This window comes from Candidatus Glassbacteria bacterium, assembly GCA_019456185.1.
Taxonomy (GTDB): domain Bacteria; phylum Gemmatimonadota; class Glassbacteria; order GWA2-58-10; family GWA2-58-10; genus JAJRTS01.
Genome location: VRUH01000012.1, coordinates 31,047 through 88,717, shown reverse-complemented (window position 1 = coordinate 88,717; position 57,671 = coordinate 31,047). Strand labels below are relative to the sequence as shown.

The window sequence follows — 57,671 nt, the reverse complement described above, 5'->3', positions numbered from 1 at the left end:
GCCGACAGTACCCACCAGCGGGATCATCACCTCGGGAAGGCTGTCGACACCCTCTTTTTTCAGCTTGCAGGCCGCCTCGAAAATCGCCCGGGCCTGCATGACGCTGATCTCGGGGTAGGTCATGCCCAGGCGGCAGCCGCGGTGGCCCAGCATCGGGTTGAACTCGTGGAGACTGGCGACCTTGGCCTTGATCACCTCGGCGGAAATACCAAGCTCGTCGGCCATCTCCTGCTGGTTCTGCTCCTCGTGGGGCAGGAACTCGTGCAGGGGCGGGTCGAGCAGGCGGATCGTGACCGGCTTGCCGGCCATCACCTTGAAGATGCCGTAGAAATCATCGCGCTGGTAGGGGATCAGCTTGGCCAGCGCCTTCTCGCGGCCGGCCAGGTCGTCGGCCAGAATCATCTCGCGCACGGCCTTGATCCGGTCGCCCTCGAAAAACATGTGCTCGGTGCGGCAGAGTCCGATACCCTCGGCGCCGAAATCGAGAGCGACCCGGCTGTCCTTGGGAGTGTCGGCGTTGGTGCGCACGCCGATCGTGCGGATCTCGTCGGCCCAGGACATCACCGTGTCGAAATCACCGCTCAGCTCGGGGGTAACCGTGGCCACCTGGCCGCTCATCACCTCGCCCGAGCTGCCGTCGAGCGAAATCCAGTCGCCCTCGGCCACGGTTGCGCCGCCGACCGTGAATTTCTTTTCCTTGTAGTTGACACTGATTGCGCCGCAGCCGGCCACGCAGCATTTGCCCATCCCGCGGGCGACCACCGCTGCGTGGCTGGTCATCCCGCCCTGCTGGGTCAGGATACCCTGGGCCACGTCCATGCCGCCGATATCCTCGGGACTGGTCTCGATCCGGACGAGGATCACCTGCTCGCCGCGCCCGGCCCATTCCTCGGCGTCTTCGCTGTGGAACACCACCCGGCCCGTGGCCGCGCCGGGGGAGGCGGGCAGGCCCTTGGCGATCACTTTTTTCTCGGCCCTGGGATCGAACGTGGGGTGCAGGAGCTGGTCGAGCTGGTCTGGCTCGATCCGGCTGACCGCGGTCTTCTTGTCGATCGAGCCCTCGTCCACCATGTCCACTGCGATTTTGATCGCGGCCGCCGCGGTGCGTTTGCCAGTGCGGGTCTGCAGCATCCAGAGCTTACCCTTCTGGATTGTGAACTCGATATCCTGCATGTCGCGGTAGTGGGCTTCGAGCTTCCGGTAGATACCCTCGAGAGTCTTGTAGGGCTCGGGCATCACTTCCTCGAGCGTCACCTGGTCATCACCGGTCTTGCCGGCTTCGTTGACAGGCTGCGGGGTGCGGATACCGGCCACCACGTCCTCGCCCTGGGCGTTGATCAGGTATTCGCCGTAGAACCGGTTCTCACCGGTGGCGGGGTCGCGTGTGAATGCAACGCCGGTGCCGGAGTCGTCGCCCATGTTGCCGTAGACCATCGCCTGCACGTTAATCGCGGTGCCCCAGTCGACGGGGATAGCGTTCAGCTTGCGGTAACGGATCGCCCGCGCGCCCATCCAGGAGCCGAACACGGCGTCGATAGCGCCCATCAGCTGTTCCCACGGGTCCTCGGGGAATTCGATTCCCTTGCCGTCCTTGATCAGCTTCTTGAATTCGGCCACCAGTTCCTTGAGGTCATCGGCGCTGAGCTCGGTGTCCAGCTCGACACCCCTGGCTTTCTTCTTGGCGTGCAGGACTACCTCGAACGGGTCCTCATCTTCCTTGGTCTCGGGCTTGAGTCCCAGGACCACGTCGCCGTACATCTGCACGAACCGGCGATAGCTGTCCCAGCCGAACCGCTCGTTGCCGCTCTGCTTGATCAGGCCCAGGACAGTGGTGTCGTTGAGGCCCAGGTTCAGCACGGTGTCCATCATCCCGGGCATCGAGACCCGCGCGCCGGAGCGCACGGAGACGAGCAGGGGGTTGTCCCGGTCGCCGTAGCTGGTGCCCATGCTCTGTTCCACACTGGCCATGGCGTCCTGAATCTGGGTCTTGAGCTCAGGCGGGTAATTACGCTCCATCTTGTAATAGACCGTACACATCTCGGTCGTAATCGTGAAACCGGCCGGAACAGGCACGCCGATATTGCTCATTTCGGCCAGGTTGGCGCCCTTGCCGCCCAGCAGGTTTTTCATGTCCGACTTACCCTCGGCTTTTCCATCGCCGAAAGTGTACACGTACTTGGCGCTCATCAGTTTCCTCCGAACATTCAGCTAGTTGTTAAAATTCTCACCAGGATAAGACAGGTATAACTGGATAACTACCATTGCGGCGAGCGGCCCGATCCCATCAGATCTACTCATCGCCCAGCAGCGAAGGCTGGTAGTCCTCGTGCATGTTTTTCTGGAAGTTTTTTTCAAACGAGACGGCGTATTTGCCGTTGAAACACGCCTTGCAGAATTTGTCCGCGTCCAGCGTACCGAGAGCATCGAGACCCTGCTCGCTGAGATAACCCAGGCTGTCGATTCCCAGGTAGGTGCGGATTTCGTCCACCGTGTGGCTGCTGCCGATCAGTTCGCTGCGGGTAGGCATGTCGATCCCGTAGAAACAGGGGAACTTGATCGGCGGGCTTGAAATCCGCATGTGGACCTCGCGCGCTCCGGCCTGACGGATCATTTTCATCAGCCGGCGGCTGGTGGTGCCCCGCACGATAGAGTCGTCAACCACCACCACACTGCGGTCCCTGAGCACTCCACGCACCGTGTTGTACTTGATCCGCGTGTTGATATCGCGGATCGACTGGCTGGGGTGGATGAACGTCCGGCCCACGTAGTGGTTGCGGATCAGGCCCAGTTCCAGCGGCACCCCGCTTTCCTCGCTGAAACCGAGGGCGGCGGAGTTGCTGCTGTCGGGCACGGAGATCACGATATCCGCGCTCGGCACGGGGTGCTCGCGGGCGAGCGCGCGGCCGAACAGACGGCGAATCCGGTCGACACTGTAGCCGAACACCTGCGAGTCTGGCCGTGAAAAATAGATCAACTCGAACACGCACTGCTGGGCCTGTTTGCCGGGGAACAGCTTGAAACTCTGCACTCCGTTCTCGTCGATTTTCACGATTTCGCCCGGCTCGACATCGCGGACAAATTCCGCGCCGATCAGGTCGAAAGCGCAGGTCTCGCTGGCCACCACCCAGCCATCGCCCATGCGGCCGATAGAGAGGGGACGGTAGCCGCGGGGGTCGCGGGCCGCGAAAACCGTATCGTTGATCAGGATCACCAGGCAGTAGGCGCCTTTGACCTGTCCCAGCGCATCGGCGATCTTGTCCACCGGCTCGTTGTAAGTACTGCGGGCGATCAGGTGCAGGATCACTTCCGAGTCGGTGGTGGACTGGAATACCGCGCCCTGTTCCTCGAGATCGCGACGCAGCCTGATCGTATTGACCAGGTTGCCGTTGTGGCCGATCGCAATCGAGCCGTCCTTGAACGCGCTGGTCAACGGCTGGACATTGTGGCGCGAATTGCTGCCGGTGGTGCTGTAGCGGTTGTGCCCGATCGCCACCCGGCCCGGCAGGGACTCGATTGTTTTGGGATCGCGGAAGACATCCACCACCAGACCGGTGTCGCGGTGCACGAAAAACTGGTTGCCGTCGGTGGATACGATCCCGGCGCTTTCCTGCCCGCGATGCTGGAGGGCATACAGTCCGTAGTAGGTCAGCTCGGCTGCGTTGGGGAGATTGTATGCCCCGAAAATGCCGCAATACTCCCTGGGCCTGTCCTGCTGAACGAGAGGACAGCCGGAGCATCCGCCGTTGGCTGGTGTGGAGTCATCCATCGCTTGATCAACCCATCAGGGCCGGAGGGATCTATCGTCTTGCCGCGCACGGTGCGCGGCAGTCTGTCAGCCGAGAATAACAAAAATAGAAAGATACAAGAAATGTCAATTATGGGCAAGGGGTTTGTTCCCTGCCGGGGGCGATAGCGGAACAGCCGGCTCAGCTTTAGCCGGAGTTTTTTTCGGGCAGCCTGCTGACAGCTCCCAGGGCGATTGTGCGGACGAAGCCCCAGAATGCGTAGAGGAAGGAGAACGGGAACAGCAGGGTCTTCCAGAAATAGATCATACAGAAGACGAACAGCGCGCCGGCCACCAGGCCGACCTTCCCGCCGAACGAGGAAAGGTTGATCCTCGGGGTGACCGGATACTCGACAGTGCTGACCATCAATCCGGCCAGGATCAGGATCACCGATACCAGGAAGCGGTTATAATTTACATCGGAGAACAGCATCCTGAACAATTCGCTGTTGCTGAACGGGACAAAGCCGATCAGGCACGCCGCGGCCATCGGGATCGGCAGGCCTTTGAATTTTTTCTTGCCGGCTCCCGCGGTCTCCACGTTGAACCGCGCCAGACGCAGCGCGCCGCAAAGCACGAACAGGAAGCTGACCAGCCACGACCAGTCGCCGCGGTCGGAGAGGAAGAAGTGGTACATGATTATCCCGGGGGCGATCCCGAAAGAAGAAAGATCGGCCAGCGAGTCCAGCTCGGTCCCGAAATTGCTCTCCGTGTTGCTGAACAGCGCCACCTTGCCGTCGATAAAATCCAGCAGCCCGGCCAGGACCACCATCCAGCAGGCGAACTCCAGGTCACCGCGGATAGCGGAGATCATCGCGAAAAAGCCGCAGAAGATGTTTCCGGCGGTGAACGCGCTGGGCAGGAACGTGCCTTTGTTCGACAGTTTCATCGGAACTCCGCCAAGACCGTTTCACCGGCGATTACCCGGTCGCCCTGTTTTACTTTCCACTCAACTCCGGGGCTGATAAACACCTCCACCCGGCTGCCGAACCGGATCAGGCCGAAGCGCTCGCCCCGCTCCAGGCTGTCCCCGGTTTCAACCCGGCAGACAATCCGGCGCGCGATCAGCCCGGCGATCTGCCTGACCAGCACTTTCCCGTGCCGGGCCGATTCGATTCCCAGGGACATGGCCTCGTTGTCAACGCTGGCCTTGTCCAGGCTGGCGTTGAGAAACTTGCCCGGCCGGTAATTTTTGTAGCCGACAGTCCCGGCCAGCGGAGCGCGGTTGACATGAACGTCGAACACGTTCATGAAGATACTCAGCTTCTCCGCCGGACCGCCGATAAACTCGGGCTCATCCACCTGCTCGATCCCCAGTACTTTCCCGTCGGCGGGGCAGACCACGAGATTATTCCCCGACGGGGTCGGGCGCTCGGGATCGCGAAAGAAATAAAGGCTGAACAGGCTCAACACGGCGAACAGCACTGCCAGCGCAATACAGGCGGATTTCAGCCACGGCTGGGGCAGTCCGGCAGGCGGCGCCAGCAGGGCCGAGGCCAGGAACAGGACGTGCCCCGCCATAAAAGAGAGAATTATCGGAATGCCTTCGCGGGCCGGTGCCATTCGCTGCGCCCCTAGTTGACTTCGCCCCCGGTGATCATCCGGAACGCCTTGCGGTAAAGCTCGCTCATGTAGCCGACCACGTCGTCGGGAAGCTCCGGGGCAGGGGGAGTCTTGTCCCACTTGCCTTCATCGGTCAGCTTCTGCAGCCAGTCACGCAGGGGCTGCTTGTCGAACCCTTTCTGGTCCACTCCCGGCCGGTACTCGTCGGCCATCCAGAACCGGCTGCTGTCCGGGGTGAATATCTCGTCGATCAGGATCAGGTGACCGTCCAGCAGGCCGAACTCGAACTTGGTATCGGCGATCAGCATGCCGCGCGTGGCGGCGTACTCCGTTGCCGCGTTGAACAGGGCGAACGAGGTTTCGATCATGCGCTCGGAGAGTCCGCGGCCGATCATGGCTTTCATCCGGCCGATAGAAATGTTCTCGTCGTGACCGCTCTCGGCCTTGATCGCGGGCGTGAACATCGGCGAGTCGAACTTCTGGCTCCTGACCATGCCTGACGGCAGCTCCACCTCGGCGACAGTGCCTTTTTCAGCATATTCGCTCCAGGCGCTGCCGGCCAGGTAGGCGCGCACCACGCACTCCACGGCGATCGGTTCCGTTTTCACAGCGAGCAGGCTGCGTCCCTCGAGCCCGTCCTCGTTACCGGCCAGCTCGGGAATGAGTTTGACTATCTCGGCGACATCGGTTGTGACCACGTGGTTGCGGACGATATCCTTGAGCTTGTCGAACCAGAACGCGCTGATCTGGCTGAGCACTCTGCCCTTGTCCGGAATACCGTCGGGCATCACCACGTCGAACGCGCTGATCCGGTCGGTGACTACCAGCAGGAGGTACTCATCGAACTCGTAACAGTCGCGCACCTTGCCACGGCGAAGGTTGCCGGCGCCGAGGCTGGTCTCTCTGATCACATCCATTGCGTTCCCTTTTATCAATCGTATATATAGATAGCATCAGAAATAACTTTAAGGGTTGATCTCCAGAAGTTCAGACTGTTCGAGCAGTGTAAAATCAGTCCAGCAGACCAACCCGCCGGAAAATATAATCGACATTACGGGTGTGGGTTTCCATGCTGAACAGTTCGGCGAGCTCGTCCCCGGACAATCTGGCGGTTACCTCGTTGTCGGCCATCAGCGTTTCCAGGAAGTCCGCGTCCTCTTTCCAGACCTTCATCGCGTTGCGCTGCACTATCCGGTAGCCGTCCTCGCGGCTCATGCCTTTCTCGGCCAGGGCAATCAGCACGCGCTGGGAGTAAATCAGTCCGTGGAGCCTGTTCAGGTTCTTCTCCATGTTCTCCGGATAGACCAGCAGGTTCTCGATCAGTTGCCCGAACTTGCGCAGCATGTAGTAGACCGTCATCGTCGAGTCGGGCAGAATCACGCGCTCCACGCTGCTGTGGCTGATATCCCGCTCGTGCCACAGCGCCTGGTTCTCCATCGCGGCCAGGCAGTTTCCCCGCACCAGACGGGCCATCCCGCTGAGACGCTCGCAGATAATCGGGTTGCGCTTGTGGGGCATGGCGCTGGAGCCTTTCTGCCCCTTGGAGAAAAACTCCTCGGCTTCCAGGACCTCGGTGCGCTGAAGGTGCCTGATCTCGACCGCGAACTTCTCGATAGAACCGGCAAGCACGGCCAGGGCGGTCATGTATTCGGCATGGACATCGCGCTGGATAATCTGGTTGCTGGTCCGGGCGGCCTGAATGCCCAGTTTTTCGCAGACGTTGATTTCCACCTGCGGGTCCAGGTGGGCGAACGTACCCACCGCGCCGCTGATTTTGCCGGTGGCGGCCACTTTCACCGCCTGGGCGAACTGCTCGCGGCGGCGGGTGAGCTCATCGTACCACAAAGCCAGCTTCAGGCCGAATGTCACCGGCTCGGCGTGGATCCCGTGGCTGCGGCCAATCATCACCGTGTCCTTGTGCTCCAGCGCCCGTTTTTTGACCGCGGGCAGCACCTTGTCATCCAGCTCGGCCAGGATCAGCTCGCCGGCCCGTTTCATCTGCAGGGCCAGGGTGGTGTCCAGCAGGTCGCTGGAGGTCATCCCGAGGTGGATATAGCGCGAGTCGGGGCCGACATACTCGGCCACGTTGGTCAGGAACGCGATCACATCGTGCTTGACCTCTTCCTCGATCTCCAGGATCCGGACCGTGTCGAACGAGGCTTTCTCGCGGATAGTTTTGACCGCCTCGGCGGGTATCCGGCCCAGTTGCGCCAGGGCCTCGCAGGCCAGGATTTCGATCTCCAGCCAATGGCCGAACCGGGCCTCGTCGCTCCAGACAGCTTCCATTTCGGGCAGCGAATAACGGGGTATCATCTGTCTGTGTTTTCTTCCTGTCGGGGTTCTGTGCGCAAATTATCAGAATGGAACGGAAATAATAATAAACACACAATACTATCGCAATTCAAATCGAAATTTTTTGCTCAGGAAGTATTACGGATAAAATGGGCAACAGCGCATGGTAAACGTCTAAACATCGGCCCTATGAGATTGCTTCTAACGGGTGATATACCTCCTGATACTGCGTCCGTCGCGTTCCAGGAACAGCACGGTCCCGCGCCTGCTCCTCAGCCGCTTCAGCAGTTCGACAGCCTGGGCCGCTGAATTGATCGGGATATCGTTGATCCGGTAGAGGATGTCGTATCGCAGCAGGCGGCCCTGGCGCTCCAGATCGCTATCGCTGATCTCGGCCACGACAGCGCCACGTTCGGAGCGGGCGTCGAGCTGACTGCGGACCTCGCGGGTCAGGTCGATCAGGGAGAAGCCCATGCCGGTATCCTCGTGTTTCAGGGTCTCGCTGGGCAGTTCCTCCGGAGTGATAGTCAGCATGAATTCGCTCTCCGGGCGGCGGAAACCCAGCTTGACCACCGAGCCGACCCTGATGTCCAGTTGCTTGCCAGTCCAGTCGTCGACCGAGCGCACGGTCTCCCCGTCGACCGACACGATCAAATCTCCCGGCTGCAGCCGTCCGGAGCGCTCGGCGGGGGAGTGTTCCTGGATGCTCGAAACCACCACTCCGCTGATACGAGACTGCGCGCCGAATCCCAGGCCGTCCAGCAGGTCGGGTGTCAGCTTCTGGACCCTGATGCCAAGCCACGGGTGACGGACCTTGCCGCCGCGGATCAGGTCCTCGGCAATCCGCGCCGCGCGGTTGATCGGGATGGCGAAGCCCACGCCCACGCTGCCGCCGCTGGGAGAGAAAATGAACGTGTTGATCCCGATCACCTCGCCCAGGGCGTTGGCCAGCGGTCCGCCGCTGTTGCCGGGGTTGATCGACGCATCGGTCTGGATCATGTTGGCGTAGACCTGGGAGGAGGAGTTCTGGTCGCGGACGATATCCCTGCCGATCGCCGAGATCACTCCGGCGGTGACTGTCGGCTGAGGGTCGTCCAGCAGCAGGCCGAACGGGGAACCGATCGCAATTACCCATTCGCCCAACAGGAGATCATCGCTGTCGCCCAACTGGGCGGCGGTCAGTCTGTCCGCGCCCGGATCGATCTTGAGCAGGGCGATATCCGAGTTGTCGTCCAGCCCCACGATTTCGGCGTCGTACTCGATTCCCTCGCTGGTGCTGACCGTTATCTTGGTGGCGTCGTGGACCACGTGGTCGTTGGTCAGGATGTAGCCGCGGGAGTTGATGATAAGCCCGCTGCCGATATTCTGCACGGTCCGCTGGCGGGGTATGTAGAAATAGCCGAACCAGTTGCGGTAGGGGGTGCGCACCACCTCGGTCTGCATCACGTTGACACTCACCACCGAGGGCGCAACGCGGGCGCTGGCGGTCACAATCGCGGTGCGCCGGCCGCCGGCCAGGTCCTGCTCCAGGCTCTTCAGCCGGTTGACTGAGCGGGATTGACTCGCCGGTGCGGTCTGAGCCAGCAGGTAGCCGGGCTGTGAATCGGCCAACTCGTGTTCGGCGCTGTCCGGCAATACTGCTGAGATCGTTGTCTCCCGGTTCTCAACATCCCGGCCGCGCGGGGCGATAAGCCGTCCCAGCAGAATCATCAGCCCGGTTATCAGCAGCACTGACACCAGCAGTTTCATTACCGGTTTGTTCATCGCTCCACTTCCTCACTTGGTTCCAGACTGTGGATCAGCTTCACTCTCATCTCTGTAGTTTACACATACAAGTGTCAGGCCGCAAGCCGGTGCGGGCACGGCCCGTTTCCAACGGCCCGGTTCGTTCAGCGCTGCTGAGAACTCTCCGATATCCGCGCGTCCATCGGCAACCGCCAGCATGCCGCCCACCAGCATCCGCACCATCCCGCGCAGGAACCGGTCGCCCCGGAGCTGAAAATACAACGTTCCCTCGCCGGAACTCCAGCGCGCCTCGAATATCTCGCAGTCGTGGTTTTCGCGGTGACCTTCCTGCTTGCTGAACGTGAAAAACCCGTGCCGTCCCTGGACCAACTCGCAGCAGCGGCCCAGCAGGGAGATATCCACAGCGTTATTGCGCAGCCAGTGGGTGCGCGCCAGCAGGGGAGCGTCCGGAAGGTCCGGTTCGGCCAGACTGTAGCGGTAGATTTTCCAGCGGGCGCTGTAGCGGGCGTGGAAATCCCCGGGGACTTGCTCCACTTCCCGCACCCTGATCTGCTCCGGGAGGATAGAGTTGAGCGCACGGTCGATCTCCACGGCAGCCAGCCTGCCGGTGAGATCGAAATGGGCAACCTGGCCGGTTGCGTGCACACCCGCATCGGTACGACTGGCTCCGGTGAGACGGATATCCTCGCCGAGGATTCTGCTCAGGGCTGTTTCCAGCTCGCCCTGGACAGTCATCTCGTCGGGCTGCAACTGCCAGCCGCAATACCCGGTGCCGTCGTAGGAAACAGTCATCCTGATCCTGCGCTTCGGGCGTGATTCCTGCTCCGTCTGATCTGCCGAAGGCGTTTCTCCGGTCTCGCTAGCGGTCATCGTAAGGTCCGTTGAACAATTCTGCTGATTACTCTCAGAGGTAAACCCCGGAGAGGATAATCACGGCCGATGAGGCCAGGCAGAACAGCCAGTCGCCGGGGCTCATCCAGTGCCTGCCTCCCGGTGACGGCGGAGTGAACGGGTTGTAGCCCCTGGCCAGCAGGCTGAGGCTCAGCTGCTCGGCTTCATACAGCGTGTAGTGCATGTAGCAGACCATCGTATCGACAACGGCGCGGAGAGTGCTTGCCAGGCTCGCAGGGAACCTGTCGCTCCGGCCGGCCAGCCTGTACTGGCGGCGGAAGTTGCCGAACAAACCCCTGATCCGCGTCAGCGCCGACGGGAACGAGCGGATAACCAGCCCGACAGTGAAGCTAAGTTCGCCCACGGGGACATGCAGTTTTTCCAGCGGACGCAGCATTCGGGACAGTGAATCCACCACCCTCATCGGCGGAGTGGAATGGTACAGCCACAGCGCGGTAGCCACCAGCGCTGCCAGCTTGCCGCACAGCATAAGGCTGTTGAAAAATACTCCGGGCAGGCCCTCCAGGCCGAATCCACCCCGGATTGAATAGACGGCCCACAGGTAATAGAGCACTACGAACAGGAGCACTATCCACAACCGTCGCAGGCCGGCCAGCACTTTCTTTCCACCCGCGCCCGAGGCGGCCAGCCAGGAACCACACAGCAACAGGATCATGCCCAGCCCGGCGCCTGTCTCCACACTCCAGACCGCCACGCTCATAACCATGAGTACGATCACTTTGGCGCGGGCATCCAGCCGGTGCGCCCAGCCGCCTGTTTCACTGCGAAGCGCGTAATGCGCATATCGCGACATAACAACTCTCCCTGGATTAAGCCTGCTCCATAAAATAAGGGATAACACCCCTCGACGGCAACAACCGAGACTTTTTTTGGCTGCACCCGGATTGACCGCCGTCACTGCTGCTGCTATATTATTTCTATCATAAAGAAATGCAGTAATCGCGAATGAATCGTGATGTCATCCAGTTACCAAGCGAGTTCAATCGATGAAGCCGGTTCAACGGGTTAACAAATTATCGCACACCGAAACAACGGCGGAAAAAGAGGAATTGGACCGCCTGGCGCTGCGCGCCAAGGAGGCGCTCAGGCGGGGAGAGGGGTTGGATGCGGTATTGAGCCGGGAGCAGGTAGATATCCTCCGCCGGCGCTACAGCGGTTTCGACGACGAGCGTGACGGAGACGGGTTTCTGAGCGGCGGCAGTCATACGGTGCACAAGGTTGCCACGCCGAGGCCGTTCATCCACCTGATCAACAGTAATCACGACCGGCTGGACCGGCTACCGGGTCGAGAAAATCTGGCGCGGCTGCCGGGTGCGGATGAACGTCCTGAACCCCGGAGCTGTCTGCGCGGGAGTGTCGTCTGTCACTCTTGACGGTGAAAGCCTGCCGGTGGTTGACAGTAAAGGCAGAGTGGATGCGATACTGCTGCCACCCTGCGGAGAGGTGAATCTCGAGGTCCGCCTGGGAGGCTGAGAACTAATCTTTTCAGAAAACCCGCGGGGAGCGTTATATTAGAGGTAAGGATGTGTGTGGGCGGCTGATCGTCCGCATTACCCGGAGAAAAAAACCGGCGCAGGCCGGAGGGGATAGATCGTGAAACACTCGGAACCGCTGACGCCGCGCAGAAAGACCAGAACAGTCGGTGTCGGCAGCCTGAAACTCGGTTCCGGGCACCCGGTGGTTGTGCAGTCGATGACCAACACGGATACCCGGGACCCGTTGGCGACACTGCACCAGATAGAGCAGCTGGCCTCGGCCGGCTGCGAGCTGGTCCGGCTGGCTGTCCCGGACAAAGACGCCGCGGCATCGCTGGGGGAGATCGTGCGAAACTCCCCGGTTCCGCTGGTGGCCGACATCCATTTCAACTACCGTCTGGCGCTCGACGCCCTGGAGGCGGGAATCGCCAAGTTGCGGATCAACCCGGGCAATATCGGCGGAGCGGACAAGCTGAAAACCCTGGCCCGCGAGGCGGGAGCCCGCGGAGTGCCGATCAGGATAGGAGTCAACTCAGGCTCGCTGGAAAAGGAACTGCTCCGGCGCCACGGCGGCCCCACGGCCGAGGCGCTGGCACTCAGCGCGGCGGGGCATTGCAAACTGCTGGAGGATGAGGGATTCGAGGATATCGTAGTCTCGATCAAGGCCAGCAACGTACCCACCACGGTACGGGCCAACCGCGAGTTCGCCGCCCGCCGCGACTACCCGATCCACCTGGGGGTTACCGAGGCGGGCACGATGATCCGCGGGACTGTCATCAGCGCGGCGGGAATGGGGATCATGCTGGCCGAGGGGATCGGTGACACGCTGAGGGTCAGCCTCACCGCCGATCCGGTGGAGGAGATCGGCGTGGCCTGGAAGATACTGGCTGCGCTTGGTATCCGCCGCCGTGGAGTGGAGATTATCTCCTGCCCTTCCTGCGGCCGCGCGGAGGTGGACCTGATCGGCCTGGCCGAACGGGTGGAGCGCCTGCTGCGCCCGGTTCAACTGCCGCTGACCGTGGCCGTGATGGGCTGCGTGGTCAACGGACCCGGCGAGGCGCGCGAGGCTGATTTCGGCATTGCCGCGGGCAAGGGTGACGGCGTGGTGTTCCGCAGCGGCGAGCAGGTTAAGCGCGTGAAAGAAAGCGGGCTGGTGGAGGAACTGCTGGACCTGATCGAAAAAGAAACCGGTGTGGCAATCGAGCGCGATGAATGAAAGAGCTCCCGCGGGCGATGCAAATCACTTGCCGGAAAGCCCGGTATTAGTTATTAATATCTCCCACTGCCACGCAAAAGAAAAGCCCCTGTAGCTCAGTGGATAGAGCATCGGATTCCGGTTCCGGGTGCGCTGGTTCGATTCCAGTCAGGGGTACCATACGCAAAGCGCCGCGAGTCCTTGATATCAAAGGGTTCGCGGCGTTTATGTTTTGTCTGAAAATTTTAGCCAAGTCGGATAAAATCGGATGGAATCGGGTAAAAAATGATATGAGTAGTCGGACATACCTAGGACGCGAGGTGAAAGGGTGCCGCCGTTATTCCACGAAATGGCACCCTAATGGCACCTTGGGGTGGCGTTATTCCACTCGCCTGGAAAACGCCATAAATATTGACATATCCACTGATAAAATTATAGGTTAAATGGTAGTTATTATTCCATTTGAGTATCTGGTTATCACGGGGAAGCCCGATGGGAAAACCAACCCAGATCAGCACAGGCACGGGATGTTTTGTCATTGCAGTAGTAGTAGCTTTGATTGCCCTTTTTATGGTCGTGAATCGCGATAACCCGCCCGCCCCGGTTGAGCAAGCTCAAACCCAAACAGCCCCTGCCGCTTCCGTTGATACAATTACAATAGTAACTGTGGATAACAGGGCAAGGCTTTGCCCTCAACCCAACTGCGGCCAAGGGCAGGAGCTTCTTCGCATTCCAACCGGCACAAAGCTTGAGGTCCAGTCTAAGACGACAATCCGTTTGCCAGCGTGGAACGTGATTTGGTATAAAGTTACCTACAATGGCAAAACGGGGTGGCTTAGCGAGTTTGATACCGATAAAGCTCCTGCCGAACCGCGATATCATTAGGTTCTTTACCTCGGTCGCCGTAAGGTGGTAAAAATGGTGAATGTCGGTTCATATCTTCGGGGGAGGAATGCATGGATGATATTAAGTACCCTATAAGGCTTATGGGCATAGATGCTGATGAAAACGTGATTTCTGGTGCTGAAGATGGAGATGTGCTTTCTGATGCTATAATAGAAATACGCGAAGATGGAAAATTATATTTTGCAGGAAAGGAAGTGTTAACAAGGCATAGAATTACCTTAAGTGCATGGGTTAGTGCAGCTGTGATTATTGGAGGAGGTTCCACTTTTTTTCTTGCTCTTGTGGCGCTATTAAATTATTTGAGATGTTAATGCCTGCCGGGGCCAAAATCCCCTGATTTTCTGTGCCTGAGGGAGGAAGGCATGAGTTATGAGCTCCTACTTGAATATTTAAAACTGTTCCTGTCTCCGCAAATGGTGATCGGTGCAATAGTCTTATTATTTATATTTATTTTTAGGAATGAACTCAAGTGCTTGTTGGTACGAATAAAAAAAGCAAAGGCCGTAGGCAGCGAGTTGGAATTCGAGACGCAAAGAGAATTGCTGGAGGCTGAGAAAAATAGACCGGAAGATAAGCCAGAGCCTCCCCAGGCTGATTCTGGGAAAATGACCCTGAAGCCTGATGAGCAAGAAAGACTTGTGGGGGTAATTGAACAATTACGAACACATGCGATTTATTGGGAATTTAGATATTTAAATCTTTTTCTGGTTCATACAACACAATTGGTTCTTACTTGGCTGGTAGTTTATACTGAGCCCGTTTCTATGAAACAATACCATGCAGGGTGGGGGCCTACAATACAGAATTTAGACGAAAGAAAGGCTGTGCTGAATGCCCTGGAAAGATCAGGACTTATTTCAATAAAAGGGGATATGATGGAGGTAACTGAAAGGGGTCGCCAATATATAAACTGGCCCGGACGACCGAATCCGTTTGTATAATTTTACCAAATCCCCGGCTTTTTATTGCTCGGTGGAAAATCTTGCAGGGGTCGTGCTGGCTTTTAGCTTGAATTATTATGGTTCGATTCCAGTCAGGGGTACCATAAACGAGCGCCGTATTTCTCGATGCTGGGAAGTGCGGCGTTTTTGTTTTGCCGCCTGATTCCTGCCTTGAATTGCGATCTGTTCGGTGCTACCATATTATAACTCCCGCGAATAGATGAAAGTATCTCTTACCAGCCAGGAGGAAACCTGATGAAAAATCTTCTCGTTACAGTATCTGTGTCGCTGCTGCTGTCAGCGTTTACAGGCCCTGTCATCCTGTTTGCCCAGGAGCGCGAGACCAACTACGATGAAGCCAAAGTGCCGGAGTACACTCTGCCCGATCCGCTGGTATCTCTTGACGGAACTAAAGTTACCGATGAGGCCGGCTGGACGGAACAGCGCCGTCCGGAGATCTTGAAGCTGTTCCGGGAGCAGGTTTACGGGATCGCTCCGGCCCGCACCGGTGAGGCCGGCTGCCGGACAGTGGAAAGCGGCGAGGCATACCAGGGAACTGCCGAACGGAGACAGGTGGAAATCACCCTGCGCCGGGACGGAAAAGAGCTGGTGATCGGAGTCCTGCTCTATATCCCGAAAAACAGGCGCGGGCCTGTGCCGGCGTTCCTCGGCCTGAATTTCCGGGGCAACCATACTGTCGGCACCGACCCGGAGATTATCCTTAACGCCAACTGGATGAGGCCGCGCGGCAACGGCGATGCGGACAACCGCGCGACAGAAGATTCCCGGGGGACGTCGTCCTCCCGCTGGGAGATCGAGACGGTCCTCAAACGGGGCTACGCACTCGCCACCGCCTACTACGGCGATATCGACCCGGACTACGACGACGGGTTCAACAACGGCGTTCACGCCCTGTTCTCAGAACAGGAGCGTCCGGCGGACGCATGGGGCAGTATCGGCGCATGGGCCTGGGGATTGAGCCGGATTCTGGACTTTCTCGAAACAGATGGAGCGGTCGACGGGGAGAGGGTGGTGGTGCTGGGACATTCCCGGCTGGGCAAGACCTCGCTGTGGGCGGGCGCGCGGGACGAACGGTTCGCGATGGTGATCTCCAACAACTCGGGATGCGGCGGCGCGGCGTTGTCACGACGGGCGTTCGGTGAAACTGTCGAGGTGATCAACACCTCGTTCCCGCATTGGTTCTGCGACAATTTCAAGCAATACAACGGCAGGGAGGCCCAACTGCCGGTGGACCAGCACATGCTGCTGGCGCTGATCGCACCGCGGCCGGTCTATGTCGCCAGCGCAGAGGAAGACCGCTGGGCGGACCCGCGCGGGGAGTTCCTGGCGTTGAAACACGCAGCACCGGTTTACCGGCTGCTTACCGGCGAGGGTATCGCTGTCCAGCGGATGCCGGCGGTCAACCAGCCGGTTACCGGCAGGCTGGGCTACCATATCCGCTCCGGCCGTCACGATGTAACCGGTTATGATTGGGATCGCTACCTGGACTGGGCCGATGCGTATTTGCCCGTGAGGTGATCGGGAGACGATGCAGGTAAGAAGTCTGCAAGCGGCGAAAAACGAGAAAACATCGGGGTTCGGTGCAAAAGTCAGGGCGCACGGAGGTCGTTGAAGAACGTTTTCATCAGCTCGGAGCATTCAGTTTCGAGAACGCCCCGCACAACCAGGACCTGGTGATTCAGCCTCGAATCCTCGACCAGGTTATTCACGCTGCCGCAGGCGCCGAATTTCGGTTCGGCCGCTCCGTAGACCAGACGGCCCATTCTGGCCAGCAGCAGCGAGCCGGCGCACTGGGTGCACGGTTCAACCGTGACGTAGACTGAGCAGTCGTTCATATACCAGTGCCCCAGCCGGTATGCGGCCTGGCGCATCGCGGCGATCTCCGCGTGCAGGGTCACGTCCTGCATTCTGCGGGTGAGGTTGTAGCCTTTGCCGATAACCTGATTGTCACGGGTCACAACCGCGCCGACCGGGATTTCCCCGTGCACGCCGGCCAACCTGGCCTGCTCCAGCGCCAGTTCCATCATCCGCCTGTCGAATTCCACCTCGACTCTCGTCATCGTATCCTTAACCTTGCAGGGGAAATGGTACGGGTTAATGCCGCAAAATACCGGTCGCCGACTCCATTCTCAAGTAGAATCTGCCAGGACGCCGGGCGCTGAACTCCGGGCGAGGAAAGCCTTTACAACCGGATGTGAATCAGCTATCTTCCCGGCACTTATCCAGCGCTCGACGGGGCAGTAGCTCAGTTGGGAGAGCGCAGCCTTCGCAAGGCTGAGGTCGTCGGTTCGATCCCGATCTGCTCCACCATTACTGAAGCCCGTGTTTTCCTTGGTTCCGGGAGACACGGGCTTTGCTGTTTTATACCGACCGCTGCTCGGCTTCGGCCTGCCACCAGCTGTCTCACCCAACCCTGAAATCTATCAGCATTGCAATGTATCGGCGGAGAATCTAAATTGAAGCCATTCCTGATCCGAGGTCGCTCGTGCGCCCCGCGGTGCCAAAAAATGCAGCGGCCGGCCGGCTTTCACCGCCAGGATGTACCGGAAAATCTCGATAACCATGCAGGACGTGGTGCCGGATGAAAATCCCATTCATGAATCTCTCCCGCCAGAATCAAAGACTGAAACAGGAATACCTGTCAGCTTTTGAGCGGATTATCGCAAGCAGCGGGTTTATTCTCGGCAGGGAGGTGGCCGAGTTCGAGCAGGCGTTCGCCTCTTACCAGGGAGTCAATCACTGTCTGGGCACCTCGAACGGGACAACCGCTCTGCACCTGGCTTTGCATGCCTGCGGTATCGGGCCGGGCGATGAAGTGATCACGGTGCCTAACACGTTCGCGGCCACCGCGGAGGCAATCATCCACTGCGGCGCGAAACCGGTGTTCGTGGACGTGGATCCGGATTCGTATCTCATGGAACCGTCCCTGCTGGAGCGCGCGGTAACCTCGAAAACCAGAGCCGTGGTCCCGGTTCATCTCCACGGCGCGATGGCTCCGCTGGAAGACATTCAGCGGATTGCGGAGTCAAATGATTTACTCGTAATCGAAGACGCGGCCCAGGCCCATGGGGCGGAACTTAATGGAAAGCGGGCGGGTTCGTTCGGGCAGGCGGCTGCGTTCAGTTTTTATCCCGGTAAAAATCTGGGAGCGTTGGGCGACGCCGGCTGCGTGGTGACAAATGACAAGGGTCTCCATGAAAAAATGGCGATGTTGCGCAACCACGGAACCAGCAAAAAATACAGCCATGAGCTTGTGGGATTCAATTACAGGATGGATGCTTTCACGGGCGCGGTCCTGGGGGCCAAGCTGCCTCATCTGGAAAAATGGACTGAAACCCGCCGCAAAAGGGCCGCTCTGTACCGGGAATTGCTTGAAGGGAGTGGATTAAAGCTGCCGGCCGAACAGCCGGGTTCGAGGCATGTCTTTTACGTGTTCGTTGTCGAGTCCCCTGCCCGCGATGAGTTGATAGATTTTCTCGCCGGACAGGGAATCCAGGCGATTATCCATTACCCGGTCCCGCTGCATCTGCAGAAAGCTTTCTCGGCCCTAGGGTACTCCCGGGGGGATTTCCCCGTGGCTGAGCAGTCGGCGGACCGGATGGTTTCATTGCCCTTGTGCGCCGAAATAACCGAAGAGGAAGTGGCGGAAACTTGCCGTGCTGTCAAGGAATTCATCTCAACCTAAGACTGTGTGTGTAATACTTGCCGCTTGCCACCTTTCACCACGGGCCGATTGTCTTTGAACAGAGTAATTTACCTTATCGCCCTGGAAAAAGTATTCAATAACGCGATATTCGAAAACCAGGTTAAAAAGCTGCTGGTCGGGCTTAAGCGCAGGAAGGGTGAACACCTGGAGCTGACGCTGCTGGTTCTGCTGCCATGGATCGAGCTGACCAGGCGCGGGCTTTATTCGAATTTCAAAGTGTACCGCAGGGAACTTGCCGAGCTGCGGGAGGAGTTGGCAGGTGCGGGAATCAAACTGGTCGTGTCGAGGACCATGTTCCCGTCGGCCTTCTTCTCGATGAAGATGCCGGGCCTGTTCTGTTTCAGCTTGCTGACCCTGCCGGTTGTCTGGTACCAGATTCTCGTCAGGCGGGCGAAGATAGTCCATTGCAGATACTATTACGCCACTTTTGTTGCGCTGCTTGCTTCCAGGTTGTCGGTCAACAGGGTGAAAGTGATTTTCGATGTACGTTCCCTGCTGCCGGAACAGGGGATAGTCAACAATATCTGGAAGAAGGAAGATTCTGCGTTCAAGTTCTGGAAGCGAGTGGAAAGATGGATGTTGAATCGCGCTGACCGGGTTATTGCAGTCGCTCCGGCGATGTCTGATTTGATCCGGGCACAGCACGGTCAGGTTCGGGTGGAGACGATTCCGAATTTCGTCGATTCGGGGGTTTTCCACCCTGACAGCGACCTGCGCAACGCCAAAAGGCGGGAACTGGGGCTTGAAAACAGAATAGTACTTCTGTACTCAGGAACTCTGGGAGGGAGGTACCCCTCCGGCAGAATGGCCGAGTGCGTAAAATTGTTCTTCGCTAGTTTCGGCAGGGACAGCTTCTTCCTGATTCTGACCAGTTCCGACGAAAAAAGAGTCGAACCGCTTGCCCGTGAATTAACAGCTTCGGGTTTGGAGCGGGGCGCAAGCTGGCAGGCGATGGAGGCCTCTGCAGCCGAGGTGCCGGCTTATCTCAATGCCGCCGACTGGTCGCTGCTGGTTATTGCTGATTTTTTGACCGGCGAAACATTTTTACCAATCAAATTCGCCGAGTACCTCGCGGTCGGGTTGCCTGTGCTTACACACCCGCGCAACAAAGCGATCGCGGCCATCCTGAAAAAGTACCGGATCGGCGCGGAACTGGATGCCGGTTTGTCGATTCAGGAGCTGGGCGACAGCCTTCGCCGCGATGAAGCCCGGATGCGCGAAAACTGTGTGGCGACAGCTCGCGAAAATTTTTCCCTCGAGCGCTTTACCCTACGCTACGCGGAGATTTACAGCGAGCTGACCCAAAAATAACGAACAGGACAACTGGAGTCTGGCATGAATCGTGATACGAATTTAGATCATTCAGGTTTCACGAACTGGACGAGGATAAAAAATCTATGCTGAAAGTCGCCCTGATCGGTTGCGGCCGGATCAGCAGGAAGCATGTCGCCGTCTTAGAAGCCATCGAGGATACCCGGCTTTGCGCTGTCTGCGACATTATCGAGCAGCGCGCGCGGGAATGCGCGGAACCTCTTGAGATCCCTTTCTATACGGATTACCACCGGATGCTGGACCGGGAAAAACCGGACCTGGTCCATGTTCTGACTCCCAGCGGTCTGCACGCCAAGCACGTCCTGGATATCGTGGGCTATGGCTGCCATATCGTGGTTGAAAAACCGATGGCCCTGACCCTGGAGCAGGCCGACAGCATGATCGAGGCCTGCGACCGGGCCGGCAAGAAACTGTTCGTGGTCAAGCAGAACCGGTACAATCTCGCAGTCCAGCAATTGAAAAAAGCGCTCGACGCCGGCCGGTTCGGGAAACTCGTACTCGGCACTGTCCGCGTAAGGTGGTGCCGCCGGCAGGAATATTACGACATGGACCCCTGGCGCGGCACCTGGGCGATGGATGGCGGAGTGTTGACCAATCAGGCCAGTCACCATATTGACCTGCTGGAATGGTGCATGGGAAAAGTGGAAAGCGTGTTCGCCAAAACCACCACCCGCCTGGTAGATATCGAGGTTGAGGACACCGGTGTGGCTGTCCTGCGTTTCGCCAGCGGAGCGCTGGGGATTATCGAGGCCACCTCCGCAACCAGGCCCAGGGACCTCGAGGGCTCGATTTCGATCCTCGGCGAAAACGGCTCTGTCGAAATCGGCGGGTTTGCGGTAAATGAAATCAGGACCTGGAATTTCGCTGACGAGGATGAGCAGGATGACTTGATCAGAACGAAATATAACCAGAACCCTCCGGATGTTTACGGTTTCGGCCACAAACTGTTTCTGGAAAATGTGGTCCATTCCATCAAATCCAACACTAGCGGCCTGGTGCATGGACTCGAGGGCCGTAAGTCGCTGGAGTTGATTAACGCGATCTACGAGTCGGTGGAAACCGGGCGGGAAGTGATGCTCAGGTTTCAGGCCCACCAATGCAGACTGGGGCGCTAAGTTATCTGCTCCTTAGATATTTAGCCTTTTTAACCCGGATTCTCCTCGCAGACTTCTAATTTGACAAACTTCCAGTAAACCTCTATTATAGTTTGGGAGTAGTGCACACAGATCTACAGCACGGCACATCGATTGGGCATCTCATGCATCGAAAGATAACAGGCACGAATTTCTCCTTTTGAAGTAAGTCACCCCTTGCTCCACAGTTCTTGTCTGATGAGCTGGTTCAAATGACAGAGCAGCGCAAATTATCAGCGATCATGTTCACCGACCTGGTAGGGTACAGCGCCCTGTCCCAGCGGGATGAAGCCCTGGCCCTGGAGCTGTTGGAGGAACACCGGCAGCTGCTCCGGCCCCATTTTGCCCAGTACAACGGCACCGAGATCAAGACCATCGGCGACGCCTTCCTGGTGGAGTTTGCCAGCGCGGTGGAGGCGGCCCGCTGCGCCATTGACATCCAGAAGACCATGAAGGCCCACACTTCCGTGGTAGCGCCTGAGCGGTGTATACAAGTCCGCATCGGTCTGCACGTGGGAGACGTGGTGATCAAGGAAGGGGACATCCTGGGTGACGGTGTCAATATCGCCTCGCGGATCGAGCCCCTGGCCCAGCCGGGTGGTATCTGCGTGTCGGAAGATGTTGCTCGCCAGATCGAAAACAAGCTTGATCTGCCCCTGGAACTGCTGGGCGAAAAGGAGCTGAAGGGCATCAAGAAGCCGGTGACGGTCTACCGCCTCGTCCTGCCCTGGGAGAAGAAAGCCGGGTTCCTGCGGCGGACGCGCCTGGCTCTCCGCAAGCCATCGAGTGCCCGCTTGGTCCTGGCGGGGATGCTTGTTCTGCTCATCGCGGCGGGAGGAGTCTGGTGGTGGACGAGCCAGCGAGTGCCCTCCATCAGGCCAGGGCAGATCACCCGCCTCGCCGTGCTGCCCTTTGCTAACCTGATGAACGACCCGGACCAGGAATACTTTGTTGACGGTATCCATGATGCACTACTCACCGAGCTGGCCAAGATAGGGGGGATGACCGTCATTTCCCGGCAGTCAGTCATGAGATACAAAGGGTCGGACAAACCGCTCCGGGAGATCGCAAGCGAGCTGCAGGCGCACGCCCTGATAGAGGGTTCCGTGCTACGCGCCGGAGATGACGTGCGCGTCAACGTCCAGCTCATCGAAGCGGCCGCTGACCGGCATCTATGGGCGGAGGTATTTGATCGCAAGCTGGAAAATGTGCTGGCCCTGCACAGTGATGTGGTCCGGGCCGTCGCAGGCGAGATCAAAGCCGCGCTGACCCCGGAACAGGAGGCCCGGTTGGACAGCGCCCGCCAGGTCAATCCCGAGACCTACGAGGCTTACCTTAAGGGGATGTTCTACTTGAACAAGTTTGAAACCAAAAAAGGCCTTGCCTATTTCAACCAGGCAATTGAAAATGACCCGGCGGATCCCTTGGCGTATGCGGGGCTGGCACTCGGTTACGTCACTATCGGTCATAGCAATGCGGCTACACCGGATGTCTGGCCAAGGGCCCGGGCAGCAGCACTAACGGCATTAAGGCTGGATGAAACGCTGGCCGAGGGACACTCCGCTTTAGCTGAAGTCAAGGCCTACTACGAATGGGACTGGGAGGGCGCGGAGCAGGCTTTCCTGCGTGCCGATGAACTAAATTCCAATCTGGCCATGAATCACTACCACTATGCTTGGTATCTCGCTCTGTTCGGGCGCCTGGATGAAGCCATCGTAGAACATAAACGGGCCCAGGAGCTGGATCCGCTAACGCCCCATCACACGATCTGGCTGGGAGGGCTGTACAGGATAGGCGGCGATTATGAGAAGGCGATAGCAGAAATCCAGAAGGTGCTCGAATTGAATCCCGATCACAGGACTGCGTTGCGCGTCTTGGGAGATGTTTTAGCGGACGCGGGTATGTATGAGGAGGCCATCGCGGCATACCAAAAGGTCGGCATTTCGGGGGATCTTGGGCGTACCTATGCGCTGGCCGGCAGGCAGGATGAGGCGCGGAAGATACTGGCTGAATTGGAAGAAAAGGAAGCCACACCAGGGAGAGCTTGGGGCCTGGCCATATTGTACACAGCCCTGGGGGAAAAAGATGAGGCATTCCGCTGGCTGGCTTATGAGCCGCCTTACTTCGCGATCCCCTGGGTCAGGGTGCTTCCGCAGTTCGAGCCTCTATGGGACGATCCACGCTTCAAAGATCTGCTGCAGCGAATGAACCTCCCGGAGAGATAGGTATGGCTGTTACGCAACGCGGAGGAGGACCAAGTCTCTGACAGGTCGGTGTCCCGCCAAGCCACCTGGCGGGTAATCGCTATCCAGGGGCCGATGCGATGGCTGAAAAAAACTTAAGTGCAAAACTGCGGGAAATCCCGCAGGTTTTTTTGCCGTTGAAAAAATTCTCATCCTCATTGCAAAATTGAAAAATTATAATTATTATCGATTTGGCCGTATGTGCAGGATGGTAACCAATATTAAAACCCGTGCGGGGGGAGAGCGCGCTGCATGAGTGCTGTCGAAAAAGTTTTCCACAGCGGAGAGACCATTATCAGCGAGGGCCATTTCGCCAGTTCCCTGTACGTTATCTGTCAGGGCAAGGTCGATGTGTTCAAGCACGGAAAGCAGAAAGAACAGGTGCTCGTGGCGCAACTGGGTCCCGGCGATTTTTTCGGCGAGATGAGCCTGCTGGATCCCGAGCACAGTATTCACAGCGCCACAGTACGGGCTGCCGAGGACACTACTGTAGCAATCACCGACCGTGAGGATTTCGACCGCTACCTGGGCAAGATGACCCCCGGGATGAAAAACCTGCTGCTGCACCTGGTGAAAAAACTCAGGGACACCACCGAGAAACTGGCCATGCTGCACGGAGAAATACCCGGGAAACAATCCAGGGCAGAGTAAAACCTGCCTGCACGGACAAACGATTCATTTTATGCGCCGCGGGAAATCCCGTGGCTTTTTTATTTGCGGTGGCCTGAGCGGGCTAAGCAGTTATATTTGCTTGATACCAGTCAGTGACTCACAGCCCTTTATCCGGCGAAGCTGAATTGTCCGATACTATCAGCGGCTACCTGGAAACGATCACGTTCCGCAACGAGGAGAACGGCTATACTATCGCTCGCCTGCACAGCGAAGCCGATAGTGCGCCGGTAACGATTGTAGGGCACCTCTCGGGAGTGAACGAGGGAGAGACGCTCCGGCTGTGCGGTGAGTGGAAGCAGCACCCCCGTTTCGGCAGGCAGTTCCAGGTCGATTCTTTCGAGTTCGTCAATCCGGACACGGAGCAGGGAATCGAGCGCTACCTGGGCAGCGGACTGATCAAGGGTATCGGTCCGGTTATCGCCGAGCGGATTGTTGCGGCGTTCGGGCGGGAGACCCTGGAAGTGATCGAAAACCGCACCGAGCTGCTGAAAACCGTACCGGGCCTGGGCAAAAAGAAAGTCGCCCGGATCAAGGAGGCCTGGGGCGAGCAGCGGGAAATCCGTCGGTTGATGATCTTCCTGCAGGGCCATGGGATCGGCGGGGCGCTCGCCGCGAGGATCTTCCGACGGTACAGGGATCGCGGCGTGGAAGCGGTCAGCCGCGACCCCTACGCTCTGGCCCGCGAGGTGCGCGGGATAGGGTTCGCCACCGCCGACCGGATAGCCCGCAGCCTCGGCTTTGCCCCGGACAACCCCGCGCGGCTCGAAAGCGGCCTGGTCTACACCGGCGAACTGGCCGCGGACCGGGGCCACACCAGCCTGCCCTTGAAACTCTTTCTTCGCAGGGCGTCGGAGCTCCTTGAAGTCGATGCCGGCATGCTGGAGGAGGTGCTGAACAGGCTCGCCGATCTGGGACGGCTGGAGCTGGAAAACGGCGATGACGGGACTCATGTCTATACCTCCGAGTGTCACTGGGCGGAAATAACTGTCGCCGACAACCTGAAACGATTGATGGAGCAGACCGGGCTGGATCTGGATAACAGCCATCCGTCAGGTTGTTCAGGCTTGGATACGATCGCGAAATTCGAGCGATCGCGCAGACTGAAGTTGAGCGCCAATCAGCGCCGGGCAATCGACGGGGCCTTCGGCGAGCGCGTCTGCATTATTACCGGCGGTCCCGGCACCGGCAAGACCACCCTGGTGGCCGCGCTGGTTGCACTGGCCGATCAGTTGGGGATCACTGCCGTCCTGGCCGCTCCCACCGGCCGTGCGGCCAAGAGAATGAGCGAAGCCACCGGCAGCGCGGCCTCCACCATTCACCGCATGCTGGGCTGGAGTTTCAGCGAGGGCTCTTTCCTGCATAACCAGCAGCGCAGACTTAAGGGCGATCTGTTTGTGATCGACGAAGTATCGATGGTGGATATCAAGCTGATGGCCAGCCTGCTGGAAGCCTTGCCTGATGGCGCGGTACTGGTGCTGATGGGCGATTCCGACCAGTTGCCGTCGATAGGACCCGGCCGCGTCCTGGCCGACCTGATCGGCAGCGGGAAGATACCCACCTTCAGGCTCGAGGAAATATTCAGGCAGGCGGGCAGGAGCCGGATCGTGCAGAACGCCCACCGTGTCCGCCAGGGGCAGATGCCCGAGGGCGCACCGCCGCTGGAGGATCAGGAGTCGGACAGCGGATTGTCTCCCGGCGAGAACGATTTCTTCATCGTTAACCAGCGCGATCCGCTGAAAGCCCGTGAGATGCTGGTCAAATTGGCCGGCGAGCGCCTGGCCGCCAGGTTCGGGATCGATCCCGCCAGCCAACTGCAGGTGATTACCCCGATGAACCGCGGCGAGTGCGGCACCCGTGAGCTCAACCGGGCGCTCCAGGCGGAGCTCAATCCAGCCGGCGCCAAAATCACTTTTACCGGCGGCGGGTTCAGAGTCGGCGACAGGGTGATGCAGGTGCGCAACGACTACGAGAAGGACGTGTTCAACGGCGACGTGGGCCGGATAGTCTCCGCCGAGAGTGAAAGCCAGACCGTGCTGGTGGATTACGACGGCCGACTGGTGGCATACGAGGGGATGGAACTCGACGACCTCAATATGGAATACGCCGTAACGGTCCATAAGAGCCAGGGCAGCGAATACCCGGCGGTGCTGATTATCCTTCTGCCGGAGCACCGGGTGATGCTGCAGCGCAACTTGCTCTACACGGCGATCTCCAGGGGCAAAAACCTGGTGGTATTGATCGGTGATCCTTCGGCTGTAAAAAGAGCTGTATCAAATACGCGTGTCCAGCTGCGCCATACCCGTCTGGCGGCGAGATTGAAAAAAATGTAAAATAGTGTTGACAATTATTCTCAATCTGTGTAGATATGTATTGGTATCCGAAGCAATGATTGTATTTCTTGTTCTCAATCGGGTTGTCGGCGACTGGTATCGCGGGCTGGCCTTCAAATTCACCTGACTCTGGTTGTGAGTATCCGGGAGGGGAAGTTTAGTGGGACACTGCTGGTCGCGAATCGCAAAACTCCAGGAAAAGAACGCCAGCCGCCTGTGTGTTGGACTGGATGCCGATCCGCGAAAGTTCCCCGGGAAACTCAAAGACCGGAACGATCTCGTTTACGAGTTCAACCGCGATGTTATCGACGCCACGCTTGATCTTGTCTGCGCCTACAAACCCAATGCGGCTTTCTACGAAGCGCTGGGCGAACAGGGAACCGTTGCGCTCAGGAAAACGATAGAATATATCGCTGGACGCGTCCCGGTGATCCTCGATGTCAAGCGGGGAGATATCGGTAACACGGCGGCCCGTTATGCGGCCGCGGTGTTCGAGGATATGAACGCGGATGCGGTGACTCTGAATCCCTACATGGGCTTCGATGCGGTTGAGCCGTTCATGGCCTGCGAGGGCAAGGGAATATTCCTGCTCTGCCTGACCAGCAACGAGGGCAGCCGCGATTTCCAGTTGTATCCTGACGGAGATCAGCTTTATGCCCGCGTTGCCCGCAAGGCGGTGGAATGGGACGATGGGGCGGGGCGGCTCGGGCTGGTTGTGGGAGCCACCCATCCGGAGACGGTCGGAGAGGTGAGAAGCCTCGCCGGGAACCTCCCGTTCCTGCTGCCCGGCATCGGTGCGCAGGGAGGGGCGATTGAATCTGTAGCAGCAGCGGAAGTCGAGGGAGACGGGCCGGGCGTGGTGGTCAACTCAAGCCGCGGAGTGATCTACGCGGGCGAGGGGGAGGGCTGGGCTGAAGACGTACGCCGGTCCGCGCTTGAACTGAAATATATGATTGGCGTCAGATAAACGAACAGGATCAACCGCTTAACAAATACCTCTGGAGGAGAAATGCCGGAAGACCTTACTGATCAATTCATAAGATTCCTGCGCGAGAACGGGTACCTGGTTACCCGGCAGCGCAAACGAATCGCGGAAATCATTTTCAACACTCCGGGCCACCTCAGTGTCGAGGATATCCAGAACCTGCTGCGGCAGAAAAAAATCTCGGCCTCGATTGCCTCGATCTACCGTACTCTCGACGTGCTGATCAAGAGCGATCTGGTGGTTCAGCACCGTTTCGGCAAACGCTTCAAACGATTCGAGGCCGTGCGCCTGGATCAGCACCACGATCACCTGATCTGCACCAGTTGCGGCCGGGTGGAGGAATTCAAGAACAACACTATCGAGGACCTCCAGCTACGGGTGGCCAAGGAGCACAATTTCGAAATTGCCAACCACAAGCTGGATATCTACGGCCGCTGCAAGGCCTGCCGCCGCCGCGCCTGATTGCTGCGGAAAAATCGTAAGATGCGACACGTCGGCCGCCGGAGTCTACATCCTTCTCCGGCGGTCTTTTCGTTATCTCCTTTTCATGGGAATGGCTGAGCGGAAAGTCTTAGCTTAAGTGTGCAGTTCCCGGCTGCTTTGCGCGTTAAAATATCTTTTCATATAGAGTAGAAAACTGAAATATACTATCAATTGTACAACAAATAATATCTCGATAGCCACCTCATTTTTAGTAATTGCCTGTTTTAGCATTTCCAGCTGCTGTTCAGGCAAACCCGTCTTGTCAAAAAACTCCAGCAGGCTAACCTGCGAAAACGTTATTGCCATCGAAAGCGCACCGGCAATGGTGATCCAGGCAGCTAGCCACCACGCTTTGATGTTGAGTTTATATATTCCCCAGGCTGCGTAGCCAAGCAGCAACATGGTCACCATTCCTACCGTCGCACCCGCCATGCCGGTTAAAATGGTGCCGAAGAAAGGCATTATCCAATTGTTGAAACCGAGGTTAAGCATTGATAGCGCCCCGACTACGCACAAACCGCTTAGAAATAGAATGGGTAGCGGGCATTTGTCTGTCCAGATAATCCGGGGGTCTCTGTGCTCAAATGTGTCCTTCACCTTTTTTCTTGAATAGAAAAGAATCAGTACACCCGGTATAATTACGCCGACCGAGGCCATGAATCCAATCATTGCCCACTTCATGACGGCAGCCATTGCCGGAGTAATTTCCTTGCCTTTTGCCATTTCGCTTGACATGTCGGGCACCATCAAAGACATGTAGATTAATCCACCCAATCCTGTAATAAGCCCGAGCCATGAAGAAACAAGGATCAGGGATCTTGCCCACCGCCGGGCTTTGATCGAACCGATTCCCATCCAGATAAGCCAGGTGCCGATTCCCAAATAGATAATTATTCCGGGTATCATCATCACAGCACTCGGCGTCGGCCCGGAGGCCTCAGGATGAGCTTTTTCCACAACCATGCCGATTATCATCATCGGCGCAACAAGCACAGCGAGACCGCCCAATAAAACCTGCAGAATTCCAACAATGACTAGTCCTGTTTTGGGGTATGCATTTTCCGGACTGTCCCCATTTTCATTTACTTCCGTTGCATTGATTTCCGTCATTGGAGATTCTCCCGGCAAACTGTGCTCGACAATGGCGCTGGTTGAATTTAAATTTAAGAAACTATTCTCAATCTGTCAAATGCACTCGTATTAGGAATAGATTCATAAATTTCCTGGTTTAACAGTGATATACTGATGACGGGCTGACAGCGGAGGATTTCAAGAGATGGTGTCGGAGAGCAAACGCAACTAAACTGAATTACAGTAAATCCCGTCCATGTTTATCATTCTTTTCTTTTTTTGCCGCGGCTCCAGGAGATAGCAAGCAGCAGCAATGTCCCCACCCAGGCGATATGCGCCGGCCAGTCGCCGAGATGGTAGTAGAGCGTGTGGTTGGTGTAGGTATGGATCGTGTCCACAGCCGCCGTGCGCTCGAACAGTTTCGTGGCCCCGCGCCGTCGCCCCAGCCGGTCGTAGAACGCGCTGACCCCCGTGTTGGCCGAGCGCACGATATCCCGCCCCTGCTCGATAGCCCTCAGCACCAGGAACGAGCTGTGCTGGTAGGCGGCCGTAGTGCGCTCGAACCAGGCGTCGTTGGTGACATTGACCAGAAACGTGGCGCCCTCGGCCACGAACCGCCGCGACAGCTCCGGGAAGATCGACTCGAAACAGATCAGCACCCCGAACCGCTCCTGTTCCCGCTCCATCTCGAACACAGTAAAATTCTCGCCCGGCACAAAATGCGACCCGCCAACGTCGATTTCCTGCAGGAACGTGAACACGTCCTCGTAGGGAAACCGCTCGCTGATCGGAACCAGATGGATTTTGTCGTAGCCCTGCAGAAAGCGTCCGCCGGGAGAAAAGCTGAACGCGGAGTTGTAGGAGCGGTATTTCTGAGCCAGCGAGTCGTAGCGGTATTCGGGGGAGCCGGTGATGAGGTAGGCGTCGAGCTGCCGGGCCACGTCGCTCACGAACTGCTGGTACTTGAGCTCGATCCTCAGGTGGGCCGGCGTGGCCGCCTCGGGCCAGACAATCAATTGGGGGGATTCGCTTTTCTGCTCCAGGCTCAGGTTGCGCAGGATCAAAAACGTGCTGTCGCGCATCTCCGGCGCCCACTTGATCTCCTGGGGGATGCTGGGCTGGATAAACGCCACCCGTAGTTCGCCGGCCTCGCTTTCGGCTGAAGCCTGCATCCCGTAGCGCGCCAGCCCGAAAGCCAGCGGAACGGCCAGCAGGATAGCAAGCGCACCAATCATTTTCTTTCGATCCGCACTGCCGGCGACAATGCTGTAAACAACCGCGTTTATTCCCGCCAGCCACATGGTGACACCGTAGGGACCGGTCACCGAGGCGATCTGCAGCCAGACCGGGGTGTAGGTCAGGGTGTAGGAGAGCTGGCCCCAGGGAAAAGCGACATCGCCGTGGGCGTGAAGGTAGCTGACCGCGGTCCAGACCAGCGGAAACCCGACTGTGAACGGGATTCCCAGCCTGTCTCTCAGGCTGCGGACGCTGATTGAAACGAGTGTCATCACACTGCTCATGATCAGCACGCTCAGGATATAGCCCGCTTTTGTGTACAGGGTCATCCAGTACAGCAGTCCCAGCATAAAAACCATCCCGAACAGCATGGTGCCCGCCGCGGCCCGCCTGTGTGTCCGCGCCCGGTCGATGAGATACAGCAGGGGAACCAGTGCGATAAAGGGTGTGACGTACAACTCGAGGGGGGGAAAACTGAACAGCAGGAGCAATCCGCCGCACAGGGGGGCAAGGAACATCAGGACGTTTTCTCTGTTTTTTCCGCTCATGCCGGTAAACCATACCGCCGGTTGCCAAATGGCCTGTTTGCAGGTATTTTATACGCTCGTCGATCGGTTGTCTTTCGCGAGGCGGGGCGGGCCCCGTTCCTCTGGCGGAATCTATCCGGGAGGCCGGGAAAATGCCAGGCAAAAAGCTTAATAATATTATCTACAGTTTCAGCAAGTGGCTGGTGCGAGTTGTTTTTCGCCTGGCTTTCGGCTACAGGTACGAGGGGCGCGGGAATATTCCGTCCGCTGGGCCGCTGATAATCGCTTCAAACCATTGCAGCTATTTCGACCCGCCCACGGTGGGAGCCGCCGTGTCCAGGCCGATCTATTTCATGGCCAAGACAGAGCTGTTCGCCAACCCGTTCTACGGCGGCCTGATCCGGTACTTCCACTCGGTGCCCGTACGGCGGGGCGGGATGGACTGGAAAGCGATGGAAAACCTGAAACGAATCCTGAAAGAGGACGGCGTGCTGATCATGTTTCCCCAAGGTACCCGCCGCGCCGAGGGCGCCGAGCTGGGCAAGCCGAAATTCGGGGTGGGGATGCTGGCCCAGGAAACCCAGGCGACAATCATCCCCACGTTCATGGTCGGCACCGGCCGTCTCAAGGATGCCTTCCTGCGCCGCCGTCCGATGAGGGTTTACTACGGCGAGCCGATTGGCCCGGAGGACTACGCGGCTTTCGAGGAAGGGCCGCGCGGACAGTTGCAGATAGCCGAACTTGTGATGGATAGGATCGCCGAGCTCGCCCGCAGCCACTATCCCGAGGAGTTCGTTTCCGGCAATCCGCAACGATAGAGTATTTTCCGCTGCTCCCTCTCAGAAAGTATTGACAAACCGATAGTTACTCCTTATGATTAAATCCTTTCTCTATCGCCCGGCAACAAGGGGCGAATGTTTCCAACTCTATACTTTTTAACGAGGTCCGGAATAATCCATGACTGAACAGGAAAACAAGAACCCTCAATCTCAGCAGGACGAGCAGGCGCAGGATCAGTCCGCTGAGCAGACTCAGGCGGCCGACGCCGCAGCCGAAAACACCGAAACAGAACAGCAGGAGCCAGCTCAGGTAGAGGCGGCAGTTGAAGAGACCGCCGCCGAGGAAGACACCGCCGCCGTGGCCGTGGCCAGCGAGGAGCCGAAAGCGGCAGAGCCCGATTACGACGACGAGGAATACTGGGCACTGCAGGACGAGGGAGTCGAGTACGGCAAGGAAGAGTACGATCAGATGATGGCCATGTACGAGTCCACGCTGACCAGTATCGAGGAAGGCGAGTTGATCAAGGGCAAGGTGCTGCGGATCAACGAGTCCAATGTAGTACTCGATATCGGCTTCAAAAGCGAGGGCTCTATCTCCAAAGACGAGTTCAAGAATCAGGAAGAAATAAGTGTCGGCGACGAGGTGGAAGTCTTCCTCGAAAGCCTTGAGGACGAGGACGGCGTAGTTGTCCTGTCGAAGAAGAAAGCGGATTTTCTGCGTGTCTGGGACCATATCCGCAAGGCTCACGAGAGCGACGACCTTATCGAGGGTACGATCTCCCGCCGGATCAAGGGTGGCGTGGTCGTGGACCTGCTGGGTGTCGATGCGTTCCTGCCTGGCAGCCAGATCGCCCTGCGACGCATCCCCAACATGGACGAGCTGATCGGCCAGAGCTTCAAGTTCAAGATCATCAAGATCAACAAGCGCCGTCGCAATATCGTCATCAGCCGCCGTGTTATCCTGGAAGGCGAGCGCGAGAAGAAGAAAGAGAAACTGCTCCAGGAACTGGAAGTAAACCAGACCCGCGAGGGACAGGTCAAGAATATCACCGATTTCGGCGCGTTTATCGATCTCGGCGGCGTGGACGGCCTGCTGCATATCACCGACATGTCATGGGGCCGCGTGTCCCATCCCAGCGAGCTGGTCGCCCTGGGCGAAAAAATTCAGATCAAGATCTTGGACCTCGATTTCAAGAGCGGCCGGATCAGCCTGGGACACAAGCAGCTAACCCCGTACCCGTGGGAGAACGCCGAGGAGAAGTACCTGGTCGGTTCAAAAGTGCGCGGCAAGGTGGTCTCGATCACCAACTACGGCGCTTTTGTCGAACTGGAAAAGGGTATCGAGGGCTTGGTGCATATCAGCGAAATGAGCTGGACTCGCCATATCCGTCACCCCTCAAAGGTAGTGGCGATCGGCGATACGGTCGAAACGATGGTGCTGAATATCAATCCCGATGAAGAGAAAATCTCTCTCGGGATCAAGCAACTCGAGCAGGACCCGTGGGACACGATCAGCAACAAATATCCGGTCGGCACCATGATCGAGGGCCGGGTGCGCAACCTGACCAGCTACGGTGCGTTCGTCGAGATCGAGGAGGGTATCGACGGGCTGGTGCATATCAGCGATATGTCGTGGACCAAGCGGATCCATCACCCCAGCGAAGTGGTCAAGAAGGGTGACAAGGTCCAGGTGGTCGTGCTCAACATGGATGTCGACAATAAGCGGATCAGCCTGGGAATCAAGCAGCTCCAGGAGAACCCGTGGGACAACCTGCCGGAAAAATTCCCGGTCGGTGCCGAGGTCGAGTGCCAGATTGTCCGTCTGCTGGAAAAGGGCGTGGTCGTGGACCTGGGTGAGGATGTCGAGGGTTTCGTGCCGATCAGCCAGCTCGGTGTGCGCGGCGCTGTAAACAACCCGGCCGAGGTATACAAGGTCGGCGACGATCTGGAACTGAAGGTGATCGAGGTCGATCCGGACAACCACCGGATTGTCCTGACGGTCAAGGACATGGCCCAGGCCAAGAAGTACGCCAAGGACAAGATGAAGGAACTCAAAGAGAAGAAAGAAGCCGAGCAGGCGGAGTTGGATGCCGCCGAACAGGCCGTGGCCGATGAGGACGGCGACGGCGGCGATGACCAGGCCGATGAAGCCGCTGAAGATGTCCGCGAAGAGAAGGCCGCCGGGGATCAGGACGGTGGTGACGGGGCCGAAGAGGAACTGCCCGGACAGGACAGCGGCGAGCAGGAAGAAGAGGCTGCCGGGGCGGATGACGAGAGCGATCAGGGTAAGGATCAAGAGCAGGTGGCCGAGGCTGCCGGGGCGGATGACGAAAGCGATCAGGGTAAGGATCAAGAGCAGGTGGCCGAGGCTGCCGGGACGGATGACGAGAGCGATCCCGGTAAGGATCAAGAGCAGGTGGCCGAGGCTGCCGGGACGGATGACGAAAGCGATCCCGGTAAGGATCAAGAGCAGGTGGCCGAGGCTGAAAACGAGCAGGATGAAAGCGAAGACGAGAGTGACGAGGTAACGGTAGAGTCCGGACAGGACGAACAGGTGGAGGAAGAGGCTAAAGAGAATTAATTCAGCGACAATCGATAGATTGCCGTTCGAATCCGCTCGATCTGAGGGGTGCGCGTAACGCTACGCGCACCCCTTTTCTCTACCTCTCGGACAGGAAAAGATGATTGCCATCGCACGGCGGATTTACTATTATAAGTCTCCTGAGGGAGCCGACGGCGGGGAAGTCCGCGGAGTCAGCGACGGCAGTGCGGAGAGTGGATGAAGGACAGTAAAGAGTTGATGGCGGATTTCGCCGGGCTTGAAACCACATACTGGTTCTACGCGGCCAGGCTCGATATTCTGCGCAGGCTGTTTGAGGGCCTGATCGAACCCGGCTCCCTGATCGCCAATATCGGGTGCGGGCCCGGTGCGACCAGCAGACTGGCGGCCGATTTCGGTGATGTGATCAGTGTCGATTACTCTCTCGACGCGCTGCACTTTACCGCCGAACGCGGAATAAAAAATCTGGCCAGCGCCGACTGCACGGCTCTTCCGCTGGCTGCCGAGGCATGCGATATCGCTCTCTGTCTCGATGTGATGGAGCATATCGATGATCACCGCGCCTTTGCCGATGAGCTCTTTCGTATTCTGGCGCCCGGCGGCAAGCTGGTTGTCACCGTCCCGGCCGGGATGTGGCAGTGGACCCGGCGGGACACGGTATTCGGTCATTACCGCCGCTACTCGGCCCGTTCCCTGGGACGCGTGCTGGCGGGCGCAGGGTTCAGCCTGGAACTGACCACTCATTTCAATTCCCTGTTGTTCCCGCTTAACGCGCTGGATGTGCTGGTGGACAGGTTCAGAAAAAATGTCAGCGAGGAGAACTGTTACCCGCGGTTCAATCCAGTGTTGAACGGGATTCTGCGGTCAGTATTCTCGTTGGAAAAATTCTTTATCCCCAGGCCGGGCTTTCCGTTTGGACGCTCGCTGCTGGCGGTGGCTGTCAGGGTCTGAAACTCAAACTGAAATCGACGATGATTTTTTTTGAGAATCCCGCAAAACTGAATTTTTCCGCAGTAATCCTGCTGCTGGGATTGTTAGCCTGCGGCCCCGCTGCCAGGCGGGCTGCAAGTCCGGTGGCTGCGGTCCCCTCTGCCGGCCGGAACGCGGCGCTGATGAGGGCCGTGGACGCCTATGGCGATGGCGGTTATCAGCGTGCGGCAGTCCTGATCGACTCCCTGCTGACCCGGATCGCTCCCTCCGACAGCCAGTTGAATTTCCTGGCGGCCTACTACGGGATCAGGGCCAGGCTGGCCCTGGCAACCGACCCTGCCGGCCTTGAAGCGTTCCTGGAGCCTGTCGCTCACCTTATCCCGGAAAATCAGCTTGCCGAGCTGCGCTATCTTATCGATGGGCCGGACCGGAAAGCACCCGGGGAACACGACCTGGGACCGGAGGTCGCTTACCGGATCGGCGTGATCCTGCCGCTGAGCGGACGGTTCTACGAGTTCGGCGAGGCGATACTCGAGGGTGTCCGGCTGGCCGCCGATGAATTCAACCGCAATGCCGCACCTGGCGGCCGGATCGAACTGGCCGTGCGTGACGACAGGGGCGAACCTGTACGGGCGGCGTCACTTGGACGCGAGCTGGCGACAGACAGTACCGTGGCCGCCCTGATCGGCAGCCACGGCAACGAGGCCTCGCTCTCGCTGGCGCTGGTTTCGGCGGTGCAGAATATCCCGCTGATTTGCCCCACCGCCGATGCGCCGGGGCTTGATGGGATCGGCAACGCGATTCACGTGCTCAACCGAACAGACCCGCAGCTTTCAGCCGCTGTCGCCGACGCCTCGGTGAAAATGATGAAGCTGCATACTTTCGCGGTGGTTGCCGAAGACGATGAGCGGGGAAAACTGCTGGCCGACGGATTTATCGACAAAGTGAAAGAGGCCGGGGCAACTGTGGTGGCCGACCTGAGATATCCCGTGGAATCAAGCAATTTCGAGAACCAGATGACTCTGATCCAGCGCTACCTTCCCGATGCGATTTACCTGACTGCCAAGAGCGACATGATAACCCAGCTCGCCAGCCAGGTTTATTATTACGGCATGGGCGGAGTTCAGCTTATCGGGGGAGAGTACTGGGACAGCGAGCGCGTGATCCGGATGGGCGGGGAATATGTGGATGGCGGACTGTTCAGCTCTCCGTTCTTCCAGGACAGCGACCGTCTGCGCTGGCACCAGTTCAAAACCGAATACGAGGAAACCTTCCGTCGCCCGGTCAACAGGTTCTCCGCCTATGGCTACGATGCTGTCGGGATCGTGCTCAACTCGCTTCAAAGAGTCCCGGCCAGCCGGGAGGCGCTGGCCATCAGGCTCCGCTCCGGCCTTGAGTACAGCGGTGCGACCGGTATCTACACTGTCGGCGCGGACGGCCGGGTCAACAGGAACTACTTCGTGCTGAGGCTTGTCTCGGGGAGTATCGTTCCCGCCCAGGCGCAGCCGGAGGACAGTGAACCGCCGGTTACCGGCCCGGACCAAAATCCCGGCAACGGATCACCGTCTGTTACCCCATACTGAACCGAAACTAGCGGAGTCCGGATCAATTGAGTCAGAATCGTCCCTACCTCTCACTGGTAATTCCGTCGTATAATGAAGAGCCGCGGATCGGCGAGACATTGCAGGGGATCATCGATTACTGCCGCGAGCGTTCCTACGAGGTCGAAATCCTGGTTGTGGACGACGGCAGTACGGACGATACGAAGCGGGTGGCGGAATCCTACGGCGGCAGGAGAGTGCCCCTGGAGGTGATCAGTTACGAACCCAACAGGGGTAAGGGCTACGCGGTAAAAACCGGCATGCTGGCGGCGCGGGGCGAGTACGTGCTGTTCGCCGACGCCGATATGAGTACGCCGATCGAGATGCTCGAGCGCTTCGAGCCGTTGATGCAGGCCGGCGAGGACGTGATCATCGGTACGCGCAAGGTGGCCCAGGCCACGGTGGTCCGTCACCAGCCGTTCTACCGCGAGAACATGGGCAAAGTGTTCACCTGGCTGTCTAACGTGATTTTGGGCCTGAACGTGAGTGATTTCACCTGCGGCTTCAAGTGCTTCAGCCGCCGGGCGGTAGAGCAGGTGTTCGGCCGCCAGACAATCTGGGGCTGGGGCTATGACACCGAGATTATCTACCTGGCCAGCAGCCTGGGTTACGTTGTCCGCGAGGTCCCGGTAGTGTGGTACAATGACGAGGCCACCCGGGTCAAGCTCTGGAAACACGTGTTCACCAGCCTGGGCGAACTGATCAGGATCTGGCAAAACAGCAGAAAGGGGTTTTATTCCTCGTGAATGCTGCGGCCAATCGCAAGCCCGGGCGTAACAGGAACGACGGGCGGAGCCAACCTGAACCCGGTCGCGACCCTCTGCCCTCGTACGTTCCATACGCCCTGCTCGCCGCTTTGACTCTCGTATTCTTCTGGGGACTTTTTTCGCCATCCAGCCGTAATTGGCTCTGGGAAGACTTCCTCTATTTCGCCCACCCGGCGCGGATGTTTGCCGCTTACTGTTTCTCGATCGGCGAGTTCCCGTTCTGGAACCCCTACGTGTTCGGCGGCCAGCCGTTTTTCGCCGATATCCAGACCGCCGTGCTCTACCCGTTCAATCTCATCCATTCCCTCCTGGCCGGCGGGCAGACAGGCAGCTATCTCCTGCTGGAGCTTATCGAGGTCTTCCATTTCTTCCTGGCCGGTTTTTTTACTTTCCGCTTCCTCAGGCTCACCGGCGCCGATCAGCAGGGATCGCTGCTGGGTGCGATCACGTTCGCCTTCAGCGGCTATCTGGTGACCCATGCGATCCACACCAATTTTGTTTTCGTGTTCATCTGGCTGCCGCTGGTGCTCGAACTCTTCGAGCGTGCGCTCGGCAGCGGCAAGTTCCGCTATGCGATCATCTGCGCCGCCGTACTGGCGGTCAGTACGGCCGGAGGCTATCCTCAGTACACGCTTTACATCTATTATGTCCTCGCCCTCTACTGGCTGGTTAACGAGATTTTCAGCGCCCGTTCCGCCGGCTGGCGCAGATCCGCGACGGTCACCAGAGCCGCGGTGCTGGGTTTTATCACCGCGGCGGCACTGGGATTGAACCTCGTGTCATGGCTGCCGGCGGCTGAGCTGGCCGAGTACACCCCCCGCAGCGAGATGAGCTACGAAGCGTCCGTGGAGCACTCGCTGGAGCCGCGGATGCTGCTGAAACTGGTTGCCCCGCGCTTTTTCGGCACCCAGTACCCTGAACAGAACACCTACTGGGCCGGCGGCTACGGCTCTTTCTGGGAGACCTGCCTGTTCGTGGGTATCCTGCCGTTGGCGCTTGCTCTGTTCGGCCTCAAGGGAGCCCGGCGAAACCGTCACCTGGCGTTTGCCGCGGCCTTGACATTTATCTGCCTGTGGCTGGCCCTGGGCAGGTACGGTCTGCTCTACAAACTGTTCTTCCACGTCGCTCCGGGATTCGGTAAATTCCGTCACCCGGGACGGTTTGCGGGTCTGGCCTCGCTCGGTCTGGCGCTGCTGGCGGCCCACGGCTGGACCATGCTGGCCGTCGAAATCAACGCTAAAGCAACAGGATTTTTCAGCAGCCGCCTGTTTTATATCCTGCTTGGAATCTGCGCTGTGCTGGCCCTGGCCTACGTCTGGGGTGGCAGCGGGCTTGACGACCCCCGTCTGGCGATGATTTCCCGGACCGCGGTGATAATGTCGGCGGGCTGGGTATTATTGGCATTCCTGCTGTTGGCGTCTGTCTGGTATCTCGGGAGAGACTCTCGCAGGGCAGCCTGGCTCGGCCTTGCCGTATGTCTGGCGGCGTTCGGGGAACTGTACTGGTTCGGGGTTCCGTCTATCTCGGGTAGCAGGTCCCCCACCGATCTGTACCAGGACAATTCGGCAGTGCGCCGCTTCCGGCGGGATGCGGAACAGGAACTGTTCAGGATCAATGCCCGCAGCCTGGAAAACCCGGGCGCGATGGTCCTGCGGCGTAACCAGGGGAGCATTCACCGGTTGTTCCTGATCGAGGGCTATAACCCCCTTCAGCTCGAGCGCAGGCTGAAAGATGTCGCCCGGGAGCGGCGGTTCGACCTGATGAATGTCAAGTACGCGATCTATATTGACCAAGAGAAACAGCAGATGGGAATGGAGCTGCGCAGCGGCTACCTGCCCCGCGCGTTCATGGCGGTCAACTGGCGGGTGATCGGGGAGGACGGCGAAATTCTGGCCGCTCTCAACGATTCCGGGTTCGATCACAAGTCCGAAGTCGTCCTGGAAAGCGATCCCGGTATCGAGCCTGGCGAACCGCCGGCAGCAGGACAGGCAGCGGCCGAAGTTGTCAAATATACGCCGGGAGAAATTGTCGTGCGCACCGAGTGCGCCGCAAACGCGGTTCTGGTGCTGAGTGAGTGGCACTATCCGGCCTGGAGCGCCAGTGTCGACGGCCGGCCGGCTGAAATGCTTCGCGCCGATTACGCCCTGCGGGCGGTGGCGCTGGAGGCCGGAATCCACGAGGTGCGTTTCGCTTACGAATCGGATAAGTTCCGGACAGGCTTGTTTTTGAGCCTGATCAGCCTGGCCGGCCTGTTGGTTGCGGGGGCTGTGTCGGTTAAACTGGGAAAATTCTGAATGAGAGAAGACAGTGCGGTATAACCCGTCATACGAGGGAATTCGCTACAGTTTCGGCGGGTCGCTCACCCCGTTCGTCAAGTACGTGCTGATAATCAGCACGGCCTCGTTCCTGATCGGCAAGCTGTTTCTGGCGGCGGGCAGCGCGTTCTGGATCAGAACATTCGGGCTTACCCCGACGATGGTGACCGGGTATTTCACGATCTGGCAGTTCACCACCTATATCTTCATGCACGACGGCCTCTGGCACCTGCTGTTCAACATGTTCGCGCTGTGGATGTTCGGCGGAGAACTGGAGCGAAACTGGGGAAGCCGTGAGTTCGGTGCGTTTTTCCTGCTGATCGGCACGGTGGTCGGCCTGCTCTATGCCGTGTTCGCCTCGGGCCTGCCGCTGATTATCGACGCGGGCAGTCCGGGCCAGGTGCTGATCGGCTCCAGCGGCGCGATATTCGGCGTGCTGGCGGCCTACGGGATGTGTTTCCCGAACCGTCAGGTGCTGTTCATGCTGATCTTTCCGATCCCCGCCAAGTATTTCGTCCTGCTGCTGGCCGGAATCGAGCTGTATTTGATGCCTTTTCAATCCAACGTTTCGCATTTCGCACACCTGTCCGGCATGCTGATCGCTTATATCTACCTCAAGAAGGACTGGAGCCTCTCGACGATCAGTGACAAGTTCTACGAAAGACGGCGGCGCAAGAGAATCAGGCTGGTCGAACAGCGGCAGGAACACGAGGAACAGGGCCGTGAGGAAGTGGACCGAGTCCTGGACAAGATCAGCTGCAGCGGGATCGAAAGCCTGAGCAAGCGGGAGAGAAAAATCCTCGAAAGCGCCAGCCGCAAGGGGCGCAGGAAAGAAGACTGATTCTCCCGTTTATAAACTTCCAAACAAGTTGCATCCCTGCAAGTCAGGAGCCGGTCAGATCAACCGGTCTTTTTCCTCTCCCAGGGCTATCAGGTCAATCCGTTCCGGATCGGCGACGCCAAGGCCCCATTTTGTGTCGGCCAACGGGACATGTTTCGGCGGCGGGTTGATCGGCCAGGGGCGGCCGCGATGCCGGTCGCGCTTGGCCTGGAGCAGTTTCGTGCATAGCGTGTCCACCGCCACCGGGTCTTCGGCCGCCATCAATCCGCCGTAGCGCCACAGGTAGGCCGGGTTCACCTGCGGACCACCCTCGAACAGCGGCTGCAGGCAGTCGAGCAGCACCAGCCGGCTTTTGTCCCTGATCGAATCGATAGCGCCCAGCATGCCGAGATCCGCGCAGCTGTCCCCGTGAATCGGGAACGGGGTGTCGTAGTCGCGGACGTTGATCGCCGTCACCGCGCCGCACCAGTTTTTGATCGCACCGGCCATTCCGCTCAGCCAGTGGCTCTTGAGAGCCGGGATATTGATCAGCGCGGTGGCCTCTTCGGTTATGATCCGGCTCACCGAGTTATCGCCGAACCCGTAATGCATCTTCCGCTCGTAGGCTCCTTTCACGCCGATACCGGCGTTGTCCCGGTCCCAGACGATAATTTTTTCGTTACTGACGCCTGCCCTGACCAGCAGACGGGCAAGCGCGGCCACCAGTTCGGGATGAGTGGCGGTCATCATCACGTTCATCTTGATGCCCACTGTGTCCCCGGGATTGATAAAATGCCTGATCGCGCTCACGCCGTCCTGCTCTCCGGTATAGGCGCACACCGCCCGTTCCAGCATCCCGCCCATCAGCTCGCTCTCGCGCTGACCCTCTGGCGTCATCGCCGCCGCATCGCGGACCAGGACCACCCGCGAGCGCGTATCTTTTTTGCTTTTGTGGTCACTCTGTGCCCGCGATTCCGTTGCCAGGCCAATCCCCAGGCCGACAGCGGTTGCGGCGCCATGGCGGATAAAATCCCTGCGGCCGATATTTTTCCGTTCCTCGCTGGCGCTCATCTATTCCTCCTGAAACCGGGAAAGTGTATCAGCGATTTCCAGTTTAATTCGATTGAACCAGTCTGCCGGGGCATCCCCGAATACTGTCAGCAGATGGTTTCCGGCCGTAGATATGTCAACCAGTCCGGCCGATTGAGCCTCCGGAGAGAGTTTGACCGCTCTCGCCGCCTTCCGGGCGTCATCCGGAGAAGGGTAGCGGACCAGTACCAGACGGCAGTATTTCCGGCTGCTCCGGCCGAGAGCGTACTCGGCTGTCACTGCCCCGGTTTGCATGCCGAGATTCAGCGGATTGCTGTCGCCGAGGTAGACGAAGCTGTTCAGCGAGATATGAGTATGGAAGTAGCAGATACTTTCCTCGACGACACCCTCGGACGGCAGGGCTTTCAGCAGCCGGGGCCTGCCCTCGCCTGCCGGGAAGGGGATTGCGGCGCCGATTTTCCTGCCGAACTGCGCCAACTCCTCGCCCAGTCCGCCCGACAAATCGATATCCTGGACCCTGACGAAACATGGTCCCTGCCAGAACTGGAGCAGGTAGTCGCCCAGGTCGGCGTCGCTGCCGATACCGCCGGGGTCCCGGCCTGAGCGGTCGGAGGAGAAAATCCCGTATGCGTTGGCCGGGTTATCCATCAGATAGATTTCAACTCGCAGCGTGCCCTGTTTTGACGAGTTTGTGAAATCCGCGATGTACAGGCCGGAAAACCCGTAACCCAGATACCGTTCCGCACCGCCGTTGACATATTCGTGCAGGTTTGCGGGGCCGTAAAATACATCGATTCCATCCTGAGCCCAGTTGCCGGGAGGCACGGCAAAGGAGCGTAAATCGTCGATACTCGGATCTTCGCTGCCGCTATAACTACAAGCCAGCACTGCGGTTAAAAAGACTCCTGTCAGCAGCGGACTGAATAAAACCTGAACTGTACCGGTCAAATACATTGTGGGCCGTCTCCCGGACAATAATTTCCCGGAACCAAAGCGAGTTGGAGACTGCGGAAACGTCGAAATGCCTGAAAACAATCTTAGTGGAACAGGCCTGACCAGTCAAGAGTCAACTGGTATAGTTATTGCTACTGATAAAGTATTAAGTGAGTTGACCATGAAAACGGACGACCGGAAAAAGGATAACAGCATGTGCAAGCACAAGCACCTGGTATTCCTCGGCAAGCAGGAAATGCCCGCCAAGGAGCACTTTTTGGCCCTGTTTAACTGCCTGGACTGCTGTTCGACGATAGCGTTGAAGATGGCCAAGGAAGCCGGCCGCTCCAAAGGAAACCTCTCCAGAAGCGCCTGAACGACTTTCCCGCCGGAATTTTCCTTTAAACGGCCAGTTAAAACCTGAATACCCGCCGAGGCAAGCGCCGCGGTGTGCCGGCCTGCAGGTAAAAAATAACTTGATCGGTATTGCCGCAGCTGTTATATTCGCGGCCAGTCCGGCAGTTAAAGGAAACGGCATTCCCTTCCCGAGAGGTTAATCCAACCTTATTCTTGTCCGATTCAGTGCGCCGTTAGCTCAACTGGCAGAGCAACTGACTCTTAATCAGTAGGTTCGGGGTTCGATTCCCCGACGGCGTACCATTTTATTTCCTGATGATTATGTTGATTTTCAGCAGCGCAGGGTGCGCGATTTTTGGCAATCCTTGCCCCCGATGCCGTGCGGGTGTAATATCGACATCGTATCTTATCTGAACGCGTTACCTTCACCCGGGGAGAGTGCGGCAGTGGCGCTCGATGAGGCGGCAGGCGCAGACAGCGGCAAGGTTACCCGCAGCGGGATCGTGGCGATTGCCGGACGGCCCAACGTGGGCAAAAGCACCCTGCTCAACGCCATGCTGGGTCAGAAAATCTCGATTGTCAGCCGCAAGGCGCAGACCACGCGCCAGCAGGTACTGGGTATCCTCAGCCGGGACAACTGGCAGGTGGCGTTTATCGATACGCCCGGAGTTATCGACCCGCGCGACAGGCTGCAGGAATTCATGGTCCGGGCCAGTTTCAAGGCGGTCAGCGGCGCGGACCTGGTGGTGGTGATGATCGAGGCGCGCAGCAGGCACGACCCGGAACTGGAAGAGCTGCTCAAGCGGCTTGGCGGTCTCGACGTGCCGCGCCTGCTGGTGATCAACAAGGTCGATCTGGTGGAGAAAGAGTCGCTGCTGCCGCTGATTCAGCGTTTCGACAACTCGGGCATCTTCGAGGCGATCGTACCTGTCAGCGCCCTGCACGGCGAGGGTGTCGAGGAGTTGCTCGGGGAGATAGCAGGCAGGCTGCCGGAGGGACCGTTCCTTTACGACCCTGAGCAGATCGCCTCGCAGCCGATGAGGTTTTTCGCCGCGGAGCTGATCCGCGAGACTATCTTCGAGTCCACCCGCGATGAGCTTCCATACGCAACCACCGTGGCGGTGGATGAGTACAAGGAACGCGCGGCCGGGAAAATCTATATCCGCGCGCTGATATATGTGGAGCGCGAGAGCCAGAAAAAAATCATTATCGGACGCAAGGGAGCGCAGCTCAAGCAGATCGGCAGGGATGCCCGGAAAAAGATAGAGGAATTTACGGGTGTCGGCGTGTTTCTGGAGCTGTGGGTCAAGGTCCGTGCAAAGTGGCGTAAGGATCTGCCTTTTCTACAGGACAGCGGCTTCGACAGAAACCAGCTGTAACAATCCGCAACCAACGCTACAAACGGGAGGCGTTATGCTGGACGACAAGTTGCTCGAAATCCTGGTTTGCCCCAAGTGCAAAGGCGAACTGGTGTACGAAAAGGAGAAGGACGAGCTTGTATGCAACGCGTGTCGCCTGATCTACGATATCAAGGATGATATTCCGATCATGCTGATTGACGAGGCCCGTTCATTCTGATGGCCCAACTGACCCGCAGCCGCATAGTGCAGGCCATGCCGGCGGCAGTCCTGTTGATGGTGCTGGCCACGGCCGGCGAGTCTCCGTGCCGGACTGCTGCTTTTGACCTGGTTGGCGGCGGCGGCTCGCGGGTGGTGCTTTCTTTTCGTCTGCCGGCCTGGCGGCTTGTGCCGGTTGAGACCGGCGCCGGAGAGTTTTACCGGATCGAGGCAGCCGGCGGCGAGGTTACTCCGCGGGCAGGCCATCCGGAACTTCCGTTGTTCAAGGCCACCGTGGCCGTTCCTCCCGGCGCTGTCCTGAATACCAACTGGAACATCCTCTCCAGCCGGACTGTTAACTGCGGTAACCTTCTCCCGGCACAGCCGATTGTAACAGGCGAGCGGAACCCGGTTCCCGCCACGGAGTACGCAGCCGAAATAATCAACGCCGGCGGGGTGAATGCCCGCGCCGTTGAAATCTCAGGCCCGGCCCGCCTGCGCGATTTCACGGTCGCTGAAATCATTGTCCGGCCATTCGCCTGGAACATGAAAAATGGTACTCTGCGGGTAACAGAGTCACTACAGGTGTCACTTGAGTTTAAGGTGAGCGCACAGTTTCCGGGGTACAGTGCAGGTGGCCGCAGCGAAAAATTGTACGAGACCCTGTATCGGAATGTAATCCTGAATTACGAAGATGCTGTCGGGTGGCGCGGCAGCGGGGGCAATGCGACGGCTCTGCTGGCCGCCGGGCCGTTCGGCAACGGTGCGAACTGGGTCGAAATCCGGATCGACAGCAGCGGGATGTATGCCCTCAGCGGAAGCAGCCTGCAAAGTGCCGGAGTCGATCCGGGACAGGTGGAAATTGCGACAATGCGGCTGTTGACCGGCGGCAACAGGATGCTGGCGGAGAGTAATATCGGCCGGGGGCCGGAGCTGGAGGAAGTGGCGATATCCGTACTCGATGGGGGGGACGGCCGGTTTGACGCATCCGACAGGATAATCTTCCACGGCCGCGGCACTGACCGCTTTAATGTAACTTTTCCTGCGGGAGCTGTCTCGTATGAGCGTCACCGCTACGAAAATCATGCGGCCTACTGGCTGACCTGGGGAGGTTCGCCGGCTTCGGTGATGAGGATAGCCACCGCAGCCGGGAATACCTCGGGCGGGCAGCCGTCGACCGCCGCCGAGCGCTGGCTGCACTACGAGGACAACACGCAGTACCTGGCCCTGGAACAGCTTGGCGGCCGGTCTGTCAATCCCGCCCCGGACTACTGGGGCTGGGTGCTCGAACCGGATCGGTCGGGGCTGATCTCGCGCACATTCGCGCTGCCCGCGGCTCCGTCGGCCGGAACGCACAGCCTGCGGTTCGAGCTTTACGGCCGCGGGCTGCAATACCCGTCCAACTGGACCGTGTCCCTCAACGGCGGCACTGTTCAAAGCCGCACCAACAGAGAACCGGTCGCAATAACCAGCGAGTGGTTCGAGCTGGCCGAGGGCCAGCTCGCCGAGACGGGCAACAGTTTTACCCTGGCCGCGCGCGGGCACTATCTGGGCTGGTTCGAGCTGCGGGCGGTGCTGCCGCTGGAGCTGGTGTCAGGCAGCCAGCTTGCTTTTCACGAGCGGCGCAATTTCACTGCCCTGTCATACCGGTTTACCGCACAAGGAGTTACGCAGCTTTCCCTGTATGAAGTTACCGTTTCCGGGCAGCCTGCTGTAATTCCCGGCGAGAGCCCCGAGGCTGTATACAACGCTCCTCCTTTTACATCGAACCTGACCCGTTCGTTTATCGCTGTTGCGGATGACGGCTACCGCGAACCTGTGGATGTCCGTCCATACCAGCCAGCCGCCTTGAGCTCGCTGAGCGGCGCGGAATACCTGGTTATCGCTCCCCGCGAGCTGGCTGAACAGGCCGGTGAGCTGGCCCGGATGCGGAGCCAGCGCTTCAGCACGGCGGTGGTTGCGGTCGAGGATATCTACGCGGAGTACGCGCTCGGCTCTGCGGACCCTGTAGCCATTCGCAATTTCCTGTTCGATGCCTATACCAACTGGCCGGTGCGGCCGCAGATCGTGGTGTTTTTCGGCGACGGGCATGTGGATTACCGCGGAGTGACATCGCTCGGCAGGTCCCGGCCGAACCTGGTTCCGCCCTGGGTCGATACCCGGGATATTGCGGTCGAGGAGTGGTTCGTCCGCTTCGACTCAACGGGCCTTCCCCAGATCGCCACCGGGCGGATACCGGTCAAGACACCCGCCGAGGCGGAGCTGGTCCTGGATAAGATCGCCGCCTACGAGGAAGGCCGGGACGCCGGCGAATGGAGCAGGCGGATCGTGCTGGTTGCCGATGACGGTTACGTGCTGGGCCGCAGCTGCGACTTCGTATTAAACCATGTCCCCGGCTCGGAGAAGCTGGACTCGCTGATCCCGGTCGGGATTGTCCGAAGGAAAATTTATCTCGACAGCTACCGGTTCGATCCGCCCGAGATCGGCACGCGCAAGCCCGCGGCAAACCAGGACCTGATTAACTGGTGGAACAGGGGAGCGCTGCTAGTCAACTACCTCGGCCACGGCGGCAACCTCCACTGGGCCCAGGAGCGCGTGTTCGACGGGGAGCGGGACGTGGCCCTGCTGAACAACGGCTACCGTCTGCCGCTGGTGCTCAACTCATCGTGCTCGATCGGCCATTTCGACGACTACCGCGAGGAGGCGATGGCCGAGCGGATCCTGCTCAAGAGCGGCGGCGGGGCGGTTGCTGTCTTCGCGGGCACCAGGGTGACTTACGCGTTCCAGAACCAGGTGCTCAACCAGAAGTTCGTGGAGTACCTGTTCGCTGACGAGCCGCTGCCGCTGGGGATGATTCACCTGCAGAGCAGGTGGGACCTGGCCGCGGGCGACCGGGGCAACGCGGAACGCTACTCCGTGTTCGGCGATCCGGCATTGATCTTGCATAGACCTTCGAGGGATATCTCAGTTTCACCGGAGCCTGGTCAGCAACTCGCGCCGGGCGGCAAGGTGGAATTCAGCGGCACGGTCGGCCTGCCCGGAGGCGGGGTTGACGGCGGTTTTTCGGGTGTGGCCCAGGTGAAATTCCTGCTGACCGGCAGGCCGGTAGATATTGCCTATCAGTGCCTCGGCTCCAGCGGACTTACCGGCAGGAACGTATCGTTCGAGCGGACGCCATCGGTGCTGTTCGACGGGCCGGTCACTGTAGCCGGGGGGGCGTTCTCGGGAGCATTCGTGCTGCCGCTCAGGCTGGCGGGCGAACTGCCGTTGGACAGCCTGCAGGGGGCGACCGGCTTGTTCAGTGTCTACGCCACCAGCGAAACGACCGATGCAGCCGGGGCGAGCGAACAGTTGGCTTTGCCGCTCACCGGCGGCGCCAGCAGCGATACCAGCGCTCCCGAGATAAGACTGCTCAGCGGCGGGAGGGAACTCTCGGACGGAGACAGGGTAAGCCGGAATGAAACGCTGCTGCTGGCCCTCAGCGATCAGAGCGGGATCAACACCACGGGCAGGGCAGGCGAACAACTGACCGTGGAAGTGGACGGGGGGACGACCTGGTCGGCGGATTTGACCGGACTGTTCAGCTACAACCGGGATAGCTATCAGCAGGGAACGGCCGAAGTAGCATTGAGCCGGGTGCCCGAGGGACTGCACAGTTTCCTGTTCCGGGCGGTGGATAACGCGCTCAACTCGTCCAGGCTCGAACTGATGCTCAATATAACCGACAGTGCCGCCGGGCTGGCGCTGAGCAATGTGGTGAATTACCCGAACCCGTTCAGTGAAAAAACATCGATCTGTTTCGAGCTAACTCAGCCAGCGGAAGTATTGATCAGAATCTTTACTGTCGCCGGCCGGCCGGTCAAACAACTGCGAACCTTCGCACCGACGGCGGGGTTCCACATGGTGGACTGGTACGGTACGGATGAATATCAACAAAAAGTTGCCAACGGGGTATATTTGTATAAGATTACCTGCAGAAGCGTGACAGATATCTCATCCTCAGAGGAGGTGGAAGCCGTCGGTAAAGCACTACTTAGTCGCTGACAACGGAATAAACAGGCTGTGTGTATTGGTTAGCAGCACCTGATTTGAATAAAGGACAACTTCCCCCTGGAAGGAGCAATACCTGATGTTAAGGAAATTCCTGACTTTAACTGCCGTAATTACTCTGGTCCCGCTAGCGGTGCATACCTCGTATGCTCAGGGGGTCAAGGAAGAGTTCGCGGAGAAAAACGGAGCCCGGGCGATCGGGATGGGACATGCGTACACGGGTGTGGCCGAGGGCCTGACGGCAATCCTCTGGAACCCGGCCGGGCTGAATTCTGTCCAGAACACCTCGTTCTACTTTTCCCGTTACGAGGGCTTTTCGTTCACGGTCAGCGATCCCTCCGGCGGCGAGGTCGAGGACCAGATCAGTTTCAACCTGTTCAGCATCGGTATGCCGATCAAGGATATCGGCACGTTCGCTCTCACGATGAACCTCTGGGACCTGGGCGCCAGCGAGGTGACCAGCGTCGGCCAGGACCTGACCGGTCTGGATGACCAGAGCCTGTGGATGATCTACGGCTCTTTCGCTACCAAGTTCAACAAGAAGATCGATATAGGCGTGTCGATGAAGTATATCCGCGAGAAGCTCTCCAGTATGGAGGGCGGTATCGGCACCAGCGTGGCGGTGGATATCGGCGTGCTGTACCGTCCCCTGGAAGAGGTGCCTGTGCAGTTCGGCGCGGCTCTGCTTGATCTGGGTCCGAACATGCAGTTCAAGAACGAGTACCAGTCCGACCGTCTGCCGCGCAGGATCAGGGTCGGAGTCGGCTACAACATCCTCAAGCACCTGCTGGAGCAGGACCGGTTCAACCTGCTGCTCAGCGCGGATTACGAGCGCTTCCTGGTGGGCAACCCGGCAAACGACGGTTTCTTCCTGGGCACAGAGTTATCTATCGAGGCCACGGAAGACATGTTGCTGGGGCTCCGCGGCGGTTATCTCAGCGAGGAAGGCGAGCTGAACGGCGCGCTGATCGGCTTCGGCCTCGACTGGCGCGGTTTCAGTTTCGATATCGCCCGCGAGCTGGGAGTCAACCCGCTCAGCGACCGTACATTCTACGCGGTGTCGGCCAGCTTCTAAGCCGCCGCCATAGAGTTCCGCTATCAAAACGACAGGGCGCTCGCCGGGTTCGTTTCGCAACCTGTTCGAGCGTCCTGTCTTTTTAACTATCGAGCCGGGAAACCATGCGCACACATATTATTACGCTACTCGCTATCGCTGTCTTCCTGCAGCCGCTTGCCGCGGCTCAGCAGCAGAACGGTCCCCGCAGGGAAGCGCCGTTGTCCGGGCGGCTGGAGATGGGCCGGCATGCCGATGCCGTGCAGGAAGGCCCCTTCCGGCAGCGTGACAGCGACAGTTCCAAGCGACGGCTCAGCCCAGGGGTCCGTCTCCTGCTCGGAGTGCTTGTACCGGGTCTGCCCCAGTTCCTGGACGGCCGTCCTCGGGCCTGGGCGTATTTCGCGGTGGAGGGCGTCGCGGTTGGCGGCCTGGTGCTGCTCAACTCGCGGGGCAAGTCGTACAAGAACCGCTACGTCAATCTGGCGCGGGCCGCGCGCGGTAATTTCGTCTATCCGGGGCTGCGCAACAATCCCACCGAGGATGTGGACCTGATGGCCGAAGGCTACGGGGAGTACTTTGAGGACCTGCTCAAGTGGCAATCCAGCGGTGATTACGACAACGATCCCGACCAGCCGGGTATCCAGCCGGAAACCGATCCGCGCACCTATAACGGTCACCAGTGGGATATCGCGATGATCAACAACTACACCGGCACCAGCGGCGGCCTTCCGGTTCCCCTGAGCGCCGCGGAGGAGCAGGCGGCCCTGGACTTGTATCTACAGCAGGTATACACCCGCGGACTGAACTGGGACTGGACGGGTCTGGAAGCTGAAAACGCGGAATACCACCGCCTGTTCGACCGTTCGGAGAGCAGCTACCGCAGCCGCAGTAATTTCATCGCCGCACTGATCGCCAACCATATCGTCAGCGTGCTCGACGTGCTGATTACCGAAAGGCTCAGCAACAGCGAATCCCTGCGCCGGGCGGGAGTAAGTCTGGAGCTGCGGATGCACAGTCCCGCCGGCGCTCCGGCCGGTGCGGGCCAGCCGATGCTGACCGTGGGGCGGGAATTTTGATCTGTTTTCGCTCCCCCAAACAGTTTAGTTAGAAGCTATTTCATAACTTTAAACGGGACAACCCCCGCCTGCTACGCAGGCACCCCCTTTGTTAAGGGGGAATTGTCCGGTCTCAGGCTTTTTCGCACGGTGGATAGGGTTATACGGTTTTAGTCCCCCTTAGAAAAGGGGGAAACAGGGGGTTGTGTTTTTGGGCTTACCTGCCAATGGGCGAAAGTTTGAAATAAAACTCCAGTTATGAAACAGCTCCTAGTAAAGCGGGAGTATTTGCGGCGAGATGAATCTTTCCGGGCCGCATGAGAAGTTCTTGACTGGTTGTATCCCCCCATGTAACTTCACTCAAGTCCTGCCCTCGTCACGGCTACAGTTGAGCGCATTCGCACACTGCATGGGATCCGGATGAAAGATTTCCGCCGAATCATACTGCTGCCCCTAGTGCTGTTCCTGGTATTTGCCGCCTGCGGCGGTCCCTCCCAGCGTATTACCAGATTCAAGCTGTCTCACGGTCTCGACGTGATCCATCCCGTGCACCACGCGATGGAATATATGTCAAAGCGCCTGCGGGAACTCTCCGGCGGGTCGATGACAATCGATATCTACCCCAGCGAGCAGCTCGGCAGCGAGCGCGAGTCAATCGAGATGGTGCAGCTGGGCAGTATCGATATCACCAAGATCAGCGCGGCCGTGCTGGAAAGTTTCGAGCCCTCCTACAGCGTTTACTCGCTGCCGTACCTGTTCCGTGATACCAAGCACGCGTGGGACGTGTTCCTGGGGCCGGTGGGCCGGGAGATTCTGCTGGCGGGTTCCTCGGTGGGCCTGCGCGGCCTGTGCTACTACGATTCGGGCAGCCGGAGTTTCTATACCAAAGAGAAGGCGGTCAGGCACCCGGACGACCTGGTGGGGATGAAAATCAGGGTCCAGAAGAGCTACATGGCTGTTAAGACGATCCAGATCCTGGGCGGCTCGCCCACGCCTATCGACTGGGGGGAACTCTACACGTCGCTGCAGCAGGGAGTGGTGGACGGGGCCGAGAACAACCCGCCGTCGTTCTATACCTCGCACCACTACGAGGTCTGCCCGTATTATTTCCTGGACGAGCATACCACTATCCCCGATGTGCTGCTGATGAGCCAGGTGGTCTGGGACCGCCTGGCGCCCGCAGAGCAGGAGATGATCCAGACCGCGGCCGATGAGAGTATGCAATACCAGCGGGAAATCTGGGGCGAGATGGTGGCCGAGTCGCTGGACGAGGTCCGGGCCGCTGGCGTGGAGGTGGGCGTGCCGGATAAGGAGCCGTTCATGAAGAAAGTCCAGCCGCTCTACGACGAGTTCGCCGGGACACGGATAGAGGAACTGGTAAAGAGAATCAGGGCAGTGCAATAGGCTTGATGCAGAACTTTAGGCGTTATCATATAACACGATTACTTATAAGACGTTATGCTCATCATATAAGATAGCGATAAAAGATGCGCACACTGAAAAAACTGCTCGATAAAAGCCTTGAAACCGGCCTTTGGATCGCCATGCTGGCGATGACGCTGACCGTGATCTGGCAGGTATTTACCCGGTTCGTGCTGCGCGATCCCAGCAGCTGGACCGAGGAGCTGGCGATTTTCCTGCTGATCTGGATCGGCCTGCTGGGTTCGGCCGTGGCCCTGCACCGCGGGGCGCACCTGGGGATCGATATCGTGGTGGCCCGCATGAGCGAGCGCTGGGCACGGCTGACGGCTATTTTCGTATTCTGCTGCGTTATCTTTTTCGCGATGAGCGTGTTCTTTTTCGGCGGGATCAAGATGGTGGCCGTGGTGCTGATGACCAACCAGATCAGCCCGGCGCTGGGAATCAGGATGGGCTATGTCTACCTGGCCCTGCCGATCAGCGGCTTTTTCATCACCATGTACGCCGTTGAGTTCATCATCGATGAGATCAAGTTACTCTCCGGCCGGACAGTGGAGCGCATGCCCGAGACCGGCCGGATGGATGTGCCGATAGAATAACTGGAGTCCGACGGATGGAATACCTGCCGTTAATCGTGATGGTTGCAGTGTTTATCGTCCTGCTGCTGCTGAACGTGCCGATCGCCTTCAGTATCGGCCTCTCGACCCTGGCCGCCCTGTGGGCAATCGGCGGGCGGCCCGAGTTCGTCACGGTGGCCCATCGCGTAGCCACCGGTATCGACAGTTTCGCCCTGCTGGCCATCCCGTTTTTCATCCTCTCTGGTATGCTGATGGGCAGGGGAGGGCTGGCCCGGCGGCTGATCGATTTCGCCGGCACGATCGTGGGGCGCTTTACCGGGGGACTGGCGTTTGTCAACGTGGTCACCAGCATGCTCTTCGGCTCGATCAGCGGCTCGGCGGTGGCCGCTGTCAGCTCGATCGGCGGGTTTATGATCCCGGTGATGAACCGCAAGGGCTACGACCGCGATTTCAACGCCGCGGTCACGATCACCGCCGCGACCACGGGCCTGCTGATCCCCCCGTCGAATATCATGATCGTCTACAGCATGGCCGCCGGGGGCCTGAGCGTGGCCGCGATTTTCCTGGCCGGGTTCCTGCCGGGGATCCTGATGGGCCTGGGGCTGATGTTCGTCTGCTGGCTGGTGGCCCGGCGCAAGGGCTACGGCGAGGGTGAGAAAAGCAGTTTCAAACAGTTCCTGGTCAAGTTCAAGGAGGCGGTTCTCAGCCTTTTGCTGGTGGTGGTGGTGCTCGGCGGGATTATCGGCGGGGTGTTCACGGCCACCGAGGCCAGCGCAGTGGCGGTGGCCTATGCGTTCTTCCTGGTGGTGATCCTCTACCGCGAGGTCAAATGGCGCGACCTGCCGGGAATCATGCTCGAGTGCGGGATCACGACGGCGGTGGTGATGCTGCTGATCGGGACCTCGGTGGCGATGAGCTGGGTGCTGGCCTACGAGAATATCCCCCAGACGATCAGCGCGTTCCTGGTAGGCCTGACCGACAACCGGGTGGTGATCTTCCTGATCATCAACCTGATGCTGCTGATTGTCGGCACGTTCATGGACATGACTCCGGCCGTGCTGATCTTCACCCCCATCTTCCTGCCCGTGGTGCTCGAACTCGGCATGCACCCGATCCATTTCGGGATCATGATGATCTTCAACCTCTGTATCGGGCTCTGCACTCCGCCGGTGGGCACCTGCCTGTTTGTCGGCTGCTCAATCGCCAAAACCAGTATCGGCAAGGTAACTCGGCCGCTGCTGCCGTTTTTCGTAGCGATGATAATCGTGCTGTTCCTGATCACCTATCTGCCCCAGATCTCCCTGCTGGTGCCCCAGGCGTTCGGTTACAAGTAACGGCTCAGCCGCATCCCGGTTGCCGCGCGCCCTGTCCGCTGTTATATTGCCCCAAACATTTTTCCGCGTAATGTGTATTAACAGTAGTGCGCGAACTGTCCACCGATCTAATATCCAGTACCCGAGAGGTTTCCGCAGATGAGCTTCCGGTTCCCCATAGGATCTGTCACCCTGGTTCTGGTTCTTTTGTCCGGCAATCTGGCCGCCCAGACCGAGTTTGCCGATACTCTGTCCAGCGAAAAACTGTACGAGCTCTCGCTCGAGGCCCTGGAGAACAAGGGCTGGAAACGCGCCCGCGAGGCGATGAAAAAGTGGCTGGAGCGCGAAGAGGCCACCGCCGAGGTGCTGGTGATGCTGGGCAAGGCCCAGTTGAACCTGAAAGATGAGAAAGACGCCGAAAAATCGTTCAAAAAAGCCCTGGAAAAGGACGAACAGAACATGGACGCCCTGCTGGGTCTGTGCGAGGTCTATCTGATCCGGAACAAAGAGAAAAACATGCTAAACACCCTGGAGCAGATCGGGGAACTGGAGCCGGAAAGCCGTAAACTGCTCTATTACAGGGCGCTGGCAGCGGACAGGTTCGAACTTGAAGAGTATGGAGAGAGCTACTTCTGGGATACTCTCGAAGGCCTGGTGAAGACAGCCCCGGATGAGATGGGAACGCTCAACATACTCTGCGACGCCTATATCAACGACCGATTCCTCGAACGGGGAATCCTGTTCCTGACCGAGATGCAGGACCTCCACGGCGAACGCAGCGAGATCATGTTCCAGCTCGCCAGGATCTATACCCACACCGGTGATGAGGACCTGGCCCGCGACCTGTTCGCTCAGATCGAGGAGGCGGGGATCGATAACCTTACGCCCCGCCAGCGGGTGATGATGGCCCAGGAACTGTTCACGCTGGAGAACGACAACCTGGCCTGCGAGGCCTATTTCAGCGCCGCCAGGGTGATGGATGACAACCTGGCGCTGGAAATGTTCCAGGACCTTCGCGACCTGACCACCAGCGACCAGCGCCGCGAGTTCGAGCTTACTCCAACGGGGCGCAAGGGAATTTTTCTGATCTCGTTCTGGGGCCGCAAGGACCCGACTCCGACCACGGTCAGAAACGAACGTCTGGTGGAGCATTACCGCCGCCTGCGTTACGTGCGCAAGGAGTATTACAGCGCGCTTCGGCCCGGGTACGATGAGCGGGGCAGGGTCTATATCAAGCACGGGGAACCGGACCAGAAAACGAGTCTCAGCGGCAACTGGGCGATCAGGGACAATATCAGCTGGCTTTACAGTAAAAACCGCTCTAATCCGTTGATGTACCATTTCGTCTCCCGCGTTAACTATTACCGGATGGCCTACAGCCTGGAAGAGGCCCTGATCCCGGATATCGAATCGGAAATGAGCATGGGCGGACGTAACGTGGAGGAGCTGTTCCGCAGCAGGGCCGAAATCCATCCGAAGTACGATCAGCTCGCCAACGAAGTCCACAACTTTCAGGGCGGGAGTTTCGAGTATGCCCGCCGCACGTACCTTCAGGACCTGTTCCATGACGAGCTGCTGCTGACAGAGCGGGGGTTCACCGAAGGTGAGGTGACCGAGACCTATGAGCACGAGTTCGAGGAAGAGCCGATGAATTTCTACTACTTTCCGGTCTCGCTCAAAGGCCCGGACACGCTCAGCGCCCTGGGCGTGTATTTCGGCCTGCCCACCGATCAGATCAAGGTCCCCGATCCGTTCGGGACAGTCGAGGTGCCCGTGGAGCTGGAAGTGGTGCTCTACGACTCGTGGTGGCAGGAAGTCCAGCGGACCACTGTCTCCAAGACATACAGGGTCCCGAATTTCATCCCCTCGCGCGATGCGATGATCCCGGACCTGCTTTCGATGCAGATCGCGCCGGGTTACTACCATATGGCGGCCCGCCTCAAGCAGACCCGGACCAACCTGATGCAGATTTACAAGAGCAATTTCTATGTCGACAGCTACCGGAGCGAGGACAGCCTGTCTCTCAGCGACCTGATCCTGGCCACCAGCGTGGTTGAGGACAACCAGCCGAGCAAGTTCAATCTCAGGGGCCACCGGATCACGCCGCTGCCGTCATCATCGTTCAAGAGCGACATGCCGGTTTACGTCTATTACGAGCTCTACAACCTCGTCCCCGACTCGACCGGTACAAAGCATATCAAGGTCGACTACCTGGTCAGCTCCAGCAGCCGGGATCTCAGCACAGCCCGCCGGATTATCAATACCCTGGGGCGCTTTATCGGGGTGCGCAACGAGGTGGGCAAGGTGGTGACCACTTTCGAGCACGATATCAGCCGCCCCGGCAATATCGACCCGATCTATATCTCTATCGACGCATCCGCCTATGTCGACGGCCAGTACAACCTGCTGGTCACTACCGAAGACATGGTTTCCGGCCAGGTATCCACCAAGGACGTAACTTTTATCATCAGTAAATAGGCCTCTCAACTGGCGCCAGGCGGCTGCTTTATTCTGTGATTATCGGCAAAACAGAGCAATTGAAGGGGTTGTCGCGCGCTGCAGAGCTTTTCCGGCTCAGATCGTAGTGATATTAAGGAGGGCGCCGATATTGGACATTACTTTTAAGGCAATCAGGTATATCAGGGCAAAGATTGCCACCGTTACCAGAAAATCGACCGTCGTGTGAAAGTAATACCGCCATTCGCCTTTCAAAACATTCTCTTCTTTCCCTAAGTTGTTATAAAATCCCTTTGAAGAGCACTTGTATTAAAAAACATGGTTTATACTTGACAAAAGATGGTAAAAAGTTTATCTTAAAGCAACTTTTTTGGAAAAAAAGTGTAATAAAATTACAAAGATGTAAAATCGGGAATATCGTTTCGGGCTGATTCACTTTCAGCAGGTTAAGATAACCGGTTACGGTAAGCAATCTTTTTTTGAGAGACTTTTTCGAGTTCATCGAGGAAAGATTGCTTTTTTTATGGCATAGATTCTGCAACAATAACTTGAGAAACAGTGGTAGCAAGTTGTCCGCCAGCTAGCGGGATTACAAACCGGGCGGATTTGAGCCCGATTCATCAGGAGTTGACAGCAATGGGAAGAAGGAAACTGGATAACAACATAGACGTCCAGACCCGCAAGTGTCTGAGAGGTTGCCGTGTAAAGAGCGGCGGCGCCGGCATGTTGGCCAGGTTCGGTAATCTGGTATTTATGATTAGCGCTGTGGCTTTGATGGTCACAGTGGTGCTCGGCGTGTACCGCCTGCCCGGATCGGTCTCCACCGAAACGATGATCGCCGCGGGAAGCGCGATCAACCGCAACGAGATCCCCGAGCTTACCGAAGTGGCCGCCTGGCACAAGTTGGCTGTTCTGGAAGCCGGTAAAATCAAGCTCAATGAACAGATGAGGCATTTCGCCAACATGTTCAACGCCGATCTCCAGCTCGCCCGCCTGATCTACGATATCAGCGTGGACGAGGAGGTCGATCCCGAGTTGGTGTTCAGGGTTATCCGCACGGAAAGCAGGTTTGTCACCGACTGTGTCGGCCTGGTGGGTGAGATCGGCCTGATGCAGGTGCGCTACGGCACCGCGCTGACAATCGACCGTGGCGCAACGCGTAAAAAACTCTACGATCCGGCCTATAATATCCGGATCGGCATCCGCCATCTCAAGGACCATCTGCATTACTACCGCGGCGATATCAGGCTGGCTCTGCTGGCCTTTAACCGCGGCCGGGGCAGGGTTAACGAGCTGTTGAGCCTGGGAATGGATCCCGCCAACGGCTATGCCCGGCGCGTGCTGGATACGAGGCTTTAAGCTGCGGAATGAATTGGATTGGCCAAGCCGCCGTTCCACAAACCGGAGCGGCGGTTTTTTTGTCGGTTACTTTGCCGGATGGCGGAACGCTATTTGCTCAGGTCCGGCAGTTCCGGGAACAGGCCGGCGTCTTTCAGCGAGTTCACAATGCGATAGCTGTACCCT

46 protein-coding genes, 3 tRNA genes and 1 pseudogene (2 of these 50 cut by a window edge) are annotated in these 57,671 nt (G+C 58.6%); 35 read left to right on the top strand and 15 right to left on the bottom strand.

What is annotated here, in order from left to right; translation table 11 throughout:
* From FVQ81_06770 to FVQ81_06730, 9 genes are all read right to left on the bottom strand, one after another.
* Window positions 1-2,187 carry the 5' portion of a pyruvate, phosphate dikinase gene (locus FVQ81_06770; protein MBW7996259.1) on the bottom strand. Its footprint begins 513 nt before the window's first position, so 2,187 of the gene's 2,700 nt are visible here — the first part of the coding sequence; it begins with the start codon at window positions 2,185-2,187; its stop codon lies off the left edge, out of view.
* Window positions 2,188-2,290: 103 nt separating this feature from the next.
* Window positions 2,291-3,766, bottom strand: coding sequence for an amidophosphoribosyltransferase (locus tag FVQ81_06765; protein ID MBW7996258.1), 1,476 nt, complete (start codon window positions 3,764-3,766; stop codon window positions 2,291-2,293).
* 166 nt (window positions 3,767-3,932) lie between these two features.
* On the bottom strand, window positions 3,933-4,673 hold the full coding sequence (gene pssA / locus FVQ81_06760) for a CDP-diacylglycerol--serine O-phosphatidyltransferase (protein MBW7996257.1): 741 nt from the start codon (window positions 4,671-4,673) through the stop codon (window positions 3,933-3,935).
* Window positions 4,670-5,347, bottom strand: coding sequence for a phosphatidylserine decarboxylase family protein (locus tag FVQ81_06755; GenBank protein ID MBW7996256.1), 678 nt, complete (start codon window positions 5,345-5,347; stop codon window positions 4,670-4,672). Before FVQ81_06755 ends, pssA begins: the two co-directional genes overlap by 4 nt.
* 11 nt (window positions 5,348-5,358) lie before the next feature.
* Window positions 5,359-6,264 carry a phosphoribosylaminoimidazolesuccinocarboxamide synthase gene (locus FVQ81_06750; GenBank protein ID MBW7996255.1) on the bottom strand — a complete coding sequence of 302 codons (906 nt, stop codon included), beginning with the start codon at window positions 6,262-6,264 and terminating at the stop codon, window positions 5,359-5,361.
* A 94-nt stretch (window positions 6,265-6,358) separates the two neighbouring features.
* Window positions 6,359-7,660: an adenylosuccinate lyase gene (locus FVQ81_06745; GenBank protein ID MBW7996254.1), complete on the bottom strand. Its 1,302-nt coding sequence runs from the start codon at window positions 7,658-7,660 to the stop codon at window positions 6,359-6,361.
* A 180-nt stretch (window positions 7,661-7,840) separates the two neighbouring features.
* On the bottom strand, window positions 7,841-9,403 hold the full coding sequence (locus FVQ81_06740; protein MBW7996253.1) for a trypsin-like serine protease: 1,563 nt from the start codon (window positions 9,401-9,403) through the stop codon (window positions 7,841-7,843).
* Between the two features lie 12 nt (window positions 9,404-9,415).
* The gene (truA, locus tag FVQ81_06735; GenBank protein MBW7996252.1) at window positions 9,416-10,255 is read right to left on the bottom strand and encodes a tRNA pseudouridine(38-40) synthase TruA; all 840 of its coding nucleotides are present in this window, start codon (window positions 10,253-10,255) and stop codon (window positions 9,416-9,418) included.
* Window positions 10,256-10,289: 34 nt separating this feature from the next.
* The gene (locus FVQ81_06730) at window positions 10,290-11,090 is read right to left on the bottom strand and encodes an energy-coupling factor transporter transmembrane protein EcfT (protein MBW7996251.1); all 801 of its coding nucleotides are present in this window, start codon (window positions 11,088-11,090) and stop codon (window positions 10,290-10,292) included.
* A gap of 193 nt (window positions 11,091-11,283) precedes the next feature.
* On the opposite strand from FVQ81_06730, the gene FVQ81_06725 reads away from it, so the two are divergent.
* From FVQ81_06725 to FVQ81_06695, 7 genes are all read left to right on the top strand, one after another.
* Complete coding sequence (locus FVQ81_06725) at window positions 11,284-11,670, top strand: hypothetical protein (GenBank protein MBW7996250.1); 387 nt, start codon at window positions 11,284-11,286, stop codon at window positions 11,668-11,670.
* A 238-nt stretch (window positions 11,671-11,908) separates the two neighbouring features.
* Window positions 11,909-12,988 (top strand): flavodoxin-dependent (E)-4-hydroxy-3-methylbut-2-enyl-diphosphate synthase, encoded by a 1,080-nt coding sequence (gene ispG, locus FVQ81_06720; GenBank protein ID MBW7996249.1) that lies wholly within the window; start codon window positions 11,909-11,911, stop codon window positions 12,986-12,988.
* A gap of 84 nt (window positions 12,989-13,072) precedes the next feature.
* Window positions 13,073-13,147 (top strand) — tRNA-Arg (locus tag FVQ81_06715).
* 312 nt (window positions 13,148-13,459) lie between these two features.
* Window positions 13,460-13,852 carry an SH3 domain-containing protein gene (locus tag FVQ81_06710; protein MBW7996248.1) on the top strand — a complete coding sequence of 131 codons (393 nt, stop codon included), beginning with the start codon at window positions 13,460-13,462 and terminating at the stop codon, window positions 13,850-13,852.
* A 71-nt stretch (window positions 13,853-13,923) separates the two neighbouring features.
* Entirely contained in the window at window positions 13,924-14,184 is a 261-nt protein-coding gene (locus FVQ81_06705; GenBank protein ID MBW7996247.1) for a hypothetical protein, read from the top strand.
* Between the two features lie 51 nt (window positions 14,185-14,235).
* Complete coding sequence (locus tag FVQ81_06700; GenBank protein ID MBW7996246.1) at window positions 14,236-14,814, top strand: hypothetical protein; 579 nt, start codon at window positions 14,236-14,238, stop codon at window positions 14,812-14,814.
* Window positions 14,815-15,102: 288 nt separating this feature from the next.
* Window positions 15,103-16,353 carry an acetylxylan esterase gene (locus FVQ81_06695; GenBank protein MBW7996245.1) on the top strand — a complete coding sequence of 417 codons (1,251 nt, stop codon included), beginning with the start codon at window positions 15,103-15,105 and terminating at the stop codon, window positions 16,351-16,353.
* Window positions 16,354-16,424: 71 nt separating this feature from the next.
* Here the strand turns inward: FVQ81_06695 and FVQ81_06690 are convergent, their stop codons facing one another.
* A complete protein-coding gene (locus tag FVQ81_06690) occupies window positions 16,425-16,895 on the bottom strand; it encodes a nucleoside deaminase (GenBank protein MBW7996244.1) in 471 nt (156 codons plus the stop codon).
* Between the two features lie 174 nt (window positions 16,896-17,069).
* Between FVQ81_06690 and FVQ81_06685 the strand changes: the two genes are divergently transcribed.
* From FVQ81_06685 to FVQ81_06645, 9 genes are all read left to right on the top strand, one after another.
* Window positions 17,070-17,145, top strand: a tRNA-Ala gene (locus FVQ81_06685).
* 271 nt (window positions 17,146-17,416) lie between these two features.
* A complete protein-coding gene (locus tag FVQ81_06680) occupies window positions 17,417-18,520 on the top strand; it encodes a DegT/DnrJ/EryC1/StrS family aminotransferase (GenBank protein ID MBW7996243.1) in 1,104 nt (367 codons plus the stop codon).
* Window positions 18,521-18,574: 54 nt separating this feature from the next.
* Entirely contained in the window at window positions 18,575-19,852 is a 1,278-nt protein-coding gene (locus FVQ81_06675; protein ID MBW7996242.1) for a glycosyltransferase family 4 protein, read from the top strand.
* Window positions 19,853-19,938: 86 nt separating this feature from the next.
* A complete protein-coding gene (locus tag FVQ81_06670; protein MBW7996241.1) occupies window positions 19,939-20,988 on the top strand; it encodes a Gfo/Idh/MocA family oxidoreductase in 1,050 nt (349 codons plus the stop codon).
* Between the two features lie 230 nt (window positions 20,989-21,218).
* The gene (locus FVQ81_06665) at window positions 21,219-23,231 is read left to right on the top strand and encodes a tetratricopeptide repeat protein (GenBank protein ID MBW7996240.1); all 2,013 of its coding nucleotides are present in this window, start codon (window positions 21,219-21,221) and stop codon (window positions 23,229-23,231) included.
* A 270-nt stretch (window positions 23,232-23,501) separates the two neighbouring features.
* On the top strand, window positions 23,502-23,900 hold the full coding sequence (locus tag FVQ81_06660; protein MBW7996239.1) for a cyclic nucleotide-binding domain-containing protein: 399 nt from the start codon (window positions 23,502-23,504) through the stop codon (window positions 23,898-23,900).
* A 113-nt stretch (window positions 23,901-24,013) separates the two neighbouring features.
* The gene (locus tag FVQ81_06655; GenBank protein ID MBW7996238.1) at window positions 24,014-26,251 is read left to right on the top strand and encodes an ATP-dependent RecD-like DNA helicase; all 2,238 of its coding nucleotides are present in this window, start codon (window positions 24,014-24,016) and stop codon (window positions 26,249-26,251) included.
* Window positions 26,252-26,432: 181 nt separating this feature from the next.
* Entirely contained in the window at window positions 26,433-27,218 is a 786-nt protein-coding gene (gene pyrF / locus FVQ81_06650; protein ID MBW7996237.1) for an orotidine-5'-phosphate decarboxylase, read from the top strand.
* Between the two features lie 42 nt (window positions 27,219-27,260).
* On the top strand, window positions 27,261-27,698 hold the full coding sequence (locus FVQ81_06645; protein ID MBW7996236.1) for a transcriptional repressor: 438 nt from the start codon (window positions 27,261-27,263) through the stop codon (window positions 27,696-27,698).
* 114 nt (window positions 27,699-27,812) lie between these two features.
* On the opposite strand, the gene FVQ81_06640 is transcribed toward FVQ81_06645, so the two are convergent.
* Together FVQ81_06640 and lnt are read right to left on the bottom strand one after the other, a co-directional pair.
* Window positions 27,813-28,829 (bottom strand): hypothetical protein, encoded by a 1,017-nt coding sequence (locus tag FVQ81_06640; protein MBW7996235.1) that lies wholly within the window; start codon window positions 28,827-28,829, stop codon window positions 27,813-27,815.
* Window positions 28,830-29,053: 224 nt separating this feature from the next.
* A complete protein-coding gene (lnt, locus tag FVQ81_06635) occupies window positions 29,054-30,574 on the bottom strand; it encodes an apolipoprotein N-acyltransferase (GenBank protein ID MBW7996234.1) in 1,521 nt (506 codons plus the stop codon).
* 131 nt (window positions 30,575-30,705) lie between these two features.
* Between lnt and FVQ81_06630 the strand changes: the two genes are divergently transcribed.
* The 7 genes from FVQ81_06630 to FVQ81_06600 all read left to right on the top strand — a co-directional run bounded on the left by FVQ81_06630 (window position 30,706) and on the right by FVQ81_06600 (window position 40,346).
* A complete protein-coding gene (locus FVQ81_06630) occupies window positions 30,706-31,371 on the top strand; it encodes a 1-acyl-sn-glycerol-3-phosphate acyltransferase (protein MBW7996233.1) in 666 nt (221 codons plus the stop codon).
* Between the two features lie 139 nt (window positions 31,372-31,510).
* Window positions 31,511-33,913 carry a 30S ribosomal protein S1 gene (locus FVQ81_06625; protein MBW7996232.1) on the top strand — a complete coding sequence of 801 codons (2,403 nt, stop codon included), beginning with the start codon at window positions 31,511-31,513 and terminating at the stop codon, window positions 33,911-33,913.
* Window positions 33,914-34,111: 198 nt separating this feature from the next.
* Window positions 34,112-34,843: a class I SAM-dependent methyltransferase gene (locus FVQ81_06620; protein MBW7996231.1), complete on the top strand. Its 732-nt coding sequence runs from the start codon at window positions 34,112-34,114 to the stop codon at window positions 34,841-34,843.
* A gap of 20 nt (window positions 34,844-34,863) precedes the next feature.
* The gene (locus tag FVQ81_06615) at window positions 34,864-36,405 is read left to right on the top strand and encodes an amino acid ABC transporter substrate-binding protein (GenBank protein ID MBW7996230.1); all 1,542 of its coding nucleotides are present in this window, start codon (window positions 34,864-34,866) and stop codon (window positions 36,403-36,405) included.
* 26 nt (window positions 36,406-36,431) lie between these two features.
* Complete coding sequence (locus FVQ81_06610) at window positions 36,432-37,169, top strand: glycosyltransferase family 2 protein (protein MBW7996229.1); 738 nt, start codon at window positions 36,432-36,434, stop codon at window positions 37,167-37,169.
* Window positions 37,166-39,484, top strand: coding sequence for a YfhO family protein (locus tag FVQ81_06605; GenBank protein ID MBW7996228.1), 2,319 nt, complete (start codon window positions 37,166-37,168; stop codon window positions 39,482-39,484). Before FVQ81_06610 ends, FVQ81_06605 begins: the two co-directional genes overlap by 4 nt.
* A gap of 13 nt (window positions 39,485-39,497) precedes the next feature.
* Entirely contained in the window at window positions 39,498-40,346 is an 849-nt protein-coding gene (locus tag FVQ81_06600) for a rhomboid family intramembrane serine protease (protein MBW7996227.1), read from the top strand.
* A gap of 54 nt (window positions 40,347-40,400) precedes the next feature.
* On the opposite strand, the gene FVQ81_06595 is transcribed toward FVQ81_06600, so the two are convergent.
* Together FVQ81_06595 and FVQ81_06590 are read right to left on the bottom strand one after the other, a co-directional pair.
* Window positions 40,401-41,396: a DUF362 domain-containing protein gene (locus FVQ81_06595; protein MBW7996226.1), complete on the bottom strand. Its 996-nt coding sequence runs from the start codon at window positions 41,394-41,396 to the stop codon at window positions 40,401-40,403.
* A complete protein-coding gene (locus FVQ81_06590; protein ID MBW7996225.1) occupies window positions 41,397-42,329 on the bottom strand; it encodes a hypothetical protein in 933 nt (310 codons plus the stop codon). It abuts the gene before it with no gap.
* 160 nt (window positions 42,330-42,489) lie between these two features.
* On the opposite strand from FVQ81_06590, the gene FVQ81_06585 reads away from it, so the two are divergent.
* From FVQ81_06585 to FVQ81_06530, 12 genes are all read left to right on the top strand, one after another.
* Window positions 42,490-42,684, top strand: coding sequence for a hypothetical protein (locus tag FVQ81_06585; protein ID MBW7996224.1), 195 nt, complete (start codon window positions 42,490-42,492; stop codon window positions 42,682-42,684).
* A 208-nt stretch (window positions 42,685-42,892) separates the two neighbouring features.
* Window positions 42,893-42,968 (top strand) — tRNA-Lys (locus FVQ81_06580).
* A gap of 71 nt (window positions 42,969-43,039) precedes the next feature.
* Complete coding sequence (locus tag FVQ81_06575) at window positions 43,040-44,044, top strand: GTPase Era (GenBank protein MBW7996223.1); 1,005 nt, start codon at window positions 43,040-43,042, stop codon at window positions 44,042-44,044.
* A 37-nt stretch (window positions 44,045-44,081) separates the two neighbouring features.
* Window positions 44,082-44,243, top strand: a complete 162-nt coding sequence (locus tag FVQ81_06570; protein ID MBW7996222.1) for a Trm112 family protein — start codon at window positions 44,082-44,084, stop codon at window positions 44,241-44,243.
* The gene (gene porU / locus FVQ81_06565; GenBank protein MBW7996221.1) at window positions 44,243-48,265 is read left to right on the top strand and encodes a type IX secretion system sortase PorU; all 4,023 of its coding nucleotides are present in this window, start codon (window positions 44,243-44,245) and stop codon (window positions 48,263-48,265) included. Before FVQ81_06570 ends, porU begins: the two co-directional genes overlap by 1 nt.
* Window positions 48,266-48,350: 85 nt before the next feature.
* Window positions 48,351-49,346, top strand: coding sequence for a PorV/PorQ family protein (locus FVQ81_06560; GenBank protein ID MBW7996220.1), 996 nt, complete (start codon window positions 48,351-48,353; stop codon window positions 49,344-49,346).
* 104 nt (window positions 49,347-49,450) lie between these two features.
* Entirely contained in the window at window positions 49,451-50,401 is a 951-nt protein-coding gene (locus FVQ81_06555; protein MBW7996219.1) for a hypothetical protein, read from the top strand.
* A gap of 399 nt (window positions 50,402-50,800) precedes the next feature.
* The gene (locus tag FVQ81_06550) at window positions 50,801-51,784 is read left to right on the top strand and encodes a TRAP transporter substrate-binding protein (GenBank protein ID MBW7996218.1); all 984 of its coding nucleotides are present in this window, start codon (window positions 50,801-50,803) and stop codon (window positions 51,782-51,784) included.
* 83 nt (window positions 51,785-51,867) lie between these two features.
* Complete coding sequence (locus tag FVQ81_06545; protein MBW7996217.1) at window positions 51,868-52,398, top strand: TRAP transporter small permease; 531 nt, start codon at window positions 51,868-51,870, stop codon at window positions 52,396-52,398.
* Window positions 52,399-52,412: 14 nt separating this feature from the next.
* Window positions 52,413-53,711: a TRAP transporter large permease gene (locus FVQ81_06540; GenBank protein ID MBW7996216.1), complete on the top strand. Its 1,299-nt coding sequence runs from the start codon at window positions 52,413-52,415 to the stop codon at window positions 53,709-53,711.
* 138 nt (window positions 53,712-53,849) lie between these two features.
* Window positions 53,850-56,168, top strand: coding sequence for a GWxTD domain-containing protein (locus FVQ81_06535; protein ID MBW7996215.1), 2,319 nt, complete (start codon window positions 53,850-53,852; stop codon window positions 56,166-56,168).
* Between the two features lie 615 nt (window positions 56,169-56,783).
* Complete coding sequence (locus FVQ81_06530) at window positions 56,784-57,506, top strand: lytic transglycosylase domain-containing protein (protein ID MBW7996214.1); 723 nt, start codon at window positions 56,784-56,786, stop codon at window positions 57,504-57,506.
* A gap of 142 nt (window positions 57,507-57,648) precedes the next feature.
* Here the strand turns inward: FVQ81_06530 and FVQ81_06525 are convergent.
* A pseudogene (locus FVQ81_06525) lies at window positions 57,649-57,671 on the bottom strand (CvpA family protein); it runs 427 nt beyond the window's last position.

Coding starts and splice junctions, on each gene's coding strand:
- FVQ81_06660 (MBW7996239.1), top strand. CDS start 23,502: ATGAGTGCTGTCGAAAAAGTTTTCCACAGCGGAGAGACCATTATCAGC.
- FVQ81_06690 (MBW7996244.1), bottom strand. CDS start 16,895: ATGACGAGAGTCGAGGTGGAATTCGACAGGCGGATGATGGAACTGGCG.
- FVQ81_06700 (MBW7996246.1), top strand. CDS start 14,236: ATGAGTTATGAGCTCCTACTTGAATATTTAAAACTGTTCCTGTCTCCG.
- FVQ81_06640 (MBW7996235.1), bottom strand. CDS start 28,829: ATGACGGAAATCAATGCAACGGAAGTAAATGAAAATGGGGACAGTCCG.
- FVQ81_06550 (MBW7996218.1), top strand. CDS start 50,801: ATGAAAGATTTCCGCCGAATCATACTGCTGCCCCTAGTGCTGTTCCTG.
- FVQ81_06750 (MBW7996255.1), bottom strand. CDS start 6,264: ATGGATGTGATCAGAGAGACCAGCCTCGGCGCCGGCAACCTTCGCCGT.
- FVQ81_06595 (MBW7996226.1), bottom strand. CDS start 41,396: ATGAGCGCCAGCGAGGAACGGAAAAATATCGGCCGCAGGGATTTTATC.
- FVQ81_06765 (MBW7996258.1), bottom strand. CDS start 3,766: ATGGATGACTCCACACCAGCCAACGGCGGATGCTCCGGCTGTCCTCTC.
- FVQ81_06680 (MBW7996243.1), top strand. CDS start 17,417: ATGAAAATCCCATTCATGAATCTCTCCCGCCAGAATCAAAGACTGAAA.
- FVQ81_06670 (MBW7996241.1), top strand. CDS start 19,939: ATGCTGAAAGTCGCCCTGATCGGTTGCGGCCGGATCAGCAGGAAGCAT.
- FVQ81_06590 (MBW7996225.1), bottom strand. CDS start 42,329: ATGTATTTGACCGGTACAGTTCAGGTTTTATTCAGTCCGCTGCTGACA.
- FVQ81_06725 (MBW7996250.1), top strand. CDS start 11,284: ATGAAGCCGGTTCAACGGGTTAACAAATTATCGCACACCGAAACAACG.
- FVQ81_06530 (MBW7996214.1), top strand. CDS start 56,784: ATGGGAAGAAGGAAACTGGATAACAACATAGACGTCCAGACCCGCAAG.
- lnt (MBW7996234.1), bottom strand. CDS start 30,574: ATGAGCGGAAAAAACAGAGAAAACGTCCTGATGTTCCTTGCCCCCCTG.
- truA (MBW7996252.1), bottom strand. CDS start 10,255: ATGACCGCTAGCGAGACCGGAGAAACGCCTTCGGCAGATCAGACGGAG.
- porU (MBW7996221.1), top strand. CDS start 44,243: ATGGCCCAACTGACCCGCAGCCGCATAGTGCAGGCCATGCCGGCGGCA.
- FVQ81_06745 (MBW7996254.1), bottom strand. CDS start 7,660: ATGATACCCCGTTATTCGCTGCCCGAAATGGAAGCTGTCTGGAGCGAC.
- FVQ81_06705 (MBW7996247.1), top strand. CDS start 13,924: ATGGATGATATTAAGTACCCTATAAGGCTTATGGGCATAGATGCTGAT.
- FVQ81_06665 (MBW7996240.1), top strand. CDS start 21,219: ATGACAGAGCAGCGCAAATTATCAGCGATCATGTTCACCGACCTGGTA.
- pssA (MBW7996257.1), bottom strand. CDS start 4,673: ATGAAACTGTCGAACAAAGGCACGTTCCTGCCCAGCGCGTTCACCGCC.
- FVQ81_06620 (MBW7996231.1), top strand. CDS start 34,112: ATGAAGGACAGTAAAGAGTTGATGGCGGATTTCGCCGGGCTTGAAACC.
- FVQ81_06630 (MBW7996233.1), top strand. CDS start 30,706: ATGCCAGGCAAAAAGCTTAATAATATTATCTACAGTTTCAGCAAGTGG.
- FVQ81_06585 (MBW7996224.1), top strand. CDS start 42,490: ATGAAAACGGACGACCGGAAAAAGGATAACAGCATGTGCAAGCACAAG.
- FVQ81_06625 (MBW7996232.1), top strand. CDS start 31,511: ATGACTGAACAGGAAAACAAGAACCCTCAATCTCAGCAGGACGAGCAG.
- FVQ81_06755 (MBW7996256.1), bottom strand. CDS start 5,347: ATGGCACCGGCCCGCGAAGGCATTCCGATAATTCTCTCTTTTATGGCG.
- FVQ81_06730 (MBW7996251.1), bottom strand. CDS start 11,090: ATGTCGCGATATGCGCATTACGCGCTTCGCAGTGAAACAGGCGGCTGG.
- FVQ81_06575 (MBW7996223.1), top strand. CDS start 43,040: ATGCCGTGCGGGTGTAATATCGACATCGTATCTTATCTGAACGCGTTA.
- FVQ81_06560 (MBW7996220.1), top strand. CDS start 48,351: ATGTTAAGGAAATTCCTGACTTTAACTGCCGTAATTACTCTGGTCCCG.
- FVQ81_06740 (MBW7996253.1), bottom strand. CDS start 9,403: ATGAACAAACCGGTAATGAAACTGCTGGTGTCAGTGCTGCTGATAACC.
- FVQ81_06540 (MBW7996216.1), top strand. CDS start 52,413: ATGGAATACCTGCCGTTAATCGTGATGGTTGCAGTGTTTATCGTCCTG.
- FVQ81_06555 (MBW7996219.1), top strand. CDS start 49,451: ATGCGCACACATATTATTACGCTACTCGCTATCGCTGTCTTCCTGCAG.
- FVQ81_06645 (MBW7996236.1), top strand. CDS start 27,261: ATGCCGGAAGACCTTACTGATCAATTCATAAGATTCCTGCGCGAGAAC.
- FVQ81_06545 (MBW7996217.1), top strand. CDS start 51,868: ATGCGCACACTGAAAAAACTGCTCGATAAAAGCCTTGAAACCGGCCTT.
- FVQ81_06615 (MBW7996230.1), top strand. CDS start 34,864: ATGATTTTTTTTGAGAATCCCGCAAAACTGAATTTTTCCGCAGTAATC.
- FVQ81_06710 (MBW7996248.1), top strand. CDS start 13,460: ATGGGAAAACCAACCCAGATCAGCACAGGCACGGGATGTTTTGTCATT.
- FVQ81_06535 (MBW7996215.1), top strand. CDS start 53,850: ATGAGCTTCCGGTTCCCCATAGGATCTGTCACCCTGGTTCTGGTTCTT.